Below are 55,195 nucleotides of genomic sequence, written 5' to 3' on the forward strand. Positions count from 1 at the left end.
GAGGCGGCCGAACCGGCCGCGCCTGCGCCCATCGCCCAGCGGCCGGCCAGGGCCAGCCCGCCGACCGTGGCGGCCAGGCCCACCGCCCCGGCGGCGGCCGAGCCGGCGCTCAGTTGGGGCCCGCCGGTGATCTGCGCCGCGGCGATAGCCGGCACCTTGAAGGCGAGCATGACGATCAGCAGGGCGGCCAGCAGCAGACCGCAGGATTCGGCCCAGGTCGGCTCGGCCGATACGGTATAGCTGGCGAAGATTTGCTCGCCGATCGACACCACCAGGGCCAGCGCCATCACCTTGGCCCCGACCGAAATGACATAGCCGATCGCTCGCTCGGACATGAAAGCGGTCTGGGTAAGGATCCCGAACGGCACGGTGACGAAGCCGATCAGGGTGACGATGTAGAATTCCACGATGGTGACGGCGATCTCCACGGCCAGCACCATGAAGGCCAGGATCACGCCGATCGCCACGACCGCGGTGATCAGAATGGCGTCGATGTGGGTGAAGAAACCAACCCCCATGCCCTCGCTGGCCAGGCGGCCGATATATTTGAGCAGCTCGAAAGCCACCTCCATGCCGTCGATGGCGACCTTCGACGGCTGCATCAGATCGCCGACGCTCAAGGCGCCGCCGCCGGCCTTCAGGCCCAGCGCCGCAAAGCCGTTGATGACCGTCAGGGTCAGCGCCTTCCAGCCCGAGATCAGCCAGGCGAAGAAGCCAAAGAGCAGGATCTTTCGCACGAGGGCGGCCGGTACGTTCTGGTGCTCGTCAAGGGCCCAGAGCAGGGCCGACAGGCCCAGGCTGATGATCATCAGAATCCCGAAGGTCGCCTGGACGTCGCCTTGGATCAGGCCGAACCCGGACCCTACTTGGCTGGTGTAGCGGTCGAGCAGGTCGTCGATGGCGGCGGGCGAGGCGGTCGACATCGCGCGGAGCTCAGAACCGCTTGCGCGCGGGCCCGGGCCCGATTTCAGGCAAGGCGGAAGCTTGCCGTCGATCGGCCTCGGCGTGGTCGAGCAGGGCCTGGAACTCGGCGCGGCAGGCCGCGCTTGTGGCCCGCCGGGTGCGCATCTCCGCGGCCGTGCAGCCCACGGCTTGGGGCTCGGCGGCCGGCTTGCGCTCGCAGGCGGCCAGGGCAAGGGCGGCGGCGGCAAGCATCGCAACAGCGAGCGGATTGACGCGGCGGCGGATCATTGGAAGGCGCTCCGGGAACCGCGCGGCGGCGGGGCGGGGAGGACCGAGGCGCGCTGGCGATCGGCCTCGCCTTTGTCGACCAGCGCGCGCCTTTCGGCCTCGTAGGTCTGGGCCTGGCGTCCTTGGGTGATCAGCAGCGTCTGCAGTTGGGTGAGCTGGATGGAGAGGGCGGCCAGCAGTTGGTTGGTGGCCTGGACCGCCGCGGTCTGGCCGGCGGCGGCCTGGGAGGCGTCGACGGCCGCGCCGACCGCCCCGGCCGTGGCCCCCTGGGCTTGGGCGATCTGGTTTTGGACTTGCAAGGCGTCCTGCAGGGTCTGGCGGCTGGCCTGGCTCCAGGCTTTCAGCTTCTGCGCGAGGGCGGCCGGCGTCAGGCCGGCCAGGTCGCCCGGATAGAGCGCGGCGAAGTCGCGGCTGACGTCGGCGGCCGAATAGCCCAGGCCCTGGGCCTGGCGCAGCAGGCCGGTGGCCTGGCTGGCTATGTCGCGAAGGGGGCCGGTGACGTCCAGGCCCAGGGTCTGGAGCATGCGCTCGGAATTGGCCAGTTGCGCCTGAAGGGTCTGGATCTGCTGCAGGCCCTGGCTGACCTGCTTGAGCATCTGAGCGACGGCGGCCGGATCGTAGACGGTGAGTTGGGCGCGGGCCGGCTCGGCGACGCCCCCCGCCAGCAGCGGCGCCAGGGCCAAGGGGGTCCAGGCCAACAAACGGCGACGGCTCGGGGTCATGGCGCACTCTCCTCTTCGGGGTCGGGTCGATCGGCGGCTTCCAGGGCCAAAAAGCGCGGTTCGGACGCCCAGCGCACGGCCAGGGCGGCGGTCAGCCAAACGACGCCGGTCACCAGCAGCGGGGGACTGACCAGCACCTGGGCCCCGGCGACCGCCATCACCACCCCGGGCGCGACCAGGGCGACGAAGGCCAGACGCCGGCGACGCGGGCTCGCCGTCCAACCGGCCGGCAGCCGCCCCCAGGGCCCCAGGCGAGGGTCAGGCCGCATGGCGGACCTGCGCCAGGAACTCGGCGACCTCGGGCAGGCCCTTGGCGCGATAGAAGGCCGGCGCGAAGCCGGCCTGGCCGTGCTCGGCCAGGAGCTTGGTCATCAGGGCCTGGTCGCCGGGCGAGGCCGAGCCGACCGCGGCCAGGGCCACGGGCCCCAGGCCCAGCTCGAACAGCCGATTGCCCGCTGCACTCTGGTAGTAGTACTCCCGCTTGGCGGCGGCCCCGGCGATGATCGACACCTGCTGGGTGTTGAGACCGAAGGCGGCGTAGGCCCTGGTGAGATCCGGCGTGCGCGCGTCCGGATTGGGCAGGAAAATCCTTGTCGGACAGGCCTCGAGCAAGGCGCCGGCGATCGGCGAGGCCAGGGTCGTCTTCAAGCTGGGGGTGGTGAACATCACCGCGACGTTCTTCTTGCGCAGGGTCAGCAGCCACTCGCGGATCTTGGCGGCGAAGGCGGTCGATTCCAGAAGCAGCCAGGCCTCGTCGAGAACCAGCAGGGTCGGGCGGCCGTCGAAGTCGCGGGCCAGGAGGTGGAAGAGGTAGGTCAGGACCGGACCGGCGGCGATGCGGCTGGCGATCAGCTCGCCCATCTCGAACGCCTGCCAGTCGGCCCTGGCCAGGTCCACGTCGGCCGCATCGAGCAACCGGCCGTAGGGGCCGGCCAGGGTGAACGGCGCCAGCGCCGCCTTCAACCCCCGATCCTGCAGGGTGGCGGCCAGGAGGGTGAGGGTGCGCTGGGACCGCGGCGCGGCGGCCAGGCTCTGCAGCGCCGTCCATACCGCCTCGCGCACGGCCGGTTCCAAGGTCACGCCGCTGGAAACCAAGAGGTCCTCGACCCAGCCCTGCGCCCAGGTCCGCTCGCCGGCATCGTCGATGTCCGCCAGGGGCTGAAACGCCAAGCCGCCGCCCCCGCCCAGGTCGTGGAAGGCGCCACCGACCAGCAGGGTGGCGGCCCGGGCGCTCGCGCCCTTGTCGATGAACCGAACCTGGGCCTGCGGATAGCGCAGCCACTGCAACGCCACGGTCAGCAGGAACACCGACTTGCCCGCGCCGGTCGGGCCGCCCACGAAGGTGTGACCCACATCGCCCTGGAAGAGATCGAAGCGGAACGGCGTGGTCGAGCCGGTCAGGGCGTGCATCAGCGGCGGCTGGGGCCCTGGAAAGCCGCGCTTGGCGCATTCGGCGCTCAGGTGGGCGTTGAGGTCGGGACCGGGCCAGATCGCCGAGACCGGCAGCAGGTCGCAAAGATTGAGCGTGCTGACGAGCGGCCGGCGAAGGTCGGCATAGGCCTGGCCCGGAAGACTGCCCAGCCAGGCCTCCACGGCGTTGAGGTCCTCGACCTTGGCCACGAAGCCGGCCCGGTTGACGACGCTTTCGACCTGCCGCACCTGGGCGGCGAGCACGTCGGGATCGGGATGGCTCAGGGTGATGGTCGGGGTGACGTAGCCCAGAGCGGCCAGATCGTCGCCCAGCACGGCCAGGGCCGCGTCGGCGTCGTGGGCTTTTTGGGCCGCGTCGGGGTCCTCCAGAACCGTCGGCTCCTTAGTGATCGCCTCCTTCAGAAGGGACAGGATCCCCTTGCGCTTGGCGAACCAGCGCTTGCGCAGGGTGGTGACGGCCTTGCGCGCGTCCTCCTTGTCCAGCGGCAGGAAGCGGCAGACCCAGCGATACGAGAGCCCCAGGCCATTGAGCTGGTCGAGGATCCCCGGCCAGGAGGCGGCCGGATAGGCGCGCACCGACAGGGTCCGCAGATAGTGCCCGCCCAGGCGCGGAAAGAGCCCGCCCTGCAGATCATCGTCGGTCAGGAAGGCGTCGAGATAGGCTGGCGACGGCGGCGACGCGACAGGGTGGGCCTTGGTCGAGACACAGGCGTGCAGATAGGTCAGGGTCGCCGCGTCGTCGAGCGGCGCCACCATCGGCAGGACGCCGGCCAGGATGTCGCGCAGGCCGGCCACCGCGGCCCGGAATTCGTCGAGCGCGGCGCGGTAGAGGGCCGAGGCGCCCTTGCCGTCGGGAAGGTTCTCCACGAGCAGGCTGCGGGCCGCGCCGACCGCGTCCTCCGGCGGCAGGAAGGTCAGGGTCAGGAAGTAACGGCTTTCGAAGTGGACGCCCTCGGCCTCGAAATCGGCGCGGCGCTCTTCGTCGATGAGATGACTGATCGGGTCGGGATAGGCCGCGGCCGGATAGGCCCGCGAGGGCCGGCGCACGGCCTCGACATGCACGCACCAGCGCGAACCCAGCCGCCGCAGGGCGTTGTTGATCTGGGCCCGGGCGGCTACCAGGCCGATGTCGGTGGCGCTGGCCAGGTCCGGCCCCCGAAAGGCCAGGGTCTGCTGGAAGGCCCCGTCCTTGTTGAGCACCACGCCGGGCGCGATCAGCAACGCCCAGGGCAGGTGGTCGAACAGCCGGCTGGACTTTCTGCGATACTCGCCCAGGAACAACATGGTCCTGAGCCTCAGCCGTCGAGCCAGGCCGGCTGGCGCACGTGCCGGCGAAGAATGTCGAAGACGTAAGGGTCCTGACGGGCCAGGCCGTAGGCGCCGGCCCAGAGCCCAAGACCCAGCGGGACGCCAACCAGCGGGGCCTGCAGGCCCAGCGCCAGGATCGCCGTCAAGGTGCCGATGAGCACGGCCAGACCCCGCGGCACCCCGCCCAGGGTGATCGGCTCGGCCAGCGAGCCGTGGAAGTCGATCTCGAACCCTTCGACCCGCTCCATCACTAGAAACCCGCTCCGCCGGTGAAGTTGAAGAACGACAGGGCGAAGGAGGAGGCGGTGAAGGCGATCGACAGCCCGAAGATGACGCTCAGGCCCCGTCGCACCCAGGAGCCGCCTTCGGAGAAGGCCACGCCCAGACCCGTCAGGGCGATGGCGATCACCCCGATCGCCTTGGCCACGGGGCCGGTGATGGAGTCGGCCACGGCGCTGAGCTTGTCGTCCCAGGGCATGGCCGCGCCCCCGCCGCCCGAGGCCAGGGCCGGGCCGGCGGCCAGCACCAGGACCGTCGCCAGGACCAGCAGGCGCAGCAGGCGAGGGGAGGAGCGCGATGGGAAGGTGGGCGTTCGCATGGCCGGGTCCTCGCGGTTGACGCCAAGACCGTGCACAGCCTGAGTTTGCGTCGCAATCTAGCAGATTTCGCCAGTGAAAACCCACGGGACTTGAGCGTAACAAGGCCGTCTGCGCTCAGGTTACGCCTCGTCCGCCATGGCTTGGATGAGGTGGAGCAGTCCGCGGCGCAGTCGCGGGCTTTCGAGCACCGAAAGGGCGCTCAGAAGGTCGCCGGCGTCCGCCGCCGACCAGAAGGCCTGCAAGCTTTCGACCCTTTGCGGCCGAACATCGCCTTGCGGAGCGCCATCGGCGCCGGGCCCGTCGAAGAAACAGGCGAGCGGCGCGTCCAGCGCCTCGGCCAGCGCAACGAGCTTGGCCGCGCTGAGCCCATTGGCGCCACGCTCGCATGTCTGCACCGGCTGGACGCTGATGCCGAGCGCCGCGCCAAGCCGGGCTTGGGAGCGGGCCAGCCTCTTGCGCCGTAGTCGAACACGGCCGCCGACAGGGCGGTCGATCCGCCAGCTTAGATCATCGTCGTCCTTGCTCACACACGGCTCCGTCTCGCCGCCGGCGTCCGCCGGCAGGCGTTCTGACGAGCCCAGCCTCGGGGACCTGAATAAATCGCCGCTCAGCGATTCAAATTTCCCCGAGGCTGACGGCCAAGGCCACGGCGTGGGCGCGGTTGCGGGCTCCGAGCCGGCGGTAGGCCTCGATGAAGTAGCTGTTGACCGTGTGCACGGAGATTCCGAGCTTGTGGGCGATCTGGTCGGCGTTCTTGCCCTTCTTGGCCTCGGACAAGACTTCGCGCTGACGGGGGGTGAGAAGGAAGCGACGAGGCAAGCGGTGACTCCGAGGAGGAAGCGGCTTGAAAGCGGCTCGTTTTTCTTGGGGGACGGTGAGCCTCTGCGCGGGCCAGCGCGTGGCCGGGGCAGGCCAAGGACCCATACGGTGACGGCGAGGCGCTAGATGGCCGCGCCTGGCCGGCGACGATGATGTCAGGCTGGCGGCCGCCCCTCGTGGGACGGCTCTGGCGCTTGTGGCGCGGCGGACGAGCTCACGCCGATCCAGGCGGCGCTGGGCGCCATGCGCGGATGATGGCCCGGGCCGGGCGCTTCTCGCGCTCCGACGGCTGGCATTGGACCGCCCGATCGAGCGGTTCCGGGCGGTAGCCGATCTTCAGGGTCTCGTAGCCTTGCCGGGCCGCGCGGCGGCTCAAGCAAGGGGACAGGACTTTGATCACGAGCCTTACTCCTGACTGGCGTACATCCAGCCGGCGTCACGCATCGTCGACAGCAATCAAAGCACAAGCCGTTCTCAAGCGGCGAACACTCGCATGCCCGTTCTCTTCGAACGCCGGCAAGTTCACGTTCCGAGGACACCGTCCCCATTGTTTTGTCTCTCGATCCTCATGCTTGGTCAGATCCGCGGCCGCGACGACGTATGGGGCGCTGAAAGGAGCCCCATCTCACTGGCTTCGGCGGGCGAAAGTGCGAGCCGGCGCCGCAGCAAAGACAGGCGATCGTGCCGTAGCTCCAGACGATCAAGACCGTCAGGTAACCGACGGCGCTCAATCGCCCATCGGCGGCGACGAAGGCAAGGTGGGCGCCCAGCGTGAGCACCTGGAACGCCGCTGCGCCGATCGGCCAAAGCTTCCCGGAAACGAGCGCGATCCCCACCGCTCCGAAAAGCACGATGGCGTCGATGGCGACGATCGCGCCCTGGGGCCCAGTCCAGGGACGCTTTTCGACCGCCAACGAAGCCATGCAGGCGCTCATGTAGAGCGCGCCGAACAGACGCTCCTCCCACTCGCCGCGGACCAGGGCGGCGACGCAGACCACCATCATGGCGATCGCGAAGACCAGAGGAGACCAGGCGAACACGGCGGTTAGGCGGCCGCTTCCAACGCGCCGGTCGGCTCGACCGCCTCGGGCTTATGCAGCGCCCCGGCGCCCACCGTCTCGAATCCGTATTCATCGCGGAGGAAGGCCAAACCCTCATGGGTGTCGAGCACGCTGCGGCGCGCCCGCTCGAGGGCGGCCAGCGCCTCGGCGGCGCCGCCGATCGCCCGCTGTCCGGCGATGGCCGGAAGGCGGTGGGCGATGCGGGCCTCGCACATCGTGGTGATCAGCTTGGCCGTCTCGCTGAGAGTGCGATCGATGGCGTCCTCAGCCGAGAACAACTGCTTGGCGACCCGCGCCCCACTCAAGTTTTGCATCATTGGCACTCTGTTGGCGGCCGGAGCGGCCGTGGTGTTGCTGGCCATGGTCGACGAACATTCGATCGAAGGTCTGGATCAGCCCGTAACCCACGGCGACGGCGCCGAGCGTGACAAGACCTAGAACCATTGCTGCGATCGCGATCGCGACCAGTCTCCGGGTCGGCGAGTTCACCCTTGATCTTATGGCGCGCCAGGTTTTGAGCCGTATGCGCCGCAGAGGGTCGCCCTCGTCACCGTCCCGGATGACCTCGCCACCTGACGGCGCGCCGCCCTGGTCGAACACTGGCGATGATCCAAAGTCGAGATCGTCTCGACCTGTCCGTCCCTGGTCTCGCAAGGTCGCCAAGTAGGCGATCACGGCTTCCTTCCGGCCGGCCACGCCCAATTTCTTGATGATGGCCTGCATGAAGGTGTCGACCGAGGCGGGGCGAATGCCGAGCAAGGGCCCGATCTGCTTCGAGGTCAGGTGCTGGGCGGCCAGCTCGAGGATCTGGCGCTCCCGGTCGGTCAGGCGTTCAACGCTGGGCACTCCGACGGGACTCCACACACATAATGCAACTCTAGGTCCAATGTTTGCCCAAGGCTGTACACGGATCAAGGGCAAGTGAGGGCACGAGCCGGGGTCTTCGCCAGTGCTCGCTTATCGGACAGTCGTCAGCTCGGACGCTGTCTACTTCGCGCGACCGGCCTTCAGCCCTGCTTGGAACGCCCACTCCATCGCCCTTGCGATCTCGCCGTTGCTGTCGGAGTTGAGCCGTATTTGCTGCGCTCGGCTTTACCTGAGGTGATCTTCTTGGCCACGCGGCGGAACGCCTCCTTGCGCAGCTTGGGCTTGGCCTGTTCGACCAGCGTCTCTCCCAGCACCCAGGCGGCGATCTCCTGCGGCGGCAAGGGCTTCTCCCGGATGCAGAACGGATGATCCTTGATGCTGAACGTCATACGTGGAACCCGGGGCGCGCGCCCGCGAACATGAGATGCGTCCGGCGCAACGCCGCCGCGCCGGCCAGGGCGGGCAGCGTCGGGAGCCGGATGACGGCGTTACCCGAATCCGTCCACAGTCTGGCCACCTCGACATCAAAGTCGTGAGGTCGCCGATGACCGCCGCCGCTCGAGCCGTCGCCTTCGATGCCCAAGCCGATCCCAGTCCGGGACCAGCGATCAACCTCGCGCCGCACAACCTCGAAGCCGAGCAAGCTCTGCTGGGGATCCTGCTCTACGACAACGCCGCCTACGAGCGGCTCACCGACGCCTTAGCCGGAAAGCACTTCTTCGAGCCTTTCCACCAGCGCCTGTTTCAGACCATCGAGACCCATGTCCGCAAGGGCCAGTTGGCCGAGCCGATCCTGCTAGCCGACGATTTCGAGCACGATCCCGCATTCGAGGAGCTGGGCGGCATCCGTTACCTGGCTGACCTGGTGGACCGCGCGCCGCCGGCCGCCAACGCCGGCGACTACGCCCGCGTGATCTTCGACCTGTCCCTGCGCCGCGAGCTGATCCGCATTGGCGGCGACATCGCAACGGCCGCGCAAGGCGCGAGCGACGAGAAGCGCAGCGCCCGCGACCAGATCGAAGCGGCTGAGCAGAGCCTCTACAGTCTCGCCGAAAGCGGAACGGCCTCGTCCGGCTTTGTCTCGTTCGGCGACGCCCTGCGGGGCGCGGTCGAGATGACCGCCGAGGCCTATAGCCGCGACGGCGGCATGTCGGGCCTGGCGACCGACCTGATCGACCTAGACCAGAAGATCGGCGGCCTGCACCCGTCCGACCTCGTGGTCCTGGCCGGCCGTCCCTCGATGGGCAAGACGGCGCTGGCGACCAACATCGCCTTCAACATCGCCAAGAAATACGCCTACGAGATCCAGCCCAACGGGACCAAGAAGACCGTCCAGGGCGGCGTGGTGGCCTTCTACTCGCTGGAAATGAGCGCCGAACAGCTGGCCCTGCGTATGCTGGCCGAAGCCTCGGGCGTGTCGGGCGACAAGCTGCGTAAGGGCGAGATCGACGCTTCCGAGTTCGGCCGGGTGCGCGACGCGGCCATGGAATTGCAGGAAGCGCCGCTCTACATCGACGCCACCGGCGGTATCTCGATCGCCAAGCTGACCGCCCGCGCCCGACGCCTGAAGCGCCAGGTGGGCCTGGACCTGATCGTCGTCGACTACCTGCAACTGGTCACCGGCTCGGACCTGGGCGCCAACGCCAGCCGGGTGCGGGAAGTCTCGCAGATCACCATGGGCCTGAAGGCCCTGGCCAAGGAACTGGCCTGCCCCGTCATCGCTCTTTCTCAGCTCAGCCGTAAGACCGAGGAGCGCGAGGACAAGCGGCCCCAGCTCTCGGACTTGCGGGAATCCGGCTCGATCGAGCAGGACGCTGACATGGTCTGGTTCGTCTACCGGGAAGAATACTATTTGGGCCGCGCCGAACCGCGCGAGGGCACGCCCGAGCATCTGGTCTGGCGCGAGCGCATGGACCAGGCCGAGGGCCTGGCCGAGGTAATCATCGCCAAGCAGCGGCACGGGCCGATCGGCACCGTGCGCCTGGCCTTCTCCAGCGACACCACCCGGTTCGGAAACTTGGCCCGCGATCGCGCCTTCGCCCAGGCGCGCGACCTCGCCGACGACTAGGACGGTTCTCTTGACCCAGGGCCGGAGTTAACCGCACCGTGGGCTGGCACGAAAGGGCCACCGATGAGCGACGCGTTTAGCTTCCTGCCGACCAGCTTCAATCCCGTTGAGGAAGAAGTTTTCGGCAAGGCCTATTGCAAGACCTGCGACCTCAAGCACTTCGACGACGCCCGCGCCTGGGCCCACCAGCATGTCCGCGAAACCGGCCATGCCGTCGAGCTGCACTTCGGCTACGACGTCCGCGACGAGCACTGGCTCAGTCGCCTTCCATATGAGCGCCTGGCCGAGTTGGAGGCGCTTCGGGCCGATCCTAAAGCCGCTAGCGCCCTCGCGGCCAAGCTTCTCAAGGACAGCGACAAGGCCTGATGTCCCCCAAATCCTCCGACCAGCAAGCGGGCGCTCGTCGCCGCTCACGGCTGCGCCGGCGAAGTAGCGCTGGCAGGCTTGCGCCGTAGCCGCATCCGCCGTGATGGCGCTTCAATTGGACGCCGACAGACTTTCAATTAGCCATGGTGTCCGATCGTTGGGCGCACTTGGTCGGTGGGGGGCGGAGTTGCCGTTTCCCTCTGAACGGAAATGTTCTGGACGTTCGTGAAAAGCGGATCGCCGTGAGCGATTCCCGAAACGGCAATGTCGAAATATTCGAAGTAAACTGTGATGCGGGGGGGGAGGCCGCCCACCAGCAGTTCGGCGATCCGACAGAGCGGAAAGGCGAAGCTCTTGAGCGCGATGATCTGGGCCTTAGACCCTCCTGCCGGCGAGGATTCTATCGGCTCAAAGCAGTCCGTAGGCCTCGCACAGCCGCAGCGCCTTCCCGCTGACGCCGAAGCGGCGGGCAGTTTCAGCAGAGCGGAGATACGCACCAGTCTTGGTCATGTGACGCCTTCCTCGAACGCTTTGCTGTATCCGGCCGGCCCTTGGGGCCGGTGCAAGCGGAAAAAGCGCCGTTCATCATCGCAGGCGACCGCAGTCGGTTACCAAGCGGCCGTTGCAAATCCTCTAGCGGACCTGACCGTCTAGTCCCGGGGCCGCATCAACGGCAGCTTATGGCGCGAGCCGAACGCCCGGCACGATTGACCCAAACGTCCGCTTTCCGAGTTTCAGCGCGCAGCCGAGATTTTCATACCGGCCTCTTGACGCCACTTGCCGGCGTCCTAATTCATCGCTCGCTTGCCGGGCGCCGCCAGGGCCCGGCTCAGGGGCGCCCGACGCTTGGCCGGCGCTCCTCATTGTCCAACTTGCTTTCGAGGAGATGGAAATGAGCCGTACTTTTGATTTCGCCCCCCTCTACAGCTCGATGATCGGGGTCGACCACATGGTCGATCTGATCGAGACCGCGCTGCGCACCAGCGCCAGCGCGCACTATCCGCCGTACGACATCGAAAGGACCGGCGACGAGGCCTACCGCATATCGCTGGCCGTCTCTGGTTTCGCGCCGACCGATCTGGAGATCACCACGGGGGATAACCTCTTGGTGATCAAGGGCGACAAGGCGTCGAGCGAAGGGCAGGAATCTCGAACTTTCCTGCACCAGGGTCTGGCGCAACGCGCCTTCGAGCGGCGTTTCGAGCTGGCCGACCATGTCGTCGTCAAGGGGGCGGCCCACGCCCTTGGTGTCTTGTCGATCGACCTTGTCCGGGAGATCCCCGAAGCGCTGAAGCCCCGGCAGGTCCCCATCGCATGGGGCGCGGACCGTCCGGCCCTCGAGCTCAAGTCCGCCCAACCCCGCAAGGCGGCCTAGGGGAGCTCAGAGATGCAAACCAACACGACCTCGACCGATCGTCCGAGAGCGTGGTCGGTGCGTCCCGCCGTCGGCTTTCTCCATCCGCTCGAGGTGCTCAAGGATCAGGAACTCGATCCCGCCGAAAAGCGCGAGATCCTGGCGGCCTGGGCGTCGGACGCCAGCGCGGTGGAGCATCGACCCAGTCAAAGATGGCTCTTGGGAACGCCCGGGCCAGTGCCGCTCAGCGAAGTTCTGTCCGCGCTGAGCCGCCTGGACCGCGACACGTTCGCTTGAGTTGGGGCGGGCGACCGTCCTGCTCAGGGCGGTCGCCAATTCCTCTAATTCGTCACATCATCAGCATGCTTTGTTCTGTCTTTGTAGAGCCGTCGCAAGACGGTTGGATCGTGCGCGGAGACTTCACCGAAAGTCCGCTCGCATTCACCACCGGCGCCCGCGCCGAACAGGCCGCTCGCGAGCTGTCTCACCGCTTGGCGGAGGCGGGCGAGCCGGTGGTTCTGGATATCCGCCTGCGCAATGGCTCGCGCGCCGGACGGTTCCTTTTCCCGCCGTATGGAGGCGCGCCGGCGGCGGCCATGGCGCTGCGCGCGTAGCGGCCTTTCGACGAGCGACTTGGCCGACGATGTCGCCGCCACGCATCGTGAGCTCAACACGGTGGCTGGGCCTGTCGTATTGGTCGGAAACAGCTGAGGCGGCGCGGTGATCACCGAGGCCGGCAACGACGCTAAGGTCAAGGCGCTGGTCTATGTCGCCGCCTTTGCCCCGCGGACAGGCGAGACGGTCGGTGAACAGGTGCAGGCCCATCGCCAGATGGCCTGAGACATTGGAAATTCGTGCTCGGACCGTCGGCTTCGCCGGCCGAGCCTGCGCAATCCCATGGTGGTTAAGCAGGGTTATCGATCACCATCTGGGTGACATCGGTGCGGCCCCATGCGGAAGGCCTTAACTACATGGCGGAGGCTGGAGCCATCCTTGTTGAGCGGCGCACTCGCGTTGTCTCCTGGCCCCTCGCGTTGATCGCAGGCTCTTACGGCCGCCGCAGCGGGGTCTCGGGGCGGCATTGACCAAGACAAGGGCCAGTCCATTCGCAGATGCGCGCGGGATGGGCTGGAGCCGGGCGCAGCCAGCCGCGTTCCCGGACTGCCGCGGCAGCTCGCCAGCAGTTCATCAAACCTCGAGATCGCCTTGCCTGACCGCCACGACTGCATCGAGCAACCCGGGGCCCGCTGGCTCCAAGCAGAGCTGGCCTCCGCTTTCGACCGCCGCTTCTCAACGTGTGGGCTTCCCCATGCTCTATGAGGTAGAAGCCTCGCTGACCTATGACTTCGCGGCGCCGTGCGAGGTTCTCCTGCAGGTCGAGGCGGCGGATGGACCCGACCAGCGCGTGGTGTCCCAAGCGCTGACGTTCTGGCCGATGATGCAAAGCGCACAAGCCGAGGATCCGACGACACGGCAGCGGCGTACGATCTTTCAGGCTTTCGGCCGCGTGAATATTCTCTATCGCGCGCAGGTCGACATACTGGCGCGCGAGCCTGATCTTTCGACGCTGTCGGCCCAGGCGATCCGGGATCTTCCAGGCGATGTTCTGCCGTTCTTGCGCGCGAGCCGCTACAGTCCTTCTGATCGAATGGAGAGCTTCGCCGATCGTGAGTTTGGCGGCCTGACCGGGGGGCGAAGGGTCACGGCGATCGTCGACTGGATTTTGAAGCATGTCGATTATCGCGCGGGTGTCAGTCACTCGGCGACAACCGCCGTCGACACCTTCATCGACAGGGCCGGCGTATGCCGCGACTTCAGTCACCTGCTGATCGCCTTGTGCCGGGCGGCCGACATTCCCGCTCGGGCAGTCAGCGTCTATGCCTGGGGCCTGCAGCCGCCTGACCTTCACGCAGTCGCCGAAGTCTATTTGCAAGGAGCATGGCGTCTGGTCGACGCCACGGCCTTGGCCCCGATCGAAGGTTTTGTCAGGGTGGCCACAGGTCGGGACGCCGCCGACATCGCCTTCATGACGATCTTCGGCTCTGCGACTCTGGTAGAGCAGCGGTTCAAGATCGACCAGGTCGCCTGACCATCACCGCTCAGGCCTGTATGCCACCTTGCCCGGAACCCTCGCGACGGGTGTGGCGATCACAGGCCGTCGATGACGCAGATTAAGCCCTCACGCGCGAAATCCAAGCGTATCTCGCCGCCGACCTCGTGAGCCAGGGCCTTTCTCAGAAGGCGCGCGCCAAAGTCCGTCTTGTTTGGTGCGGCGACCTTGTTTGGTGCGGCGACGGGGGGCCATCTTGCTCACGCCAGGAGCACGGCGTGGTTGTCGCTATCGCCATCGTTCACGCCATCGACGGTCGCAGGGTAGCCGATGAGGTCGACGATCGAGGCTGCTATCGAAGCCCAAACGGCCCTTCTGGTGAAGTCAATCGAAGCTCAGACAGATTTTATGGTCAAATCGCTGAGTGATTTGCAGAAGCGGCTTCGCCGACAGACTTGGATAGTGCTCGGCAGTTGGACTGTGCTCATGGGCTTGGCGTTGGTGATTAACAAGCTCTGCTGAGAACGCGCCGGTTCATGTCGGACCCGTGCGGGCCGATCGGAGCATCCGTGGCATAGCTTTTGCCACCAGCCGCGTCAGTTTTACCATCGACGGCCGATCGAATGAGCGCTGGTTAAAGTCGACATTGTGTGAGCTTATGTCGGCTTAAGTCGACACTGGTTCAAAATGCCACGCTCCCGCGGACATCTCCTGACAACGCCTCCCTCCGAGGTGGACGCCGCCCTGGTCGCGCTCGGGTACAACCTGCGCACGGCGCGGGTTCGGCGGAACCTCACCCTCGTACAGATGGCCGAGGCCCTGGGCGTAAGCCGGGAAGTGCTGGGCGAGGCCGAGAAGGGCAAGGCGTCGACCAGTATCGCAGTCTATGCGGGCCTGCTGTGGCGACTGGGCATGATCGAGCAGCTGGGAGAACTGGCGCGGCCTGATCGCGACGAGGAAGGACAGCGCCTGGCCAGCTTTCGCGAGCCCAAGCGGGCCCGGCCGGCCGGCGGCCCGTTGGACGATGACTTCTAGAGCCGCGCAATGATTGAGACGGCCTATGTCTATATCTACCTGCCCGGCCGCACCGAAGCGGTGACGGCCGCACGGTTCACGCATGAGACCGACCGGCTCGGCGTCAAGCGGGGGCAACTGGTCTACGGCCGTCAGTACCGTGAACTTCGCGAGGCTGTTCCGCTGGATCCGGTCGAGCTGATCGAGATCGCACGAGCCAGGCAGTACGAGACCGTCCGCGGCGATGGGGTGTTCGGAGCTCTGCGCGATGGTTCTCCCGACCACTGGGGGCGGCGGGTGATCGCCCGCAGCCTGGGCGGCGAGCCTTCGGAGGTCAGCTTCCTGCTGCATTCTCCGGATGATCGGGCAGGCGCCCTGGGCTTTGGCTTGAACGCGCAGCCGCCGGCGCCCAAGCGCGACTTCAACCGCACTTGGGATCTCGAAAAGCTGCAAGCGGCCGCAGACGCCATCATCGCCGACGAACCGCCGCTCGAACCCGATGTCGAGCTGATGCTGCTGGTCGGCACCGCCATGGGCGGCGCGCGTCCCAAGGTCGTCGTCGAAGACGACGAGGGTCTGTGGCTGGCTAAGTTCAACCGAGTCGACGACAACTGGAACATGGCGCGCGTCGAGCACGCCACCCTAAAGCTGGCGCACGCCTGCGGTCTCCATGTCGCCGAAACCCGTTTGGAGGTTGTCGGCGGCCGTGACGTGCTGCTGTCGAAGCGCTTCGACCGGCACAAGGCGGACGGGGGCTATGCGCGGTCGCGCCAGGTGAGCGCTCTGACCTTGCTGCAGACCGACGACGCACCGGAGAGCCGCGCCCGCTGGAGCTACGTCGCCCTGGCCGAACTACTGCGCAAGGTGTGCGCTCGCGGAGAACAGGACGCCCATGAGCTCTATCGGCGGATGGCCTTTAACGCCCTGATCTCCAACGTCGACGATCACCCGCGCAACCACGCCGTAGTGGCTCCACAGAACGCCTGGAAGCTCTCGCCGGCCTATGACCTCACCCCTTCCCCGCTCCTGGCCTATGGAAGAAACCTAGCGATGGCCTGCGGCAGCGAAGGAGTGGCGGCCACCGAGCGCAACCTGCTGACCGAGTGCGGCAGGTTCATGCTGCGCAACGACGAGGCCCAGGCCGTGATCGACGAGATGCGAGGCTTGATCGAGGCGCGTTGGCGCGACATCTTCCTGGCGTCGGGGGTCAGCGCGGCCGACTGCGAGCGCCTGAAGCGAGCCTTTTCGCCTGCGTCGTTCAGAGGATCGCCCGAGGACTAGCTGTTGGCCTTCAGTCCCCCTCGAAGGCCCGGAACAGCGCCTCGAAGCGGGGATCGTCCTCCATCCCCTCGCGGACCTCGAAGCGCTTCTTCGGCGGCGGGCCGAAGATGGTCGTGGCGAGTCGAGAGGCCTGGCGCGCAGAAGCGGTAGCTGCCGAGAACTACGTGTACGCCATGGCGCTATAGAGCTCGAATTGCCGTGCTCGCCAGAGGTTGGATGGTCCCAGCAGTCGTTCGTGCTCGATCCGTCGGCCTGACGGAGGCACATGTTCGCGTCGGGATCGCGGGGCCACACCTGCAATCGCGCGCGATCTCGCCGTGTGAGGGGCGCTGTCGCCGGCCAGATATCGTGCTCTCCGCATCCGCATCCGTCCATCTCATCCGCCCCAGGGCGGAGCTCGTGTCGTCCTCGTCATGTCCCCGTGCTGTCGTCGCTGTCGTCGGCGCCCGTCCTGTCCTCAGCACGCCGCGGCCAGCGCCGGCGGCATCAGGCGGAAGCGCAGCCGTTCACCCACATCCGATGCATGATCCCGAACGGGCGCAGCGCCAGGGCGATGGCCTCGGGGTCGGTGGGCACGGTGGTCTCGAAGACCACGGTCCCATCGCGGCTGGTCAAGGCCTGTCCATTTCATCGCGGATGACTATCCGCCGCTGACGGAAGATGAGGTTAGGGGCGCTCTTAGCCGGTTAGGCTAGGTCCGCTCCCCACCTTCGCGGACTTGAGTGCGTCAGCTTCCTAAGCCTCAAGCAACCGCAGACAGACGTTGGCGCGATCCGGCTTTAAGGGGCGGGCCAGAAGTTGGAGACGACATGCCTCAATGCCTGCGTCGATGGCTTGGCGAAATTTGGCCTCGCCGCCCAGATCCCTAATTGCCTCGAACTCATCGAGCCCGCTGACGAGGTCGGCGACCGCGTTCGAGATTCCGAAGACGGCCATGCGATGCGCAATCATGGGCATGCCGATTACGTGAAAAGCCTCATCCGGGTGAATGAACCCACCCTTCAGCGCTTCAAGGTAGCCTAACGCGACCATGAGCAGCGCCTTCTCGGTCGCTTGAATGCTATCTCGGATCATTGGCTGACGTCGCGGCGTATGCGAGAGATGTCCTAAGGGCTTCAAGCCCGAGGTTACACAGGCCAAGGTCGGCTCGCCACCCTTCGCGGACATCCATTGCGTCTGCTCGGCGGCGTACACGCGGCGGCGCTGGCGTACTGCGGGATACAATTTCGTAGAAAAGCGTAGGCGCGCCCGGAACGATTCGAACGTCCGACCCTCAGATTCGTAGAATGTTCGCGCCCATACTAAGGGCTACGCAGGGGTGCGACTACTTGAATTTTCGAGCAGAATACGCCATTGTAATCAAACGATATTTCGTGCGTTTGCGGGCATTATCGCAGGCGTCGCCTCGAAAACTCCGAAAAGGCACTTCCCCCGACTAAGTCCCGACTAAAGTCATTGGTACGAGCATGGCGTCCCTTCAACTCCTCCTCACCGACAAGGCCGTTGCCCGGCTTTCGTACGCCAAAGCCGGCCAGTACGTGGTCCGCGACAGCGAGCTTTCCGGCTTCCTCCTGAAGGTCGGCAAGCGCCGGAAAACCTTCATGGCCGAAGGCGAGCACTGGAAGCACGGGGTTAGGGAATTTCGGGCGCAGACCAAGCTTGGCGAGTTCGGCGAGCTGACCAGCCGTGATGCTCGCGGCAAGGCCAAAGACGTCTTGGGCCAGATCGCGCGCGGCGAGCGCCCTGGTGGGGAGGCTCGCCCCAAGGTCCAGGCGATCACACTGCGGGGCGCCTGGCAGAACTACCTTGATCGCCACCTGGTCCGGAAAGGCCGCGACGCCGGCACGATCGCAAACTACCGCGACCACGTCGAACGGCTGCTCAAGGACTGGCTCGACCTTCCGCTTGCTCGCTTGGGCGAGACGCCGACCTTGGTGGTGGAGCGCCATGAGCGCCTTAGCGAGTTGAACGGTCCCTACATCGCCAATGGGGCCATGCGGAGCCTGCGGGCGATCTACAACCACGCCCTCAAGACCAACCCCGACCTTCCCGGCGTCAACCCCGTCAAGGCGATAGATTGGAACGTCGAGGTCCGGCGCGATACCGGCATGGGAGACCAGGATCTCGGCAGCTGGATGCGCGAGGCCTTCGCGCTGGAGAGCCCGATCCGTCGCGAGTATCACCTGCTCGTTCTTCTGTCGGGCTCGCGGCCGACTGCGCTGAAGAAGGTCCGCATCGAGCACATCGATCTGCGCCGGCGCATCCTCCACATCCCCCGTCCCAAGGGCGGGCCGAAGAAGGCGTTCGATATTCCGCTGTCGCGGGCGATGGTCCGATGCGTGGTGCGTGCGATCCGATGGGGGCGACTGCTCTATCCGGAGCAAGCCCAGACCTGGCTGTTCCCGGCCGACAGCGCCGCCGGCCATCTGGTCGAGCACAAGGAAAAGCGCTCGGTCCTTTCGAAGTGGGGCAACGACCTGCGCCAGACCTTCCGGACCATCGCCCAGGTCGCCGAGGTCTCGGAGCTGGACGCCCACTTGCTGATGAACCACTCCCTGCCTGGCGTGAACACCGGCTACATCACCCGCGACCGGCTGCTGTCAGGCCACCTGCGCAGACAGCAGGAGCGGATATCGCATGTGGTCTGCAAGAACGCCGCGGGCGCTGAGCCCGCAATACAGCGCTGGATTTCCGGCCCCAGCAAGCTGGAGGTTCGAGGTCCGCTGTTGCAACAGACCTCGCTGAGCGCAGCGGCGTAGCGCGGACGAGCGCTGCCCGGGGCGCCCCGGCTGAGGCAATCACCCGCCGTCCTTGGCCTGCTTTATATCCACCGCCTCGTCGCCAGACGGTTGGCCGTTAAAAGCCTCCCGGGCCAGCTGGCGGCCTATCAATCGAGCCAGGACTAGGGTCGCGGCATCGATCCTCTCGTCGGCGCCGGGATTAGCTTTTTCGCCTGCCGCGACGAGCGTCAACTTGCTTGAGTTCTGATCCATAGCTGGTGCTCCGGTTGAGAGCCGAAGAGTCCGCTCAGGTCGTGGCCAGGTCAAATCACGAGAGCCGCTCTCGGCGAGACGTGCCTCAGCAGGCCTATTGAATCCTCGCCACAGAAAGAATGTCGGCAGGCTGGACAGCATCAAGCCGCGCTCGCAAATTTCGGGCAGGGTTTGGATCGGGGCGCGAATGAGAGCGACGCACTGGATTGCAGCTAGAGAGCCTGAAATGGCCCAAGCAATTGCATCGATAGTAATAAATTTCGGGATTTTAGAGTATCAGCTGGCGGATATCCTCGAAAAGCTACAAGACTGCCCGCCAAATACGCGCGCCACTCCCAGGCAAACACTGAGCGAAATCGCGAAGGCGGTGGAAACCTCGGCAATAAAAGCGTTTGAATCGTCACCCCTAGCGGAGCGGCTAATTGGCTTCTCAAAGACGGCGATATCTCTTTCGACGAGAAGAAATATAATAATTCATGGTATGATAAGTAGGGGTTCAGCGGGTGGCTTCGTGGCCATACACACGAAGAAAATGGACAGAGTAATATACAAGTTAGAAATCGACGATATCGTCGCTCTCGACAACGATATAACCATGGCGAACTTCGACCTGCAAAATTTCGTCATGGGCACTACCGACCATCGCGTACCCGCATCCAAAGATAATCCCGTGATGGCTGCGTTGTTTAGGATGGCGATGAAGCCCGAGGGGCCGCCCCACATCTACAGGCCCACGCAAGTTAAGTTTCCGCGCTCCTGACTGCCGCGCCCTAGTGGGCCAGATCAGATCAGCCATCATTGCTTCTGCCGATGGTCACTGCCCGCCGTTGCGAATGAAAGCTCGCCACGCCCGCGGTACAGCGTGGTGGGTGAAGGCATGAAACACGGCCCTAAATCTCACTCCGCTACCCCTCCGGCAGCGATGCCACCTCCGTATCGCTCTAGCTTGTCGCCTCTGGTCGACATTGGACCGCATAATGTCGGCGTAAGTCGACAAGCGCCTCCGTCACGCTCCTCCGGTTGATAGGTCATCGCGCCCCCACCCAGGGAAAACCGACCGCTGGCGCGTCTATGCGGCGCGGACGAACCGGTCCGCGCGTGAACCCAGTGAAATGCCTAAAAAATCAGAGCCGCCGCGGCCCGCCTCCAAGAAAGCTGCCTCCTCCCAGCCAAGGATCTCCCCACCTCCTCAAAAGCGAAAGACCGGCTACCCGCCCAGACCGGTCGTGCCCTTCCCAAAGCCTCTCTGGGAGGAATGGGAGGATCCACCGACATTCGCCGAGGCACTTGACCTGCACATGCGCCGGCACGGGGATACCGGCTATGGCCTGCGCCGCGCGGTCTCTCTGAAGGGGGAGAGCCTCGAAACCAGCACCTTCCGTATGTGGAGGCTTGGGCTAAAGGCCCCACGCGGCGCCGCAAGCCTACGCATCCTGGCGGCCCTGGAGCGACGCTGGCGCCTTCCCGCCGGCTACTTACGCGCCAAGCTTCCCCATCCGGGCCGGATGGTCTCGGACGCCGAATGCCTGCCGCTACCGATATCCGAGCGCCGACGAATGGCTTGGCACCTTCCCGACGACTTTGCCCAGCTGCCTGCCGCAAAGCGTCAGGAGATAGAGCGTTGGGTGCGGGAGGTCGTGTTGTCGGGCCATACGGACTACCGACGCTTTCAGGCAGAGGCGATGAAGCAGCGCTTTGCTGTTCAGTTCTCAGCTCGGATGGTCGCATTGACACCGGAGAACTGGCGCCTGGCCCAGGCCTTGAGGAACGTCTAGCCGATCCGGGCCTGCGGGAGCCTGGCCGCCCGCTCGCCGCGTTCCCAGCGCCAGCCTTCCTTGATGCGGAAGCGGCCGACCTGCTGACGTTCAAGACCGCCACCCTCAGTTCCCGAGGCCGCCGTCGAAACGGGATCTGGAACGAGGCCACCGCCGACCAGAAGATGGAGCATCTAGGCTTGCTGTTGGGAGGCCTGGCGGCCTGCCCACAAGGTCCTGTCCGCGGTCACGGCGTTCCGACACGCTGCCTGAGCTTCGGCCTCCTGGTCTTTCCCGCCGTTTGGGACTGGTATCTGCAATGGCGTGAGAGCCGCCGCGGTTTCTTCACCCAGTGGGAAACGGAAATGCTGATCCTCGCCGCGGGTCTCTCCCGCAAGGAGACCGGCTGGCTGCGGCAGACCCCGCGGCTGGCGGAACGTCTTCAGCCTATCGAGGGACTGGTCAGCGCCGCAGACGTCCGCGCCGCCTGTCAGGACTGGGACGCAGCGTGCGATGCGCAACACCGGCACGTCCTTCTCCGCGCCAAAGAAGTAGGGCGGGTGGCGCGGGTCCATCGCGACCCCTTCGAGCCGATCCTCACCATTCTTGAGGCGGAAAGCCCCGTGGGCGAGTACCGCAAGATCACTATGGAGATCCTGCGATGGCGGGCCGACGAGCGGCTCTATCCAATCTCCGCTGCGGAATCGACGCGCGCCTTTCTGATGCTGCGCCTTGGCCTGCATCTTGGCCTTCGGCAGAAGAATCTGCGTCAGCTCCTCGTATGTCCCAGGGATCGGATCCCGACGCCTGAACGCCAGTTGGAGGCGCAAAAGTGTGGGGAGCTACGCTGGAATGTCCGCGACCATAGCTGGGAGGTTCTGATCCCTGCCGCTGCGTTCAAGAACGCTGGCTCCTCCTACTTCCGCAAGAACCCCTTCCGCCTCGCGCTCCCCGATCTCGACGGCCTCTACCGTGAGATCGAAGCCTATCTCGATCGCCATCGCGCCGTTCTTCTCAAGGGAGCGCCCGACCCAGGCGTCTTCTTCGTCAAGACGATGAAGGCCAAGAGCAAGGAGGCCGCCTACGACTCCAACAGCTTCTACGCCGCCTGGCGGCTGGCGATCGAACGGCACGGCATCTTCAACCCCTATACCGGCCGGGGAGCGATCGAGGGCCTCTTGCCGCACGGCCCGCATAATGTCCGCGATGTGATCGCCACCCACGTTCTCAAGCAGACGGGCTCCTACGAGCAGGCCAGCTACGCCATCCAAGACACGCCCGATACGATTGCCGAGCACTACGGCCGCTTCCTGCCGCAGGATAAGGCGGCCCTGGCCGCCCAGGTCCTGAACCAGGTCTGGTCGGCCTAGACGGGGGCGGGACGGCCTGATCCTGCTGGATGGCGCCGTCCCGCCCTGGCCATCTTCTCAACAGGCCGAGACATCGCCTTCCCCCAGGAACCGGATCTTCAGCCGAGCGGTCGGCGCTGCAGCAGACCAAGCGCTTCCGTGACGATGTCATGCACCGGGCCGCCGTCTTCGCGCGTCAGGCAGGCTAGGACGGCAAGCTTGCTGGCCACGGCCCGAAGGTCTCGCGCTTCGGCGCCGGCGATTTGCTCCAGGCGGTCAGCTTGCACATGACGCAACCGCTCAAGCCGGGCTTCGACCTGTTGGCATTCAGCCGCCGCCGACGCTCCGCGATCGGAGAGGGCAGCCCATCGCTCACTCAGGCGATCGATCTCCGCGTCGGTCGCGAGCCAGCGACTGCAACGTTCGGCGAAGGGGGTGGCGGCCGCCGGCTCAGCGTTAGCCGCGATGGGCGCGATTGAGGCGGCGCCCAACACCGCCCGGCGGGACAGAGAAAGGGGCGGATGATTTGCAGGCATGACAAAGGCTCTCGGCGCGAGGGATCGATCTGAGCTGATGTCAAATCAGTGGAGTTCGATGGGGCTACCGCTACAGTCGATCGAAATTCATCGACTCAGTCAATGATTTTCGGTCACTATAGATTGAATATTGGTGGCGGAATGCTGGTCCCGGCTCAGGTTCGAATGGCGCGCGCGGCGGTGGGATTCAGCGTTCGGGAGCTGGCGCAGCGGTCAGGCGTGGCCGACTCCACCATCCTTCGGTTCGAGACCGGAAAGGGCGATATCCTGACCGCCAATCTTGGAAAGCTTCAGGCGACGCTGGAGGCGGCTGGAGTGGTTTTCGTCTCGGCCGATGACGCCGCCGGCGCCGGTGTGCGCCTTAAGCGCTAAGCCGCGCTGTGTAGTTCGGCCAGGCGTTTCTCGCACCGCTCTCGGACCATCTCCCGTAGCACACCAATCCGCTCCTCCAGCCAAGTCAGCTGCTCGGCGGTGATGTGGTAGTGGCGCGAATAGCGGGCCTTCACATAGGCCTCGCGGATCAGCTCATAGCAACGGCGCTCGAACTTGTTCTGTCCGGGCCAGACCTGGGCCAGGGCGGGGTCGAGGCCCTCGGCCAGCTTGCGCAGCTGATTCAGGCTATGGGTCTTGGGGCTGTAGAGCGTCAAGACCAAGAAGAGTGTGTGGTAAAAGCGCTCGGCGGCTTGATGGCTATGAAATGCTGCTTCCTTGATCCGCCGCGTACTTTGCCGTGTCGAGAAAGCCAACGGCGCTCGCAAACCACTCCTCGAAGTAATCTCGGCTTTCCTGCAGGGCCTGCGCCGCCGAAAGCGGCTTCGGTTCGGCGAGCGGATTTCCCGGCTCCTCAAAGAGCACCACCCCGTCGCGCACGATGTCCGTAAAGAAGTACCGTCCAAGCGTAAGCTGCTCGTTCACGTCGTCGAGGTCGTGGTGGATCACGCTGACGGGCGTGCGCAGGTGCTGGCCGGAGGCCAGGGCTTCGACTAGCGCTTCCTCGGCCTTGATCCAGAACTCCGGGACGTTCGTGAGGTCCTCGTGATTGACGACGACGAGGATATCGAAGTCGGAGAAGTACCGGCCGAACGGATCCTCCACCCAGTCGCCACGCGCGTAGCTGCCGAACAAGATGATCTTGAGCAGCTTGCCGTTCCGAAACCGCGGCATGGTCCGATGGGCGATCGCGCGGGCGAACGCGGCGCGCAGTGTCTCGACCACGAATTCCAATTCGCGGCGTTTGCCGGCAGGCAGATGGTCGAGGCTGAGCTTCATCGGGCTTAATGTCGAAAGATCGAGCTGAGGTTGCAAGCTTAGAGCTGAGAAGGCAGTTCACTTCTGAGTCAGCAGCCATAGCCGGAGTCGGATGATCTGGCGCCATTGGCCGACTGGCCAGGGAAGCCATTCCCTGAAGCGGCTTAAGCCGCATGCCGAGCCTCAGCCGGGCGGCCGTCAGCCGGTCAAGGGTGGCCGTCAGGCCATCGCCGTAGGCGGCGGCGAAGCCGCCCTTGAGGGGCTGACGGGCGGCTGGCGCATTCGATTTCGTACCCGTGGCGAGGGCGCGCCGGTTTAAGGGACGCCAATCGCGCCTAGCAGAAATTGCGGCTGCGACGGGCCAGGACAGACCGCTGGCGTCGAGTCCGCGATCTGCAGCGTGGCCAGCACTGGCCCCAGGTAGCGGTGATAGCAGACAACCCGAGCGCGTGACTTAGCTTAGCGAAGACGCCATTCTCGCAACGTAGACGAGTCGGGGGCAGTCATGGCGGTTATGAAAGTTTTCGCGGGTCCGCCAGGAACCGGCAAGACCTGGAGCGCCGCTCGGGAGGCTGTGCGGATCCTGCGCCCGGGTATCGCGCCCAAGGACGTGCAGAGCGTCCACGAAGAACTGGTCAAGGAGGGACGCATCATCTGGGTGACCTTCCATCCCAGCTACTCCTACGAAGATTTCGTTGAGGGGTTCAGGCCCGAAGAGACGCCGGCCGGGAATGTGGCCTACTCCATTGTTCCAGGTCCCTTCCTGCGCGCCTGCCAGGCCGCCAGCGCCGCGGTGAGCGCCAACCGCTTTCACGTTGGCCAAGAGCTTGGCCGCTACCGCGTCACCCATGTCGAAGCCGGCGGACTGGTGCTTGCCACCATCGCCAACAATCGCCGGGACGCCATCGAGAGCGAGGAACCCGCGCAGGGCTATGTCGACTTCTGGACCTTGGCCCGACTTGCAGACATGAAGGTGCCGGTGAAGGATCTGAGGATCCCCGGCAAGGAGAACGATCGAAAGAAGGAGGTCGCTGCAGCCGTCGGGCTTCCGAGCACCTTCTGGACCAACGCCGGCCGCCACGCTGCGGTCTACGAGGCCCTGCAACAAGAAGGCGCGGCGGTCGAAGCGGCCGAGGTCGTCTTGGTCATTGATGAAATTAACCGGGCGGATCTCAGCCGTGTGTTTGGCGAACTGATCACGCTGCTCGAATTCGACAAGCGTCAGGGTGCGACCGAGGCGCGACAGGTCAGTCTGACCTATTCGGGTAAGCCGCTTTCAGTCCCGGCCCAGCTATCGATCATTGGCACCATGAACACGGCCGACAAGTCGCTTTCAGCGGTGGACCTTGCTCTACGCCGCCGGTTTGAGTTCGAGATGGTGCCGCCGGATCCGTCACTGACGCCGACGGCGTACGGTGGGGTGAATGTACGCGCGCTCTTCACCGGCCTAAACCGGCATCTGGCGGCGCTGAATGGGTCGGAAAACCTTATCGGCCACGCCGACTACATGGAAAGCAAGCTTGAGGATCTGCGTGAGCGTGAAGGCTACACTGCCGACGAAGATGGGCGGCTGAAAGCTCTGGCTCACACGCTTCGCAAGAAGGCCGTGCCGTTTCTCGTCGACCTTTTCCGTTCGGATTGGACCCAGGTGGAGTTCGTCGTCGGCGAAGGCTTCTTCGAGGTCGACGATCTGGGGGATCTTGGCGCGAAGCTGCAGGATCTCGGCCATCATGAAGCCGCTGCTCTGGTCGAGCCGGCGGGCTGGTGGAACCCAGCGGGCGGTGATTGGAGCGCCGATAAGCTGCGTGCCGCTCTGCCCGCGGCGGTCGCGACCGTCTGATGCGACGCGGCCCGACTATCGTCAGAGCGCTTGAGTACGGCCGCGTCGCACTTCCCGATCCGTGGAACACCGCCGCTGTCAGGGAACGACTTGAACAGGCGGCGCTGCGTGGGGGCTTCAAGGCCTTCGAGACCAGGGGGCGTCAGCTGTACGCCCGGGGCGTGGTCGGCGTGGTGGACCTGGGCGGCCTGATCGTGGAGATCCTACCCAAGACCCATGATGACAACCCACCTGGCGAAGCGTCGATTTTCCTATCGGACCTTTTGCGCTTCGGCGGACTGCTGGACCGGCTGGCCGTTCTTCGGGCGAAGACGGCCCCCGGCGAGTTGACGATCGTGGAGATCATTCTGGCCTGGGCCGTGCGTGAGGCGGCCGCAAACTTGCGCGAAGGCCTGCCGCGGCGCTACCAAGTCCGCGAGGAGGTTTCTTCGGCCGTGCGTGGTCGCATCGAGATGCGTCACCTGGCCCGTCGCGCGCCGGGCAAGGACTTTGAGCTGTACGTCCGCCATGCGCCGCTCAGCGAGGACAACCCCCTCTCGGGCATCATCAAGTGGCTGATTGCCCAGGTCAGCGTCAGGACCCGTCAGGCGCCCACGCGCCGTATGGCACGGAGCCTGCTGCACGAAATGGATCATGTCCGATGGGTGACGCCTCAGCGCGGCGACATTGCGCGCCTAGTGCTGCAGCCGACCGAAGCGCGATGGAAGCCTCTGCTGGAACTGGCCGATATGCTGCTGCGGCAGGTATCGCCCGATCCTGGCCGCGCGGGCGCGCACGACGCGGTTGCTGTGCTTTTCACCCTGCATGATCTCTTCGAGCGGGTTCTGCGCCGCATCTTCCGCGATGGACTGGGGGCGCACGGGCTGGGCCTCAAGCGACCTGGCCACATGTTGCTCGAACACGCGTCCGGCCGGATGATGCCTCTGCGCCCCGACTTCCTGTTCGGCCCACTGAAAGGGGGCCCCAGTGCGGTCGGCGACGCCAAGTGGAAGCGGATACTGGACGGCGCGGACGGCTTTGCCTTGTCAGAGAGCGACGCCTATCAGCTGACGACCTATCTTGCTACGCACCAGGCGAAGACCGGATTGGTGTTCTGCCCGCTCGCCCGCCCCGCCGAAGACGGTTCCATCATGGTCCGGGACTTCACGGTCAGCGGCCTTGGCGCCAGCCTCTATGTCACGGGCGTACATCTGCCGACCTTGATCGATGCGGGCCCATCGGGTCAGGCCGCTCGCCTAAACCTGTGCACGCATATAGCCGCCCGGATAACCGCCAACGTAGCCCCGCTGGCCGCCTGATCAGACCTGGGCGCGACGTTTGTCCTCGGTGCAGCGCGCAGCGCGGCGCTCGGCCAGCACCACTGCGACCTTGGCGGCGATACCGTGGCTGAGCAACGGCGGCACGGCGTTGCCGACCATCTTGAAGGCGTCGGTGAGCGCAGCATCTCCGAATGAGAACCAGTCCGGGAAGGTCTGAACCCGGGCGGCCTCACGCACCGAGATGGTGCGCGGAGCCGACGGGTGCACATAGCCGTAGGTGTCCTTACCCATGTGGCTGACCATGGTCTTGGAGGGGCGGCCGGAATCCATTCGGGCCACCCAGTCGCCATGATGGCCGTCACGCTTGGCTAGGTAGGTGTCAGTCAGCAGATGGTGGGGCGCGCCCAGCTTCTCGCTCGCCTGCTCCAGCAGGAGGCGCAGGCTGAGCGAGCCGTCAACGCGGCCGCGCAGGTCATCCAGATCCTCGGCGTTGGGTAGCGCCTGGCCGGCGCGCGCAGCGGCGGCGCGGAGGTCGGCCAGGGCGGTTTTCGGCAGAGCGCAGAGCACGTCCATCACGCCGCGCAGCGCCTGGACGGTGGGGGCGTCGTCGGCCCGGTAGTCCATCCAGCGCTTGCCGGGCCCCATAAGAGCGAAGAAGGCGGCGTCATCGGCGCGGGCCGAACGGGCGATATGACCGTCGACTTCCTCGGCGACCTCGCCACCGGGCGGGGCACGACGGATCCAGTCGGCGAAATCGTCTTCACCGTGGGGGCCGCCGCGAACGGTCGCGACGCCCTCCCCACCTTCGCGTCTAACGGTGTCGCCGCCCACGAAGTCGGGCTGCGGCAGACCCGCGAGCGCCTCGCCGAGCGTGACCTCGGCCATGCGGCGCAGGCGCAGGATTTCCTCGGCCTGATCCTCGGTCTGAGCGCCGTCCACACGCACGCCGCTCATGAAATAGCGCTGCCGTGTTTGCGGCACGCCGTGACGCGAGGCGTCCAGTACGCGGGAGGAGACGCCATAGGAGACCGCGCCATCGGACATGTTGGCGATGGCTTCGGCGAGTACCTCGGTGGCCTGGAATTCAGCCCCATCGGTCTTTACGGTCGACTGGAAATGCTGGACGTTCTCAAACAGGAAGACGTCCGGACGCAGGGCGCCCAGCACCATGACGTACTGACGGAAAAGCAGGTTGCGGGCGTCGCCGGCCTCTGCGTCGCCCTGCACATGGACCATGGCCTCACGCAGGCTACGGATTTTGCCGCGACCAATGCGGCTGAAGCCCTGGCAGGGCGGACCGCCGACTAGCACCGACACCGGCGAGGTGGTCTCGTAGAGGCTGCGCAATTCGGCGGCGAAGGCCGGATCCTCGAATAATGCCGCACGCAGCTCGATGCGCCGGGCGCGCCAGGCGGCCCACGCCGCGCGCATCGGCTGCATGGCGGCCGATTCCAGCAGACTGACGAAGGCGCCGACCCGGCGCGCCGAGGCGGTCAGCTGGCCGCGACCGGAGGCTTCCTTGCGGGCCGACAGGCCTGCGACGGCCACGTCCCATTCCTGTTCCATGGCGCGCACCAGCGCGCGCGGCGGGGCGTCAGCCAAGGCCGCGGGCGTGGTCGAGGGGGCGCCCCAGAGGACAGCCGGCAGCGAAGCAGGCCGAACGCCGGTGCGCGGAAGGCGCATTTGTTCGTGAAAGCCGATAACCGAGGTCTGGCCGAGGGCGGCTTTGTCGAGGCCTTCGCAGGCGAGTCGCCAGGACGGCGTCAGACGCGCGACGTTGAGATCGTGGATATAGGCTGCGTCTGCCCGATCGATCGCCTTGCGGAAGCGCGGGAACGCCCCGTCGGCCAGTTGGTCAAGGCGACGGGATATGGTTGGATCGTTCTCCACCGAGGCGACATGCTCCATGAAGAAAGCCAGGAACTCAGACTCGTTGGTGAACTGAGTCAGGTCCATCTGCCGACCCGGTCCGACGGAGCCATGACCCATGACCGCGGCGTTTCGGTTGAGAACGGCGATCGGCGCGGCCTGATTGTCGACTGCGAGAATAGTGCGGAAATGACGTCCATCGCCAAGAAGATCAAAGCCCAGACTCAAGCCGCCACAGCCGGAAAAGATGTCCACCACCAGATTGGGGCGTGCCGGAGCGGTCGGCAGGGCAACGCGCGCATCTTCCTCAACCACCGCATCGCGCGGCGTGAGCACAAAAACGTTGCGCGGCGTATCGCGCCCCTCAAGCCAGTTGCGGTATTTCAGCGCGGAGTCACTGCGGACGTGCTCGCCGGCCATGTGCTTTTCGAGCGTGGCGGCGCCGACACCAATCGACTCGGCGGCCGCGCGAAGCGTCAGCCCCCGCGCCCCCATCTGGGTCGCAACACGGCCCATCAGGTCGCTGGTCCCGGCTTTTCCGGCGGTTCGATTCGGCAACTTAATCATGTAGCAGAGTATGCCCGAGGGGCGCCTGAGCGGAACGCGATTCGTTCTCCTCCTGCGCGGCTTTTGATGGTCCGAGAAACTGGGTGAGTTGCAGCGTGAGCATCGCGACGTCGCGGGTCTCGCACTCCCAGATCACAAGCACTTTCCAGCCCATGGCTTCCAGCACCTTCTGGTTGCGGGCGTCGCGCGCAACGTTGGCGTCCAACTTTTGGGCCCACCACTCGCGGCGCGTGGCCGGAAGAACGGCGTTGCGGCAGTTCGGGTCGGGATGGCGGTGCCAGAAGCAGCCCCGGATCTCGATCACCGCCCGGCGTCCGGCCAGGACGATGTCAGGCCGCCCGGGCAGCCCGCGGACATGCAGGCGGTGCCGGTAGCCGAGTGCGTAAAGCAGCCGGCGCACGGTGAGCTCGGGCGCGGTGTCCTTGCCCTTTACCGCCTTCATGTTCCGACGCCGGGAGGGGGGCACGTCGTCAAAGAGGGGTCTTGTCCCCCGCGGACCGGATGATGAGCTTCGCCGCAACGCCATAACCGACACCAAGCCCGACGACCGCCGGAATGGCGATATCGCTCAAACACAGAATAGCATTCTTACAATTCGTGACAATACAGAATTTAAATCACTCTTCACCGCCCGCCCGTGCTCCTATTCAGAGGGCGGAGGCATCATGAAGGGGTTGCAAGTCGCATTTGGGGTGAACCTGCGTCGTTTCCGGACGCACCTGCACATGACGCAGGCTCAGCTGGCAGAGCGGATCGGCCGTTCCACCGATCTCATTTCGCGCATTGAACGGGGCGAGGCCTCGCCCTCATTTGAGACGATCGAGCAGCTCACAGTGGTACTCGGAGTTCCGGTGCACGCCCTTTTTGGAGGTCCGGTGGAAATGGAGGCCGGGGCCGAGGCCCGCACCGAAATCGAACGTCTTCTGGCGGGCATGAGTCCTGCCGACATAAGCTGGCTGGCCGAACTTGCTCGGATCGCCGCTGCACGCCCACGCTAACGCCCCGGTCGTCGCCACCTCGGCATGGAGTGGCCGTCATCTTCCCGAGTGTTTCTCGCCAGGCGTTACGCGTACTCGAACGATGTTGGTCCGGGGCTTCGCTTTGGCCTGAGAGTGGTGGTGCAGGTTTGCTCATACGATCGCCGACCTTGTCGCCGTATGCGGACATTCTCAGGGGCAGCGAAGAGTCACATTCAACCGTCCGGAGGCGGTCCCACGCCGTTTCGAACCGGCGTCGTGCCGACTTACGCCGCACCACGCTGCTACACGCCTAATATTCAGCGATGGCTCGTGCGCTGTTGATTTAACTAGGAAAATGCCTAAAGCGCCAGCTGCGTCGAACTAGCGACGGCGCTGCAAACCCAATCCCTGCAAGGGATTGGCCCACCACCGACGGCGCTGCTTTTATCTGGCCGTCGAGATTTGCCGGCAAAACGGTGATCTAGAATGCTGGCGCGCGGGCATTGTCACGCTCCGGCCGTAAACAAGCGACTGCATCCCGCCACGCCCCCTAAATGAGACATTGCTCGCGCTAGTCCCTACCAAGCTGCGCCTTATGGTGGTGTAGTGCGGCATGGCTGATGCGCATCCACTTCTGAAATGGGCTGATAGGCAGGTTGATTGGGCTCGTGATGCACTCCGACGGCATGCTCAGTCGCCAAACCATGCGCTGAGCGCTGCCGATGGTGACGAAATTATCTCCCGTGTTCGCCAAGCAGCCGGAGCGGCTTTCGAGAAGCCGCTCGATCATGCGCCAATTGAAGCGAAGCACATCACGTTCAGGCCGGCCGAGGGAGAGCGCGCACTCCTCTGCTCCCTTGGCCCTGTGGAAAACATCGGACGGCTGGCTGGCGATCAAAAGCTGAGCTTCTGCCTCAATGGCATTACGCTCATTTATGGCGATAACGGCAGCGGCAAGAGCGGCTATTGCCGCGTGACCAAAAAGGTCTGTCGCAGCATCACAACCGATACTCTGCAAGGCAACGTCTTTGCCGAGGGCGACAAGCCACCTGCCAAGGCGCTCATCCGGTTCATGCCGGGAGGTGTCGATGAACCCGTCGGGGTCAACTGGACAGATGGAGAAGACCCGCCGGCGGCGGTGAAAAGCATTTCCGTTTTCGACACGAGCAATGCGCGCCTCTATGTCGATAAGGACAACCGTATCGGCTTCCTGCCCGCAGAGATCTCCCTGCTGGAGCGTCACGCGGCCCATCGAAGCGAGATGGACGCAAAATTCCAGAAAGAAAAGAAAGACCACGAAGCGGCCTGCAAAACCGCGCTGCCGGTCGGCTTCGGGCCAGGTGGTGCAGTAGCGCAGCTCTTCGCCAAGCTCACGCCGAAAGAGACCAATCTGCCGACGAGCGAAGAGGTCTCAAAGCTCGGCGAATTTTCAGGTGATGACGCCAATGAGCTGGAGACTCTGACGATCGCCCTGGGCCAGGAGCCGGAGGTCATCGCTGCGCGACTCGAGCGGGGGGCTACCGTCTTGAAGGTCCTGCTCGAACAGATGGCGCCGGCCGAAGCTGCGCTCTCGGAAGAGCAGGCAAAAGAGCTGGAAGCAAAATGGGGAACGGCGACCGCGGCACGGAAGGCTGCCGAGTTCGCAGCGAACGAGCAGTTTGCAGGCGAGCCGTTGAAAGACGTAGGCAAGAGTCCTTGGAGCCTCATGTATCGCTACGCACGAGACTATGCACTTTCGCTTGGGTTCGGTGACCTGCCTGCCGACGCAGGCGACCCTTGCACTTTGTGCCAGCAGCCGTTGTCACAGGACGCAGCCGAGCGCGTGGGGCGCTTCAACAGCTTCATCGCTGGCGAAGCCACGAAGGCCGCTACGCTCGCCGTCCAGGAACTTACCGATTTCGTCGCGGATATCGACGCTCTGGTCATCGCGACGGGCGTGCTCGTTGAACAGCAGCTCGCCGAACTGAAGGCCTTGAATGAGGCTCAGGCCTCGCTGACGGCAAAGATCGTCGCCTTCTTTATCGCCGCGCATAAGCGACGTGCAGATTTCAAAGAAGCCGCCGGAAGCGGCATCTTCCAATTCGACGCCGATCCCCTTGCGAGGATCTCCGACCTCGTCGCTGATGCGATCAAGGAACTGGAGGCGGAGGCGGCGTCGCTTAAGGACCAGGCCAAGCTCGATACGCAAAAAGCTGCGAACATCGAGCGGCACAAAGCGCTCTCTGACCGAAAATGGCTAAGCGGTGTCCTACCGACGATTCTTGAGCGCCTGAAGACGCTGCATGCGATCAAGCACGCGTCCGAGTGCTCAAAGCTCGTGTCGACCGCACAAGTCTCGACCCAGATTACGACTATCCGCCGGGCCCTTGTCACCCAAGGCCTCGACACAAGGATCAAGGAAGAGATCGCTGCGCTCGACCTGAACTACATGCCGTTTGAGGTCTCGGACCGCAGCCGCGACGGAAACAGCTTCTTCGAGGTGAAACTCAAGGCGGCTGTCGGCGCTCCTGCCAACGCGGAGATCCTCAGCGAAGGAGAGCAGAGGGCGCTCGCGCTCGCCTGCTTCCTCGCCGAAGTTGGCGCGGACAAGGCAAATCACGGCCTCGTCTTTGATGACCCCGTTTCATCCCTCGATCACCTGCGCATCCGTCGGGTGGCAGCCCGCCTTGTCGCAGAAGCCGCCAAGGGAAAGCAGATCATCGTCTTCACGCACAACCTGCTTTTCTACAACGAGATGCTCCATCTCGCAGCCTCCGCATCCCCCGCCGTTCCAACCGTTCGGCGGGTCGTGACAAAAACCAATGCGGGTGGCTTTGGCCTGATCTCTGAGGAGGCCGAGCCGTGGTCGGCCCAGAAAGTCTCGTCCCGTATCGAGGAACTGCGTAAGCGTGCCAAGGTCATCGAGGGCATCGCCAACCACGAGGGTGAGCTCTACCGGCGCGCTGCGAAGGACTTCTACACGGACCTTCGCGAGACATGGGAGCGCCTCGTCGAGGAGTTGCTCTTAGGTAAGGTCGTCGAGCGGTACAGCTCAGATGTGCGAACACAAAGCCTTCGCAGCATCACCGTCACTTCCGAAGACCACAAGACCGTCTTCTTTGCGATGAAGCGGGTGTCTGAATTCTCCGGCCACGACCAGGCTGTCGGCAAACAGGTCGCGACCCCGACACCGGACGACATGAAGAAGGATCTCGACGCGATCAACGAATACCGGGTGATGATCGCCAGCCGCGCGAAGGAGTTGGAGAAGGAACGCAAGGCACTCGAAGCGCCGCCGGCCGGAATGATCGCCTAGAGCTTATGTTCGAAGAGGAATTTAAGTGCCTTCACGATCCGGTCGTATCGATAAGTCTGGCCGCCGCCTTCAAGGGCACCGCGCACCAGGGCATAGTATCGGCCCGCTCGATCTTCCTCCTTCTTCGTGTCCTCCAGGCTGCAGCTATCCGGCGTGCTGACGACGCGACCGTCCTTGCCGATGCGGACATATAAGGCGTCCTGTTTGAGGCGGTCCCTCTTGCCCTCAGCGATGGCAATCGCTGATTTGTCGTAGCTGGGATCTTCACCCCACACCCAGGCCCGGCTCTCCCAGCGGCCGATCTTCTCATATCGGAGAAGTTCAAGCGCGCTGCCTATGTCCTCAGGAAACCGGTCCTCACCAAGGGCGCTGTCGGCGGCGATCATCGCCGTGAACTCATCGGTCTGATTCCAGTGCATGATCACGTAATCCATGATCATGCCGACGAGTTGCTTGCAGGTGTGATCGTTCATAGCCCTTAGAACAGGTGAGCTGAACGGGATCACGTCGTCGCGGACGAGCAGTAGCATGAACGCTTTCGCGAACTCCTCCTGCGCGATCATCGCCATGTAAAAGCGGGTCGCGCTCGGCTCGCGAAATTCGAGATCGTATCTCTGTTCCAGAAGCCGGTCGCCGTTATCAAGGCAAAGCCGTGCGCTTGCCACCAAGTGTGTGCTTTTTGGCTTTTGCAGGATAGCCATCGTTCAGCGCCCTTCGCTTGAAACATGGGAGCGGACGTTGCCGTTGGACGATAGCCAGCCAAGCTTCTAAGGCTAGGGGCAGGCGATAACGACTTGCTGTCTGCCATTTCGTCAACCGACATAGGTGAAGCTGATCACTTCACGAGGTAATCATATCGTGGACACGATCATTAAGAACGCCGTCCAATCGATCCAGATCGGAATCGAGGACTATCAGTCCGAAGATCAACGCAGGGTGCTCTCTGCTGTCCGTAACGTACAGGCCGGAATTCTACTCCTGTGCAAAGAACATTTGCGGCGGCTATCTCCGGCTGACAGCAACGAGGTGCTGATAAAATCGAAGACCAAACCTGCGATCCGCAATGGTTTGGTGATGATGATTGGTCAGGGCACCCACACTGTTGACCAAAGGCAGATTCAAGATCGGTTCGAGGCGCTTGGGGTCAAGGTTGAATGGAAGCCGCTTGAGCAACTGACGAAGGCGCGCAACGACATCGAGCACTATCGGTTTTCCGGTTCCCACAACGAACTTCAAGCAACTATCGCTGCCGCCGCCAGAATCATCCGCGCGTTGATCGTAGAGGTGCTCGGCCATGCCCCCGCAGAGCTTCTGGGCCGCGATTGCTGGGACGTGCTTTTGAAAACCGAGGAAGTCTATGACGCCGAGCGTGCTCGCTGTCGCGCCAGCCTAGCTCCAATCCAATGGTTTTCTCCCAAGATCGCTGACAATCTCGACGATCTCCTCTGCATCTTCTGCGCCTCAGATCTGATCGCGCAGCGTGACCCGACCAACAGTCGGCAAGATATGGCGAGGCTCGACTGTCGGTCATGTGGAGAGCGAATGGAGGAGCCCTTCATCATCGCGGAGGCGCTAGAACGGATTCTATTCGCTGACGCCTATATCGCCGTGACCGATGGTGGCGACGAACCGGTCATCGAGTGCGAGAACTGCTTGGCCGATACTTTCGTTCTGGAGGAAGCCTGCTGCGCCTCCTGCGGCTTTCAGTATCCCCGCCAGCTATGTGCCGACTGTCGAACGGAGGTCATAGGCTCAGACTTCGAGCGGCACGATGGGCGCTGTGTGCCCTGCTTTTTAGCGAGCCAGGATATCCCTGAACTCTGAGGAATCATACGGTTTGGTCTAAGTGCCGAAGGCACACACAATACCCGTGGTTCGTCGCCGCTATTATGCGTTGGTTCTGGCGCATTCTCGCCCCCCCCCCCTCGCGTCGTGAGGCGACCCCGCCGGTGGCGGAGTCTCGCCGTCACTCCTGGCGGCTAGCCGTTGGGCCTTCTTCTCATTTACAGCGACCTACGAAAATCAGATGGTTCGCCGCACCCTGACCACCACCGTCGGCGCCGTGGCACGGAGGCGGTGCGGCCACTAGTTCAACTTGCGAGCATTCATGTCGGCTAAAGAGCTAATTACGGCTGTCTTCAACGAACGGCGCTCGGCATACGACCCCGCCCTTAAGGTCGACGATGCGTTCGAAATCTTTTGCGCCGATGTCATTCTGACCAGCCATGACCCTTCGATCGAGGAAATCGCCGAACGAGTAGTGGACGGAAGTCAGGACGGCGGCATCGACAGCGTCTTCATCTACGTCAATCGCGTCCTTATCGCAGATGACACTGACCTCGGAAACTTCAAGTTCCCCGTCGAGGTCGAGTTGCTCATTGTCCAGTCGAAAAATGAAGCGAACTTCAAGGAGGGCCCGGTCGATAAAGTCGCCGCCTCACTTCCAGACCTTCTTCGCAATGCGCCAAAGTCAGACGCGCCGTTCAAAGCTAAGCTGATTGAAGCCTTTCAGCTCTGGCATAAGGTTAGAAACACTCTCGCGCCGCAGTTTCCTAACTTCAAGATCGGAGTCTGGTATGCCTGTAACGGCGAGGCTGTTCCACATGCCGCCGAGGTGAAGGCGAGCGCACTGGAAACTACCCTAAAGGCGATCATTCCAACCGCCGAAATTAAATTTACATTTGCTGGTGCTCACGACCTGTACCAACTAGCGGGCCGACAGAAGATTGTCTCCGCCGTTCTGCCAGTTTCTGGAACACCACTGTTCGGCCCAAACAGCTCCTACGTCGTCCTAACTTCCCTAACGGCCTACAGCGGCTTCATCGCCGACGAAAACAAAGCGATTCGCGCGTCATTCTTCGACGCTAACGTCCGCGACTACGAAGGGTCGGTCGACGTCAACAAGGACATTGCCGAGAGCCTTGGTGGGCCGCGCCCCGGCATTGACTTTTGGTGGCTCAATAACGGCGTCACGATCCTCGCGAGCAAAGCGGGCTACAACAACGGCGGAATGACGCTGCAAAACCCGTTGATCGTGAACGGCCTTCAGACTTCCTATGAGGTGAACCGCTGGGCGCGCGGCGGCGGCTCTGACACCAGTCGGCTCGTGATGGTCCGGATCATAGAGACCACCGACGAAGACGTCATCAACAGCATAATCAAGGCCACCAACTACCAGACGAAGGTGAAGCCTCATTCGCTGCGCGCCACCGAAGAAATCCACCGGCAGATCGAAATACTGCTGCTGCAGCACAACATTTTTTACGACCGGCGTCGCAACTACTACAAGAACCTGAACAAGCCCGCGTCCCGCACGATCGGTATCGACCGCATGGCGCAAGCGGTCACGGCGATGTTGCTGGAAACGCCGAACGTAGCTCGGGCGCGCCCCACCAGCCTGATGAAAGACCCTTACTACGGCGACATCTTTCCTTCCGATCCCTCGCATCCGCTCAAGCTCTACCAAGTGGCGGCTGAGGCGATGTTCGCCGTCACTGCGTACTTCAACGCATCGAACTTCGAGCGCATCTACAAAAACAATCTCCGCTTCCACGTACTTACCGCGCTCGGGTGGTATCTCGCCGGCAGCGTAGCGCCGACGCCTACTCAAATCGCGAAGATCAATGTTTCGAAGATCACCGCCGCACCAATCGCTGCGATTACCGCGTGGGTTATTCAGCAGTTCGACCTAACCGAGAAGACTGACGCGGTTGCTAAGGATACGGAGTTCTCAGCAGCGCTAAAAGCCGCTTGGCCGTCTTTCTCGGCCTCCTGATCAAAGAATGAGCGACAAGCTTAATTCCATCGGCCTCACGCTTCGCGGTGGGGCTGATCAAGCGAAGTTGGCACTCACATACCGCTTCGCGACGTTCAGATTGGCGTCGCGAGCAAGTGTCGGTCTGGGTCAACTCCCGCCCTTGTGGCGAGAGCACCTGCGTCCGCCAGCTGGTGGCACCCGTGGATCGCTGACGATCCATCTCACCTGCGCTTTCGGCCGGAAGAGGGTCTTCCGCCACGAGGGCGGGTGTGATCCGACGCCGACAATCCTTGGCGGTAGCGATCTGAGCCGTCACCTCGGCAAGTCAAATGCATACCTGCCTTATGGGGCTTCAGCCGTCGGGGGCATCAGGCGCGCAGGCAACGCGAGCTAAGCTAGGGCTCGATAGGAGCGAATTTCGAGCCCAGTCTGGTTTGCCTGGGGTGGGCACTTGCCCAACAGGAGAACCATCGTGAACTCCCAACCCATTAGCCCCCTCCGCCAGCGCATGCTGGAGGACATGAAAATCCGTGGCTACACCGCCCACACCCAGCGCGACTACGTGCGGGCGGTCGCCGATTTCGCTCAGTTTATCAATTGCTCGCCCGACTGGGCCGAGCCAGAGGATTTGCGGCGCTATCAGCTACACCTAGCCAACCAAGGGGTGTCGCCAGCCACGATGAACAGCCGCGTTTCTGGCCTGCGCTTCTTCTTTCGGGTCACCCTCGCGCGGCCAAGTTTTGGAAGCCAGTTGGCGACGGTTCGCGGGGAAAATCGCCTGCCAGAGGTGCTCAGTCCTGAGGAGGTTGCGCTCCTCCTGCATTGCGCCGGTAAGCTCAAATACAAGGCCATCCTCAGCATCGCTTATGGCTGCGGCCTCCGTATTTCGGAGATCGCCAATCTCAAGGTCAGCGACATCGACGCTGCAAGAATGCTGATCCGCGTCGAGCAGGGAAAGGGGCGCACCGACCGTTACGTGATGCTAGCGCCAGACCTGCTGGAATTGTTGCAAGCCTGGTGGCGCCACGCGCGCCCGATGGGGTGGCTCTTCCCCGGCCGCGATCCCGGACAGCCTATCGCAACCCGCCAGTTGGACCGGATATGCAAGCAGGCGGCGGCCATGGCTGGGCTGGAGAAGCGAGTTTCCATGCACACGCTCCGGCATTCTTTCGCCACCCACCTTCTGGAGAACAAGACGGACATCCGCGTGATCCAGGCCCTGCTTGGTCACAAGAAAACGGATACCACCGCTCGCTACACCCGCGTCGCGACCAAGATCCTCCGCTCAGTCGAGAGCCCGTTGTCGCTGCTCAAGCCGCCGACAGACCAGCCGCCGCCGTTGCCGGTCAAGCCTTGGATGTTCTCCTGTTCGATGCCCCGAACCTTCCTCGGGCTTGATGCCGAATCCTCCGCGCCGGTCGACGCAATGCGCCTGCTTTCGTCGCTACCCGAACAGTTGGAAGGGGCAAGCACCAAAGCCGGCGCCCGCCTTAAGGCTATTGCGACGTCTGGCACCTTGATGGCCGACACTGAACGGCGACCCGAAAATCTATTCTAGCCGCGTCATAGCAGCCCGGCACTTGCGCCAAACGTGCCGGTGTCGGGCACATGACGACCTATCGATGCCCCAACAGACGATCCGAAAGTCACCTCACGGCGCCGGCGCCCGAACTTGCCCTTTACGGTCTGTCCTCGTCATTTCAGGGCGTGTACCGAGGACCCTGCATTTTAACTCCGCGCCACGGGTCATTCTGACGCTTTGGCCGCGACGCGTTCGTGCGCAGCCCCGCAAGACCCTTCGATCTGGCGAAAGTTCCCCGACTAAAACCCCGGCTAAAGCACCAAAATAGTCGGGAGTGCCCAGTTATAGCGTATCAAGTTGTTGATTTCATTGGAGAAAATGGCGCGCCCGGAACGATTCGAACGTCCGACCCTCAGATTCGTAGTCTGATGCTCTATCCAGCTGAGCTACGGGCGCGCATTTCTGAACAAGACGGTTGGCGCAACCGACACGATTCGAACGTGTGACCTTTGCCTTCGGAGAGCCAGGCCGAAGCTCTCGGCAGCAAATTTTTCACTGGGCGACGGACTACTAGCGCCCGACGGAAGTGGGTCCGAAAATGGGGCCGGGCGAAGGGCGCTTTAGATTTTGAGATAATACAAAGGGTTCAGAAAGGCAGTGGCGGTGAGAGAGAGCCTGGAAGGCGCCGGTCGATGCGGCTGCCGAAGCTGCGGCAAAGAGGCCTACGTGGCGCTGCGCGTCTTCAAGCGAGGTCCCTGATAAAGCACGCTGGCGCAGTCGCGGAACGCTTCGGATGCGAACCTTCCAAGATGAGGCCATTCCAATGGTGCTGACCGCTTCTTTCTTGCTTTGCAGATTTCTCGACGCCTCCAGTGTTCATGGTGCGTTCTTAAAAGCGTGCTCCGGCGAACAAACCTTGCCGTGAGCCCTTTTCGCAAAATTCACTATCTGTGATAGATTTTCGCGGATCGTGAACGCTTCTCACGATCCGACCATGGTGAACACATTTCGCGGAGAGTTCGGTGGGTGATTGGCCTGCACAGGCGGTGATGGATTTTCGCGGTCGCCTACTGCCGGAACGCGGAACGCTGGCCGGCTACAGCGCCCTGATCGCACGATACGACCTCGTCCTGCCGCTGCCGCCGCGACTGGCCGCGATCGCGGATCGTCACCATCCGATATCGACTGACGACTGGTTGATGCTCACCCCGCGCCACCAGCCCCATGCAGAGCTTGGCCCGCAACTGACCTTTGCTTTCCGCTACGAAGGCATAGACCTTCAGGTCCTCTCGCGCCTGTTCACTGCCGTCGATCCGGAGGAAATCGCCGCGATCATCCGCGCCGCCCCCACCGGGGCCTTCGCGCGACGGCTTTGGTTCCTCTACGAATGGCTGACCGAACATCAGCTAGACGTTCCCGATCCGGGCAAGGTCCGCCTGGCTACGGTTCTTGATCCTGACCAACAATACGCTCTTGGGCAGGGTGAGCCCTCGCCGCGCCACAAGGTCCTCAACAATCTCCCCGGCACCCGCGCCTTCTGCCCACTGGCGCGGCGGACGCCAGGGCTTCAAGCGCTCTCCAACCTGGCCCTGGGCGATCAGGCCCGCGCGGCCATGGGCAGAGTGCGCGCCGACTTGATGGCGCGCGCGGCCGCCTTTCTGCTGCTCAATGACTCCAAGTCCTCGTTCGCCATTGAGGGCGAGCGCCCGTCCGGTCAACGCGCCGCGCGCTGGGGACAGGCGATCGCCCAGGCCGGCGTGCGCGCGCTCGACGTCGCCGAGTTAGATCGGCTGCAAGCTGTCGTCATCGGCGATGCGCGGTTCGTGCGTCTGGGCCTGCGCGACGAGGGCGGCTTTGTGGGCGTACATGATCGCGACACCGACCAACCGATCCCCGACCACATCAGCGCCCGCCCCCAGGATCTGCCCAGTTTGCTGGAAGGTCTTACGATATTCGCCCATCGCGCCGCGCAAGGCGGCATGGATCCGGTGGTCGCCGCCGCCAGCCTCGCCTTCGGCTTCGTCTACATCCACCCTTATGTCGACGGGAACGGCCGTCTGCATCGCTGGCTGGTCCACCACGCCCTGGCCCGCGCCGCCTTCAGTCCTCCAGGCCTGGTCTTCCCCATCAGCGCGGTCATCCTGCGTCATATCGAGCGCTATCGGGCTGTGCTGGAGTCTTACTCGGCGCCCTTGCTGCCGCTGATCGATTGGCGCGCCACTGACAGCGGCAATGTCGAAGTCCTCAACGACACGGCGGACTACTATCGCTACTTCGACGCGACGAGCCACGCGGCCTTTCTTTACGACTGCGTCGAACAAACCATCATCCACGACCTGCCCCAGGAGGTTCGCTTCCTGCAGGCCTTCGATGCGTTCAGCCAGGCGGTCCAGCAGGTCGTCGACATGCCGATGGCCAAGGTCGAACTGCTGCACAAGTTTTTCGAGCAAAACGAGGGCCGCCTCTCGCAGCGCGGCCGCGAGCGTGAATTCTCGGCCCTGACGTCCGACGAGATCAGCCGGCTCGAGACGGCCTACGCTGAGGCGTTCGGCGCTTGAGGTTGAGAACCAGCGCGCCGAAAGGGAGCGAAAATGGGCCGGAGGGCAGGCACGGTCGGAGCTGTTGCGGGGGCGGCATTATTTGTGGCGTTTATGCCGGAAATTGACAAATTTAATGATGACCTGAAAGAGAAATATTGTGGGAGTAAATAATGAAGTTGCTGATCTCAATTATATCGCTCGGCATTTGGTGGATTGGCGCCTTCTTAGCGCTATATGCTGTAAATGTAATTTTTGATAGATTTGGTGCGCCGTTACCGCTGGAGGTAATTCTCGTTGGCTTGTTTGTTGGGGCTGTATGGTACGGGCAGGGGAAATTCGTAACGGCAGTGATAAATGTGTTGAAGCTGGGGTGAGCCTATTGAGGTTAAGCGTCTTCGGCACAGATAGATAGCTCTCAACGTCATCGGCGCGGGCAGCGCCGTGCCGGTGCCGGGCCATTGGGTGCTGGTGCAGGTCTCGGCGCCACAGGTCCGGCGCACTCGGTGGTAAGCCGCTGCGCCGAATGGATCGGACGGCGGGCCAGAACTCAGACGCGCGACGCGCCATGCGGCGCCATCGGGCGATTAGACGACGCCCGGACCGTATGCGACGCGTGGTCGCTAGCCACGGCGAGATTTCGTTAGCCATCCCGCGCGCAGTGTGGCCGCGTGTCAGGGGTGAGCTAAGATGCCGATATCAAATGTTATTTCGCTTCCGGGCCGGCGCCAGGGCGTCGACCCGGAACTGGTGCTGGCGGCGCTGGGCAATCTGCCTCACGGCCTGTGCATGGTCGGGGCCGACGGGCGCCTTGCCTTCTGCAACAGCGCCTTCGTCAAGATGTACCGGCTGCCCGAGCACCTGGCGGAACCCGGCGCCCGCCGCGAGGCGATTATCGCGCACTGCATAGAGACGGACCAAGGGCCCGTGCGGGGCGTGGCCGAACATCTGGCCAAAAGCGCCGCGGCCTCGCCGGGCGAGGCGGTGATCGGCGAGTACGGCCTGGCCGATGGCCGCACCGTGCGCGTCTCTCACACCCCGCTGGCGTGCGGCGGCTATGTCGCCACCCACGAAGACATCTCCGACCGCGTGGCCGCCTCGGCCCAAATCGAATTCCTGGCCTATCGCGACACCCTCACGCGCTTGCCCAACCGCGCCGCCTTCCAGAGAAGTTTCGACGACGCGGTCGCCGCGGCCGAGCGCGCCCAGGAAATGTTCGGCGTGATCATGATCGACGTCGACCACTTCAAGGACATTAACGACACCCTGGGCCACGACGCGGGCGACGCCCTGCTGCTCAGCCTGTCGGATCTGCTGCGGCGCGCCTTTCGCAAAGGCGACACCGTCTCGCGCCTGGGCGGCGACGAGTTCGCCGTGGTGCTGCGCGGCCTGTCGGGGCGTGAGGACCTGGCGCGGCCGATCGAGACGCTGCAGGCCCTGCTGCGCACCCCGATCGAGCACGCGGGCCGCAGCTTCGCGATCAGCGCCAGCATCGGCGCGGCCCTGCACGAGGATCACGACTGCGATCCGCTTCATCTACTCAAGAACGCCGACGTCGCCCTCTACGAAGCCAAAGCCGGCGGACGTAACCGCTGTGTCGTCTTCCAGCCGGCGATGCGGACCCAGGTCGAACAGCGGGTCGAGCTGCTGCGGGAGGTCCGCCTGGGTCTCGAGCAGGGCGAGTTTGATCTCTACTACCAGCCCGTCGTCGATATCGGCTCGAACGTCGTGGCCGGTTTCGAGGCCTTGATGCGCTGGAACCATCCCGAGCAGGGCGTTCTGGCCCCTGGCGCCTTCATGGCCGCGTTCGAGGACACCGATCTGGCGCTGAAGCTGGGAGAAGTCGCCTTCGAGCGGGCGCTGGGCCAGATGCGCGCTTGGCTGGACGCCGGCGTTGATTTTGGACGCGTGGCCATCAACGTCTCGACCGAGCAGTTTCGCTCGGGCCGCCTGGCCGGCGAAATCGCCGACCGGCTGGCGCGCTGGGGCGTGCCGCCCAGCCGCCTGACCATCGAGGTGACCGAGAACGTCTATATGGGTTGGGGCGCCGATGTGGTGGCCCAGACGGTCTGCGCGCTGCACGATACCGGCGTGTTGATCGCTCTGGACGACTTTGGCACCGGCTATGCCTCCCTGGCCAATCTGCGCCAGTTCCCGGTCGACCGGCTGAAGATCGATAAGTCCTTTGTCCAGAACGCTGAGGACGACGCCATCGTCCGCGCCGTTATTAATCTGGGCGCCAGCATGGGTATGAAGGTGGTGGCCGAAGGGGTCGAGAAGGCCGAACAACTGGCCACGCTCAGCCGTTACGGCTGCGACCACGTCCAGGGTTACCACTTCGCCAAGCCGATGCCGGCCGGCCAAGTGCCCGCGTTCGTCTCGCGCTTCAGCGCGAGCTGAACGCGGCTAAGGCGTCAGCCCAGCGGCTTTTGATAGGTTTCCTCGCCGGCGACTTCGATGAGCTTGCGGGCCGAGGCGCGCGCGGCCTCGCGGCTCAGCGAAACGATGAGGCCGTCCGGTCCGCTGATCTTGACCTCGTCGCCGGTGGCGGTGATGTCGAGCGGAGCCTCGGACGGGGACGGCGTGTCGAGCATGGTCGCACCTTTTGAGGACGCCGCGTCGAAGCACGGCTTGTGCCCAGATAAGCCGCCGGGCGCGACGCGGTTCCGGTTGCTTATCTGCTCATGGTCCTGCCGCGGGCGCCGCTCAGGCGATGCCGGCGCCGCCGGTGACGCCATAGACCTCGCCGGTCGTGAAGCTGGCTTCCTGCGAAGCGAGCAGCACATAGACGGGCGCGATCTCGACCGGCTGGCCCGGCCGGCCGAACTGCGAATGTTCGCCGAAGTGCTGGACCTTTTCCTGGGTCTGGCCGCCGCTGGGCTGCAGCACGGTCCAGAACGGGCCGGGCGCCACGGCGTTGACACGCACGCCGGCCTTGATCAGTTGCTTGGCCAGGGCCTTGGTGAAGGCGACGATGCCGGCCTTCGTGGTGGCGTAGTCGAGCAGGTTGTCGGACGGTTCATAGGCCTGGACCGAAGCGGTGTTGATCACCGCCGCGCCGGGCCGCAGGTGGGGCCTCGCCGCCTGGGTGATCCAGAACATGGCGTAGAGATTGGTCTTCAGCGTGTGGTCGAACTGCTCGCTGTCGATCGCGCCGATGTCAGGGCGGCTGACCTGTTTGCCGGCGTTGTTGACCAGGCGCCGGACCCTTGAGCACACGGCGGCCTCGATGTCAGAACCTGCGGGCGTCAGGCGATGACGCGGACCGGTACGGTCTTGGCCGCGGGTGTATGGCTCTCCCTGGCGTGATGGCCAACCGGAATCAGGCCGTTGCATTCGGGATAGTAGGCGCCCAGGCAGCCAGCAGGGATGTCGTAGGGGGTGACGCGAAGTCCGTCGTGACGGCGCTCAAGGCCGTCGGCGGCCACAGTGGCCAGGCTGACGCGCTGGCCTTCGGCCAGACCCAATCTTTCGATGTCGGCGGGGTTTATGAACAGCACGTCGCGCACGCCGCTGACGCCGCGAAACCGGTCCTCGTAGCCATAGACGGTGGTGTTGAACTGATCGTTGGAGCGCAGCGTCATCAGACGAAAGACGTCGTGCGCATCTTCGAAACCCGTGGCGGATAGAGCCGATGGCACGATGAAGTTGGCCTTGCCGCCTTCGGCGTCGCTGAAGTCGCGCATGCGGGCCTTGTTGGGGCGATGAAAGCCGCCGGGCTGACGCAAGCGGGCGTTGAAGTCCTTGAACCACTGCGGATAGGCCACGGCTATTTCGTCGCGGACCAGGGCATAGTCGCCAACCCAGGCGTCCCAGTCCACCTTGGGGTTGGGGGGCAGGGCGGCTTTCGCCATGCCCGCGACGATCGCCGCCTCCGACATCAGCAGAGGGCTGGCCGGCGCTCGCTCGCCCACGGAGGCATGGATGCAACTGGTGGAGTCCTCGACCGACACCGTCTGCGGGCCGGTCGCCTGGTCGTCGCGCTCGATCCGGCTGAGGCAGGGCAGGAGGTAGGCGACCTTACCGCAGAACAGATGCCCGCGATTGAGCTTGGTGGCGATCTGGACCGTGAGGGCCTGCTGGCCCCAGACCGCCTCGATCCTGGGGCCGTCGGGAACGGCGCGCAGGAAGTTGCCGCCCAGGCCGATGAAGCCTTGGATCTCGTTCTTCAGCAGGCCCTCACAGACCTCGACGGTGTTGAGGCCCTTTTCGCGCGGAGGTTCAAATCCGTACATCGCCCTGAGCACGTCCAGCGGCGCCAGTTCGGGCTTCTCGGTGATCCCGACCGTGCGTTGACCCTGAACGTTGGAATGGCCGCGCACCGGGCAGGCGCCGGATCCTGGCCGCCCGACATTGCCGCGCAGCAGAAGGAGATTGCAGATCATCCGGACGGCCTCGACGCCCAGGTGATGCTGGGTGACGCCCATGCCGTAGACGATGATCGCGCGCTCGGCCTTGGCGTACACCTCCGCGGCCGCGGCGATATCGGCTTGTGAAAGGCCGCTCTCGGCCTCGATACTTTTCCAGCCGGTTTGTCGGCAGAAGGTCGCGAACGGTCCGTAGCCGTCGCAGGCGGCGATGAAGCCATGGTCCAGAACCGGCGGCGCGCCGTTCAGCCGGGCCTGATCGTCGGCCTCGATCAAGTGCTTGCATAGACCTGTCAGGACCGCCAGGTCGCCTCCGGCCTTTAGCTGGTGATATTGCGAACTGATCGGCGTGGCCTTGCCGGTCAACATCTGGAACGGCGACTGCGGATTGACGAACTTTTCCAGGCCCGCCTCGCGTAGCGGGTTGAAGGTGACGATCGGCACGCCGCGCCGGGCGCAAGCCTGAAGATCATGCAGGAAGCGCGGGCTGTTGGATCCGACGTTCTGGCCAAAGAAGAAGAGGGCGTCGGTCTGCTCGAAATCCTCCAGCACCACCGTGCCGACGGGCGACCCGATCGACTTTTTCAGGCCAACCGAGGTGCTTTCGTGGCACATGTTGGAACTGTCGGGCAGGTTCTGGCTGCCGTACATGCGCGCCAGCAGGGCGTACATATAGGAGGTCTCAAGGGAGGCCCGGCCCGAGGCGTAGAAGACGACCTTCTTTGGTTCCAGCGTCCTCAGGCTCGCCCCTATGGCGGCGAAGGCTTCGTCCCAGGCGCAGGGGACGTAGCGGTCTGACGCGACGTCGTAGCGCATCGGATGGGTCAGCCGGCCGGCCTGTTCGAGATCATAGTCGCTCCAGTCGCGGAGCTCGGCGAGCCGATGAGCGGCGAAGAACTCGGGATCGGCGCGCCGACGGGTCAGGTCCCACAAGGTTGCCTTGGCCCCGTTTTCACAAAATTCCGCCAGGTGAGGCTTGGCGGGCTTGGGCCAGGCGCAGCTGACGCACATGAAGCCGCCCGTCTTGTTCTGGCGTAAAAGCTCGCCCGCGGGCAGGACCTCTTCATCGCTCGCTACACGAGCGATCGATTTCAGCGATCCCCAGCCGCCGGCCGGGCCGTCATAGGGCTTGATCCTCACGCGACGGGACGGTTTGGGCTTGGTCGGCACGCGCGGCTCCCAATCGCTGAAAGGCTTAGTGACAACGGGCCGGGGCGCCAGAGGTTCGCCGCCGCCTAGGTCTCGGCGCAAAGCGCTGCAAACCATTCCGCATAAGGCGTATTGCGCGCCAGATGGCGGTTGAAGTCCGGCGCGCCATCGTTCCACCAGGGCCGACCGCGCTCGCCAAGGCTCGTTTTCGCCGCATCCACTTCGGCGCGGGCGCCAGCCAGGGCGCTGGCGCTCCTGGCGCGTCGGGCTTTGGCCACGGCGCGCCTGGCCTCCATCAGGTTATTGACCAGGGCCTGGCGCTCGGCGTCAGGAAGGGCCGGGTTGCTGGCTCGCCAGAGCCTGCCGCGCACCACGAAATAGCGGCCGTCCGGCGTGGTCGGATAAGCCTGCCTCATCGCTTCAGCACGATCCAGGCGGGGCGTGGTCGCTGGCCTCGGGCTGGCCCCGCACCCAGCGGTCGACACCGGCGTCGATGAGCTGGTCGGCCAGATCGGGCGTCAGCAGCAGGTGGTCCAGGCGCAGGCCCTTGTCGCTGGGCCAGCGGTTTCGCAGATAGGCCCAGAAGGTCCACAGCGGCCCGGCAGGCTGGACGGCCCTCAGCGCGTCGGTCCAGCCGGCGTCCATCAGATCGGCGAACGCTTTACGCGCCTCAGGCCGGAGCAGGGCGTCGCCCTGCCAGCGGTGTGGTCGGTAGATGTCGGCTTCGGTGGGCGCGACATTGTAGTCGCCGGCCAGGACGACTGGCGCGACGCTCGCGCGCACAACGTCGGCATGGGCGCTCAGGCGCTCGAACCAGGCCAGCTTGTAGTCGAACTTGGGGCCAGGCGTGGGATTGCCGTTGGGCAGGTAGAGGCAGCCGACCAAGACGCCGCGAACGGCCGCTTCGATGTAGCGGGCCTGGGTGTCGTCAGGATCGCGGGGAAGGCGCCGGCGGGTCAGGTCTGGCCACGCGCCGCGCGCCAGGATCGCCACGCCGTTCCAGGTTCTTTGGCCCTGCCAGACCGCTTCATAGCCAAGGTCGGCGAGAGGTCCGGCTGGGAACTGGGCGTCTTCGGTCTTCAATTCTTGCAGGCACAAGACGTCGGGCTCGGCCTCGGCCGGCCAGTCGATGAGGTTGTCCAGGCGCTTGCGGACGTTGTTGATATTGAAGGTGGCGATCTTCACGCGGACAGGTCGGGCTTGCCCTCGGCCGGAGCAGCGGCGGGGCCGAGCCGCGCGTCGGCGGCGCTGGAGGCGGCTTGTCCGCCGGGCCTGTCCCAGGTCCGCGTGGCGTCGCCCAAGGCGCGCATCATGCGATGAAAGACGAAGCGCGCCTGCTCCTCGACCTCTTCGGGCGGATACTGATCGAGATTGACCGAGATCGGGACCAAGAAGCTGTTGGGGTGGTCGGCCGGCAGTACGCGGAAAACCGCCGTCCGGTAGGTGGCCAGGTCAGGATGCTGGTCGGGATGTTCGACCTGGATGGATTGCAGGCTGATTTCTTCAGGGCGCATGGCGATCCTCTAGTCGGCGACGCCACCGCGTAGCGGGTCCTCGCCCGTCAGCGCCTCGATGTGTCGACGTTGGCGGCGGACGCCGTCCCGCAGGTCGCTCGCTGCGCTATCAGCGCAGGGCGCGCTCAGGGGCGGGCGATCATTGTCAGGCTCATCCGCCGTCTGTGGGTTAGGGGACTTGGTCATCGGACCTCCTACTGTTGCAACTGCTCGCGCTGGTCTTGGTTGCGACAGGCTAGAACCTTGGCGGCAAGACGCGGATTCCGCTCTCATCACAGCAAGGAGATTCCCATGTCCAAGCGCGAACTGATCGAATCCACCCGCGGCGATAAGCGCTACGTCCGGCGTGACGACAAAGGCCAGTTTTCGGAGGTAGACGACGTCGGCCGGGCCTCGGCCGCCGACCAGCGCCAGCATGGGGATCACGACGCCGGCAAGGGCCAGGGCGACAAGGGCGACCGCAAGGCCTAGGGGCGCGCCGTGCCCTCGGCGGTGATCAAGACCTTCTCCTATGATCCCAAGGTGGAGATCCTCGCGATCACCTTCGTCAGCGGACGCGCCTACGCCTATCTGGGCGTGCCCGCGGCGGTCGCCGATGGCCTGCGCCTGGCCTTTTCCAAGGGCGAATATTTCAACGCCCAGATCCGCGACCGCTATGGCGCCGCGCCTGTCGCGGTTGGAACCGAGAGCGCCCAAGGATCGCTGTTCTGGGGTCCGCTGCGTAGCGTATTGGCGGACGGGAAGGCCGGCTCGTGTGCTTGCCCTCTAGCGCCCGCGGGCCGGTCGACCTCTAGCCGACCTTCGGCTTTCCCATATCGGGGTTATGAAGACATCGCGCTCGGCCCTGGGTTGGAGGGTTCAGGAGCTGCGACCTGAAGACCGGCGCTGTCGCCTCTATGAAGCGCCATTAGCGGTTGGATCCGACCTCGCAGCCGAGGCGTAGGCCATGATGATCCCGGCGTCCGTGGCACGTATAATGATGCAGCAAGGAACCTGGAGAGCGCATGACGCTCTTGCGGGCATGTTCGCACCTGTCCTGAAACACTCGCCCGAGGTTTCCGTCATCGACGGCGAGATCGTCATCGTCGGTCCTTAAGGCATCGACGCCTCGCTAAGCTTGGAGGCGGCGGGGCTTTCGACAGAGCGGCTGCAGGCGGCGCTCGTCGATGGTGGCGAGATCTTTAAAAAGCCGCTCGGCTGAAGTGCGAGCGCCTTGACCGAGGGGCTTGCTGAACCGTGTTCGCGCCGAGCAGGCCCGACGGTACGTGCTTTGTCCGATGGATCGCGACTGGCCTACGCCGAAACCGGTTGGGGCACGCCGGCCGTGCTTATCCTTGGCGCTCTGACCGTGCTCGATGACATGACCACCGCGCTTTGTGAGCGACTGGCGGGCGATCACTTTCGATCGGCCTGGCTATGGCTGCAGCGAGCCTGCCGGACCTTGCAACGCGGGCCCGGTTCAGCGATCCGAAGGCGTATCGGGCGGGGATCCCGCGAGCCCCTGCTGGTCGCTGCTGGAGCGCGTGTCGGCGCTTTGCCCGCCGGTTGCGTGTGCGTTTGCTCCCGTATCGGAGGCTGCGGGAGCTGGCGGAGCGAGGTCCGATCCGGCGGGCGGCTTGCCATCGCGGGTGGCGCCCACGCCGGCGGGAGCCGAGGCCGCCGCGTTTTCGGCTCGGCTCTCGGGCGTGGCTTGCCGGTCTGGCTCGGGCGAGCAAGCGGCGACGAGAATGGCGGTGACGGCGATCCAGCTTGAGCGCATGGCGGCTTTCCGATGCTACGGCGTGTCAGGAGAGCGGAGAGCCCAGGTCCCGGCCGGCGTTCCACGCGTTCTCTTTTGAGGCGCCTCGCTCGCTTGGGATGTCAAAGGATGCAGAACGCGGCGTAGCCGCGGGCGCAGCATTCGGATCAAGGGGCTGGCGCGCGGAGCTGACATGACCTCGTCCGAAAGCACGTCCCGCGATCGGGATTTCAAGGCTGAGTTGGTGGCGGTTCTGCCCCGCCTTCGAGCCTTTGCTCGCAGCCTGGCGGGAGACGCCAGCAGGGCCGACGACCTGGTGCAGGAGACCATGTTGAAGGCTTGGGGCGCTCGTAACAGCTATGTCGTGGGCGCCAACATGCGTGCGTGGGCCTTTATGATCCTTCGCAATAAGTTCTAGTAGGACAAACGGCGGTCATGGTGAGAACAGGCCTTGGACTAGGAGACCGCCGAGCGGACTCTGATGGCTGGCGACGACGCCGCCTCGGTCCTCGAGCTCGACGATCTGCGGCGCGCCCTGGCGAACCTGGCCCTCGAGCAACGCGAGACTTTGATCCTCGCCGGCGCGGGGGGACTATCCTACGATGAGGCCGCGCAGATCACTGGCGTGGTTATGGGCACGGTCAAGAGTCGGGTCAGCCGCGCCAGAGCCTCGCTGGCCAGAGCCTTGACCGAAGAGCGGTTGGAAGCGCGCTCGAGCCGGGCCGGCTCCGCCATGGCCTTGATCCTCCAAGAGGTCGAGCACATCAGATGAGCGGCTTAACGCCCGACCATCAAAGGATGGTTCCGGCAACCAGGGGGCCCCGCCAACCCTTCAGCCTTCGGTCATCGCTCCCGGAACTGGACCCGCCCCCGGGCGGGTCCTCTTTCTCCGGCCGGCGGCATGGAGTGGCGGGCGCTCTGCGACAGCGCCCTCAGATCGAGGGGCTGAATGAACGAGCAATCGGCGCTGTCGGCAATTGGCGCCACTCCCGGGGCTCCGGAGCATGGCATGTCTGGTCCAACGGACGCCCGGGCTGACGCGCGCTTGCTCGCGCTGCTCGAACATGCGGCTGGAGCGCACTACCGGTTCGTGACGCCAACGTCGGCTACGGTTCGTCGACGCCTGGCTCAGGCCCCGCCGGCGGAGCCGGCGGCGCGCGACGTCCTGGGGTGGGGCTTCGATTTCGCCGCCGAGGACATGCCGCCTCTGCATTGCCTGCTGAAGGACGCCGGGGTTCTTGAGGAGGCGGACGGCAGACTGCGAAGCCGGCTTCGGATCGCCAGTCTGGACGAGGAGCTTCTGTTACACGCCGGCGGCCCCGGCGCGGCGGAGGACGCCGTGTTCCTTGGTCCCGACAGCTATAGGTTCGCCCGTCTCATCCAGAGCAAGGTCGCTTTCGGGGCGGCCTCCGCCGTGCTCGACATCGGGACTGGCGCGGGCGTGGGCGCGCTGGTCGCGGCCCGCCTGAGCCCTGGCGCGCGGTTGACCGCCATCGATATCAACCCGAAGGCCTTGACGCTGGCGCGGATCAATCTGCGACACGCCGGACTGGAGGCTCGGCTCGTGCTCACCAACGGTCTCGCCGACGTCGAAGATCTGTTTGATCTCATTGTAGCCAACCCTCCCTATGTCGCCGGACGCAGCGGCCGGATTTACAAGGACGGCGGCGACATGCACGGCGCGCGGCTGAGCCTGGACTGGACCCAGCAAGCGCTCGAACGCCTCGCGCCGGGCGGACGGTTCGTTCTTTACACCGGAAGTCCAATCAGCATGGGCGGGCGCGACATTCTGGGCGAGCACCTCAAGGCGCTCGCGCGGAAGGCCGGATGCGCCCTGGACTATGAGGAGATCGATCCGGACATTTTCGGCGGCGAGTTGCGACGTCCGGAATATCGCGACGTCGAACGCATCGCCGCCATCGGCGCCGTCTTCACTCGCCCTAGCTGAGCGGCGCGCTGCGGGGGCGGCGGGCGGCCAGATCGAAGCGGTCGCCGCTAGACAGGACGTGCAGCTTGACGTCGGTCATCGAGAGCGCCCTTTCTGGCTTGGCGTCCGCGACGTTGGAGGCGGTGACGCCTTCGGCGTCGACGATATAGACCGCTCCTGAGCCGATCACGCAGAAAGCCTCGCCTTCCAAGATCACGGCGGTGTCCTCGTCGATGCCCACGCCCAGAACGCGCGGGCTTTCGGCGACGGCGCCAAGCAGCCGCCCGATCCGTCCCCGCTCGGCGAAGTGTTGGTCGATGATCATGTCGCGGACAAGACCAAGGCCCGGCGCCATCTGCAGGTCGCCGATACGATGGGTTTCGGCGCTGGCGCCCCTGACCAGCATGGTGTCGCTCATCACCGAAGCCCCCGCCGAGGTGCCTGCCAGCAGGCCGCCTGTGCGCCAGATCTCGCGGATCCGGGCCTCGATCGGCGTGTCGCCGACCTGACTGCTGATCCGCAGCTGGTCGCCGCCGGAGAAAAACACCCCGGCCGCGCCGTCCAGCACAGCCAACTTGTCGGGGTCATGCGCTTCGGCGCGATCCTGGACGTAGAGTTCGACGAGCTCGCCGACCGGCAGGCCGGCGAACGCCTGACTATAGGTCTCATAGTAGCCTTCGGGCGCTCTGGAAGCCATCGTGGCCAGGACCAGCTTGCCGCCAACGATGCGCTCGGCCACAGCCTTGAGGATCGCCCGCTCGCCCTCCTTGTCCTCGTGGCCGCCGATGATCACCAAGGGGCCTTCTGTCATCGGTCTTCCTCTTCCTGCCGCTTGCTGACGAAAGCCCTGGCCGACCGGCCGGCCCGGGCGTAGGCCACCGCGAACTGCGGACTGTTGTGGTCCCAGCCAATCTGGCCGTGCCGGTCGATGGCGACGAGGCCGGCTTCGCCGCCAACGCGCGCCAGCGCCGCGAGCGCCGCCTTGGCGGCAGCATCCGGGTCCAGGGTCTCCAGATGCCGCATGAAGCGGCTGGCCAAGGTGACCCTGATCAGGCTCTCGCCGTCGCCCGAGAGGCAGGTCGCGCCGATCGTGTTGTCGGCATAGAGGCCGCAGCCGGGCAGGGGAGTGTCGCCGACCCGGCCCGGGGTGCTGCCCTGCAGGCCGCCCGTGGAGGCGCCGGCAGCCAAGCGATGGGCGCTGTCGAAGGCCACGCAGCCGACGGTGTCGCAGCCATCGGTGCTCGGCGCGAGCGCGGCCAGCCGTTCAGGCTCGATCCGCGCCAGGCCCCTGGCGTCAGCGAACGCCTCCGCGCCGCTGCCAACGAGAAGGACCGCCGGCTCGCTCAACATCGCCGCAGCCGCCGAAATCGGGTTGCGGATCGTGCGAACGGCCGCCACCGCGCCGACAGCCAGATCTTCGCCGTCCATGATCGCCGCATCGCATTCCACATCGCCAGAGGCGTTGCGCACCGATCCCTGGCCGGCGTTGAAGGTCTGATCATTCTCCAGCAACCGGATCGCGGCCTCGACGGCGCTGGCCGCGCAGCCGCCTGCCTCCAGGACCGCCGCGCCCGCAGCGACGGCGGCCAGGCAGCCGGCTTCGTGGGCCTTGACTTTGTCAGGGGCAATGGCTCGCGCCCCGCCGTGGACGATGATCGCCCAGTCCTTATCCTTAGCCATGAACAGCGCCCGCGTCGCTTGCTTCGATCGTCTCCTGGCTCGCGGGCGAGAAGGCGTGAATCTGGGCCCAGACCCGTTCCACGGCTGTGGGGAAAATCATCAGTAGGTCGCCCGGTCGGGCCAGGCCGAGGGCGTGCTCGACCGCCTTGGGCTCGCTTGGCACCCGGTGCAGGCGGCTCTCTGGAAAGCCCTCGGAGAGAGCGCCCTCCCTGAGCAACGCGATAACTGATCCGGCCGGCCGTCCCCGGCCGTCCGGACGTTCACGCAGCACCAGCTCGTCGAAGAGGCTCGCGGCGATCGCGCCCATCCGGCGGATGTCCTCGTCGCGCCGGTCGCCCGGAATGCTGACGACGCCGATCGCTCGGCCATGATGCTCGCGCAGGCGGGCGACCATCTCGCCCACCGCCTCCAGGGCGCCGGGGTTGTGGGCATAGTCGACAATAACCCGAAAGCCGTGAATGTCGGCGACGTTGAGACGTCCAGGATTGTCCTGCGCCGAAGACTGAAAGCCCGACAGCGCCGCAGCGATGGTCTCAATCGCGACACCCAGGCCGCGCGCCGCCAGAGCTGCGGCCAGCGCGTTGGAAAGGTTAAACCGCGCGGCCCCCGCCAGGGCGCTTGGCAAGGCGTCCGCTTCCAGAAGCGGGATGCGTCGTCCTCTGTCGAACAGCACCAGCGCGCCGCCGCGAACGCTAGGCTCGAGCGTCGCGGCCAATCCGCCTTCGGCCAGGTGCTTCTGCAGGAAGGGCGGCAGGTCCGGACCGCCGCGCAGGGTGAAGTAGGCGATCCTGCCGCGTGCGCGCCGCGCCATGCGCAGCGTCAGCGGATCGTCGGCGTTGAGCACGCTGACGCCGCGACGGAACACGGCCTCGACGATCACCGACTTCACCGCCGCCAGATCTTCAAGGGTGTCGATCCCCTTCAGGCCGAGGTGGTCAGCGCTGACGTTGAGGACCACGCCGACATCGCAGCGGTCGAAGGCCAGGCCTTCGCGCAAAAGGCCGCCCCTCGCCGTCTCCAGCACGGCAGCCTCCACCGTGGGGGCGCTCAGCACCATTCGCGCGCTCCTGGGCCCGCTGGCGTCCCCGCGCGTCACCCGCTCCTCGCCGATATAGACGCCGCTGGTGTTGGTCAGGCCGACCGTCCGTCCGTCCGCGCGCAGGATCGCCGCGACCATGCGCCCCACCGTAGACTTGCCGTTGGT

Annotated in this window: 60 protein-coding genes and 1 tRNA gene (1 of these 61 cut by a window edge); 28 read left to right on the forward strand and 33 right to left on the reverse strand. The window is 64.8% G+C overall.

What is annotated here, in order from left to right; translation table 11 throughout:
* The 13 genes from trbL to DDF67_RS02735 all read right to left on the reverse strand — a co-directional run.
* Positions 1–923 (reverse strand): P-type conjugative transfer protein TrbL (gene trbL / locus DDF67_RS02675; protein ID WP_109099418.1); only part of this gene is annotated, 923 nt, incomplete at its 3' end.
* A 10-nt stretch (positions 924–933) separates the two neighbouring features.
* Positions 934–1,191 carry a hypothetical protein gene (locus DDF67_RS02680; protein WP_109099419.1) on the reverse strand — a complete coding sequence of 86 codons (258 nt, stop codon included), beginning with the start codon at positions 1,189–1,191 and terminating at the stop codon, positions 934–936.
* Positions 1,188–1,913, reverse strand: coding sequence for a conjugal transfer protein TrbJ (locus DDF67_RS02685; protein ID WP_109099420.1), 726 nt, complete (start codon positions 1,911–1,913; stop codon positions 1,188–1,190). Before DDF67_RS02685 ends, DDF67_RS02680 begins: the two co-directional genes overlap by 4 nt.
* Positions 1,910–2,182 carry a hypothetical protein gene (locus DDF67_RS02690; RefSeq protein WP_109099421.1) on the reverse strand — a complete coding sequence of 91 codons (273 nt, stop codon included), beginning with the start codon at positions 2,180–2,182 and terminating at the stop codon, positions 1,910–1,912. The genes DDF67_RS02685 and DDF67_RS02690 overlap by 4 nt, the downstream gene beginning before the upstream one ends.
* Positions 2,172–4,628, reverse strand: a complete 2,457-nt coding sequence (trbE, locus tag DDF67_RS02695) for a conjugal transfer protein TrbE (RefSeq protein ID WP_109099422.1) — start codon at positions 4,626–4,628, stop codon at positions 2,172–2,174. The genes DDF67_RS02690 and trbE overlap by 11 nt, the downstream gene beginning before the upstream one ends.
* Positions 4,629–4,639: 11 nt before the next feature.
* Positions 4,640–4,900 (reverse strand): VirB3 family type IV secretion system protein, encoded by a 261-nt coding sequence (locus DDF67_RS02700; protein ID WP_109099423.1) that lies wholly within the window; start codon positions 4,898–4,900, stop codon positions 4,640–4,642.
* A 2-nt stretch (positions 4,901–4,902) separates the two neighbouring features.
* Positions 4,903–5,250, reverse strand: coding sequence for a TrbC/VirB2 family protein (locus tag DDF67_RS02705; RefSeq protein WP_109099424.1), 348 nt, complete (start codon positions 5,248–5,250; stop codon positions 4,903–4,905).
* Positions 5,251–5,370: 120 nt separating this feature from the next.
* Positions 5,371–5,778 (reverse strand): helix-turn-helix domain-containing protein, encoded by a 408-nt coding sequence (locus tag DDF67_RS02710; RefSeq protein WP_158277976.1) that lies wholly within the window; start codon positions 5,776–5,778, stop codon positions 5,371–5,373.
* 88 nt (positions 5,779–5,866) lie between these two features.
* Complete coding sequence (locus tag DDF67_RS02715) at positions 5,867–6,070, reverse strand: response regulator transcription factor (RefSeq protein ID WP_109099426.1); 204 nt, start codon at positions 6,068–6,070, stop codon at positions 5,867–5,869.
* A 566-nt stretch (positions 6,071–6,636) separates the two neighbouring features.
* Positions 6,637–7,071: a hypothetical protein gene (locus DDF67_RS02720; protein ID WP_146197934.1), complete on the reverse strand. Its 435-nt coding sequence runs from the start codon at positions 7,069–7,071 to the stop codon at positions 6,637–6,639.
* 44 nt (positions 7,072–7,115) lie between these two features.
* Positions 7,116–7,409 (reverse strand): hypothetical protein, encoded by a 294-nt coding sequence (locus DDF67_RS02725; protein WP_109099428.1) that lies wholly within the window; start codon positions 7,407–7,409, stop codon positions 7,116–7,118.
* On the reverse strand, positions 7,396–7,977 hold the full coding sequence (locus DDF67_RS02730) for a helix-turn-helix domain-containing protein (protein WP_158277977.1): 582 nt from the start codon (positions 7,975–7,977) through the stop codon (positions 7,396–7,398). The genes DDF67_RS02725 and DDF67_RS02730 overlap by 14 nt, the downstream gene beginning before the upstream one ends.
* A gap of 161 nt (positions 7,978–8,138) precedes the next feature.
* On the reverse strand, positions 8,139–8,387 hold the full coding sequence (locus DDF67_RS02735) for a hypothetical protein (RefSeq protein ID WP_109099430.1): 249 nt from the start codon (positions 8,385–8,387) through the stop codon (positions 8,139–8,141).
* 155 nt (positions 8,388–8,542) lie between these two features.
* Between DDF67_RS02735 and DDF67_RS02740 the strand changes: the two genes are divergently transcribed.
* From DDF67_RS02740 to DDF67_RS02790, 8 genes are all read left to right on the forward strand, one after another.
* Positions 8,543–10,066 carry a replicative DNA helicase gene (locus DDF67_RS02740; RefSeq protein ID WP_109099431.1) on the forward strand — a complete coding sequence of 508 codons (1,524 nt, stop codon included), beginning with the start codon at positions 8,543–8,545 and terminating at the stop codon, positions 10,064–10,066.
* Between the two features lie 63 nt (positions 10,067–10,129).
* Positions 10,130–10,432: a hypothetical protein gene (locus DDF67_RS02745; protein WP_109099432.1), complete on the forward strand. Its 303-nt coding sequence runs from the start codon at positions 10,130–10,132 to the stop codon at positions 10,430–10,432.
* A 949-nt stretch (positions 10,433–11,381) separates the two neighbouring features.
* Positions 11,382–11,807: an Hsp20 family protein gene (locus DDF67_RS02755; RefSeq protein ID WP_233247515.1), complete on the forward strand. Its 426-nt coding sequence runs from the start codon at positions 11,382–11,384 to the stop codon at positions 11,805–11,807.
* Positions 11,808–11,819: 12 nt separating this feature from the next.
* On the forward strand, positions 11,820–12,083 hold the full coding sequence (locus DDF67_RS02760; RefSeq protein WP_109099434.1) for a hypothetical protein: 264 nt from the start codon (positions 11,820–11,822) through the stop codon (positions 12,081–12,083).
* A 110-nt stretch (positions 12,084–12,193) separates the two neighbouring features.
* On the forward strand, positions 12,194–12,400 hold the full coding sequence (locus DDF67_RS02765; RefSeq protein WP_233247516.1) for a hypothetical protein: 207 nt from the start codon (positions 12,194–12,196) through the stop codon (positions 12,398–12,400).
* Between the two features lie 695 nt (positions 12,401–13,095).
* Positions 13,096–13,875 carry a transglutaminase-like domain-containing protein gene (locus DDF67_RS02775; protein ID WP_109099503.1) on the forward strand — a complete coding sequence of 260 codons (780 nt, stop codon included), beginning with the start codon at positions 13,096–13,098 and terminating at the stop codon, positions 13,873–13,875.
* A gap of 648 nt (positions 13,876–14,523) precedes the next feature.
* Positions 14,524–14,871: a helix-turn-helix transcriptional regulator gene (locus DDF67_RS02785; RefSeq protein ID WP_109099437.1), complete on the forward strand. Its 348-nt coding sequence runs from the start codon at positions 14,524–14,526 to the stop codon at positions 14,869–14,871.
* Between the two features lie 9 nt (positions 14,872–14,880).
* A complete protein-coding gene (locus tag DDF67_RS02790; RefSeq protein WP_109099438.1) occupies positions 14,881–16,131 on the forward strand; it encodes a type II toxin-antitoxin system HipA family toxin in 1,251 nt (416 codons plus the stop codon).
* 486 nt (positions 16,132–16,617) lie between these two features.
* On the opposite strand, the gene DDF67_RS26215 is transcribed toward DDF67_RS02790, so the two are convergent.
* Positions 16,618–16,746 (reverse strand): hypothetical protein, encoded by a 129-nt coding sequence (locus DDF67_RS26215; protein ID WP_269845429.1) that lies wholly within the window; start codon positions 16,744–16,746, stop codon positions 16,618–16,620.
* 120 nt (positions 16,747–16,866) lie between these two features.
* A complete protein-coding gene (locus DDF67_RS02795) occupies positions 16,867–17,325 on the reverse strand; it encodes a hypothetical protein (protein WP_146197936.1) in 459 nt (152 codons plus the stop codon).
* Between the two features lie 272 nt (positions 17,326–17,597).
* Here DDF67_RS02795 and DDF67_RS02800 point away from each other — a divergent pair, with 272 nt between their 5' ends.
* On the forward strand, positions 17,598–18,890 hold the full coding sequence (locus DDF67_RS02800) for an integrase arm-type DNA-binding domain-containing protein (RefSeq protein WP_199229125.1): 1,293 nt from the start codon (positions 17,598–17,600) through the stop codon (positions 18,888–18,890).
* A 39-nt stretch (positions 18,891–18,929) separates the two neighbouring features.
* Here the strand turns inward: DDF67_RS02800 and DDF67_RS02805 are convergent, their stop codons facing one another.
* Positions 18,930–19,124: a hypothetical protein gene (locus tag DDF67_RS02805; RefSeq protein WP_109099441.1), complete on the reverse strand. Its 195-nt coding sequence runs from the start codon at positions 19,122–19,124 to the stop codon at positions 18,930–18,932.
* Between the two features lie 187 nt (positions 19,125–19,311).
* Here DDF67_RS02805 and DDF67_RS25235 point away from each other — a divergent pair, with 187 nt between their 5' ends.
* Together DDF67_RS25235 and DDF67_RS25900 are read left to right on the forward strand one after the other, a co-directional pair.
* Positions 19,312–19,884 carry a hypothetical protein gene (locus DDF67_RS25235; protein ID WP_146197937.1) on the forward strand — a complete coding sequence of 191 codons (573 nt, stop codon included), beginning with the start codon at positions 19,312–19,314 and terminating at the stop codon, positions 19,882–19,884.
* A gap of 538 nt (positions 19,885–20,422) precedes the next feature.
* Positions 20,423–20,899, forward strand: coding sequence for a hypothetical protein (locus DDF67_RS25900; RefSeq protein ID WP_233247517.1), 477 nt, complete (start codon positions 20,423–20,425; stop codon positions 20,897–20,899).
* Here DDF67_RS25900 and DDF67_RS25905 read toward each other — a convergent pair.
* A complete protein-coding gene (locus DDF67_RS25905) occupies positions 20,896–21,072 on the reverse strand; it encodes a hypothetical protein (RefSeq protein ID WP_233247518.1) in 177 nt (58 codons plus the stop codon). The genes DDF67_RS25900 and DDF67_RS25905 overlap by 4 nt on opposite strands.
* 6 nt (positions 21,073–21,078) lie before the next feature.
* Between DDF67_RS25905 and DDF67_RS25910 the strand changes: the two genes are divergently transcribed.
* Positions 21,079–22,248 (forward strand): hypothetical protein, encoded by a 1,170-nt coding sequence (locus DDF67_RS25910; RefSeq protein ID WP_233247519.1) that lies wholly within the window; start codon positions 21,079–21,081, stop codon positions 22,246–22,248.
* A gap of 98 nt (positions 22,249–22,346) precedes the next feature.
* Here the strand turns inward: DDF67_RS25910 and DDF67_RS25240 are convergent, their stop codons facing one another.
* Positions 22,347–22,763: a hypothetical protein gene (locus DDF67_RS25240; RefSeq protein WP_146197938.1), complete on the reverse strand. Its 417-nt coding sequence runs from the start codon at positions 22,761–22,763 to the stop codon at positions 22,347–22,349.
* A 102-nt stretch (positions 22,764–22,865) separates the two neighbouring features.
* Between DDF67_RS25240 and DDF67_RS02820 the strand changes: the two genes are divergently transcribed.
* A complete protein-coding gene (locus DDF67_RS02820; RefSeq protein ID WP_233247520.1) occupies positions 22,866–23,135 on the forward strand; it encodes a helix-turn-helix domain-containing protein in 270 nt (89 codons plus the stop codon).
* Here the strand turns inward: DDF67_RS02820 and DDF67_RS25915 are convergent.
* Positions 23,132–23,521: a HEPN domain-containing protein gene (locus DDF67_RS25915; RefSeq protein ID WP_332888312.1), complete on the reverse strand. Its 390-nt coding sequence runs from the start codon at positions 23,519–23,521 to the stop codon at positions 23,132–23,134. The two genes, DDF67_RS02820 and DDF67_RS25915, sit on opposite strands and share 4 nt — an antisense overlap.
* A complete protein-coding gene (locus DDF67_RS25920) occupies positions 23,454–24,032 on the reverse strand; it encodes a nucleotidyltransferase domain-containing protein (RefSeq protein ID WP_233247522.1) in 579 nt (192 codons plus the stop codon). The genes DDF67_RS25915 and DDF67_RS25920 overlap by 68 nt, the downstream gene beginning before the upstream one ends.
* Before the next feature lie 484 nt (positions 24,033–24,516).
* Between DDF67_RS25920 and DDF67_RS02830 the strand changes: the two genes are divergently transcribed.
* Both DDF67_RS02830 and DDF67_RS02835 read left to right on the forward strand, forming a co-directional pair.
* Complete coding sequence (locus DDF67_RS02830; RefSeq protein ID WP_109099444.1) at positions 24,517–25,851, forward strand: McrB family protein; 1,335 nt, start codon at positions 24,517–24,519, stop codon at positions 25,849–25,851.
* Positions 25,851–27,149, forward strand: coding sequence for an McrC family protein (locus tag DDF67_RS02835; protein ID WP_109099445.1), 1,299 nt, complete (start codon positions 25,851–25,853; stop codon positions 27,147–27,149). Before DDF67_RS02830 ends, DDF67_RS02835 begins: the two co-directional genes overlap by 1 nt.
* Here DDF67_RS02835 and DDF67_RS02840 read toward each other — a convergent pair whose 3' ends face one another.
* On the reverse strand, positions 27,150–29,546 hold the full coding sequence (locus DDF67_RS02840; protein WP_109099446.1) for a DNA cytosine methyltransferase: 2,397 nt from the start codon (positions 29,544–29,546) through the stop codon (positions 27,150–27,152).
* Entirely contained in the window at positions 29,539–30,012 is a 474-nt protein-coding gene (locus DDF67_RS02845) for a very short patch repair endonuclease (protein WP_269845432.1), read from the reverse strand. The genes DDF67_RS02840 and DDF67_RS02845 overlap by 8 nt, the downstream gene beginning before the upstream one ends.
* 199 nt (positions 30,013–30,211) lie before the next feature.
* Between DDF67_RS02845 and DDF67_RS02850 the strand changes: the two genes are divergently transcribed.
* A complete protein-coding gene (locus DDF67_RS02850) occupies positions 30,212–30,544 on the forward strand; it encodes a helix-turn-helix domain-containing protein (protein ID WP_109099448.1) in 333 nt (110 codons plus the stop codon).
* A 574-nt stretch (positions 30,545–31,118) separates the two neighbouring features.
* The gene (locus tag DDF67_RS02855) at positions 31,119–33,800 is read left to right on the forward strand and encodes an AAA family ATPase (RefSeq protein ID WP_109099449.1); all 2,682 of its coding nucleotides are present in this window, start codon (positions 31,119–31,121) and stop codon (positions 33,798–33,800) included.
* Here DDF67_RS02855 and DDF67_RS02860 read toward each other — a convergent pair.
* Positions 33,797–34,501: a hypothetical protein gene (locus DDF67_RS02860; RefSeq protein WP_109099450.1), complete on the reverse strand. Its 705-nt coding sequence runs from the start codon at positions 34,499–34,501 to the stop codon at positions 33,797–33,799. The genes DDF67_RS02855 and DDF67_RS02860 overlap by 4 nt on opposite strands.
* A 157-nt stretch (positions 34,502–34,658) precedes the next feature.
* Here DDF67_RS02860 and DDF67_RS02865 point away from each other — a divergent pair, with 157 nt between their 5' ends.
* The 3 genes from DDF67_RS02865 (at position 34,659) to DDF67_RS02875 (ending at position 39,115) form a co-directional block, all read left to right on the forward strand.
* Positions 34,659–35,624: a hypothetical protein gene (locus tag DDF67_RS02865; RefSeq protein ID WP_146197939.1), complete on the forward strand. Its 966-nt coding sequence runs from the start codon at positions 34,659–34,661 to the stop codon at positions 35,622–35,624.
* A 283-nt stretch (positions 35,625–35,907) separates the two neighbouring features.
* The gene (locus DDF67_RS02870; protein WP_109099452.1) at positions 35,908–37,575 is read left to right on the forward strand and encodes an AIPR family protein; all 1,668 of its coding nucleotides are present in this window, start codon (positions 35,908–35,910) and stop codon (positions 37,573–37,575) included.
* Positions 37,576–38,029: 454 nt separating this feature from the next.
* Positions 38,030–39,115, forward strand: a complete 1,086-nt coding sequence (locus tag DDF67_RS02875; protein WP_199229126.1) for a tyrosine-type recombinase/integrase — start codon at positions 38,030–38,032, stop codon at positions 39,113–39,115.
* A gap of 343 nt (positions 39,116–39,458) precedes the next feature.
* On the opposite strand, the gene DDF67_RS02880 is transcribed toward DDF67_RS02875, so the two are convergent.
* Positions 39,459–39,535, reverse strand: a tRNA-Arg gene (locus DDF67_RS02880).
* A 566-nt stretch (positions 39,536–40,101) separates the two neighbouring features.
* Between DDF67_RS02880 and DDF67_RS02885 the strand changes: the two genes are divergently transcribed.
* The 3 genes from DDF67_RS02885 (at position 40,102) to DDF67_RS02890 (ending at position 44,016) form a co-directional block, all read left to right on the forward strand.
* Entirely contained in the window at positions 40,102–41,637 is a 1,536-nt protein-coding gene (locus DDF67_RS02885) for a Fic family protein (RefSeq protein WP_233247524.1), read from the forward strand.
* Between the two features lie 152 nt (positions 41,638–41,789).
* Positions 41,790–41,993 carry a hypothetical protein gene (locus tag DDF67_RS25245; RefSeq protein WP_146197940.1) on the forward strand — a complete coding sequence of 68 codons (204 nt, stop codon included), beginning with the start codon at positions 41,790–41,792 and terminating at the stop codon, positions 41,991–41,993.
* A gap of 313 nt (positions 41,994–42,306) precedes the next feature.
* The gene (locus DDF67_RS02890; protein WP_109099454.1) at positions 42,307–44,016 is read left to right on the forward strand and encodes a putative bifunctional diguanylate cyclase/phosphodiesterase; all 1,710 of its coding nucleotides are present in this window, start codon (positions 42,307–42,309) and stop codon (positions 44,014–44,016) included.
* A gap of 14 nt (positions 44,017–44,030) precedes the next feature.
* Here DDF67_RS02890 and DDF67_RS02895 read toward each other — a convergent pair whose 3' ends face one another.
* The 6 genes from DDF67_RS02895 to DDF67_RS02920 form a co-directional block, all read right to left on the reverse strand.
* A complete protein-coding gene (locus tag DDF67_RS02895; RefSeq protein WP_109099455.1) occupies positions 44,031–44,210 on the reverse strand; it encodes a hypothetical protein in 180 nt (59 codons plus the stop codon).
* 112 nt (positions 44,211–44,322) lie between these two features.
* Complete coding sequence (locus DDF67_RS02900; protein ID WP_233247525.1) at positions 44,323–44,835, reverse strand: SDR family oxidoreductase; 513 nt, start codon at positions 44,833–44,835, stop codon at positions 44,323–44,325.
* Between the two features lie 29 nt (positions 44,836–44,864).
* Positions 44,865–47,153, reverse strand: coding sequence for an FdhF/YdeP family oxidoreductase (locus DDF67_RS02905; protein ID WP_199229127.1), 2,289 nt, complete (start codon positions 47,151–47,153; stop codon positions 44,865–44,867).
* Positions 47,154–47,218: 65 nt separating this feature from the next.
* Positions 47,219–47,548: a hypothetical protein gene (locus DDF67_RS02910; protein ID WP_109099458.1), complete on the reverse strand. Its 330-nt coding sequence runs from the start codon at positions 47,546–47,548 to the stop codon at positions 47,219–47,221.
* 4 nt (positions 47,549–47,552) lie between these two features.
* Positions 47,553–48,317: an exodeoxyribonuclease III gene (locus DDF67_RS02915; protein WP_199229128.1), complete on the reverse strand. Its 765-nt coding sequence runs from the start codon at positions 48,315–48,317 to the stop codon at positions 47,553–47,555.
* On the reverse strand, positions 48,314–48,646 hold the full coding sequence (locus DDF67_RS02920) for a hypothetical protein (protein ID WP_109099459.1): 333 nt from the start codon (positions 48,644–48,646) through the stop codon (positions 48,314–48,316). Before DDF67_RS02920 ends, DDF67_RS02915 begins: the two co-directional genes overlap by 4 nt.
* Positions 48,647–48,937: 291 nt before the next feature.
* Here DDF67_RS02920 and DDF67_RS02925 point away from each other — a divergent pair, with 291 nt between their 5' ends.
* The 5 genes from DDF67_RS02925 (at position 48,938) to DDF67_RS02940 (ending at position 52,332) form a co-directional block, all read left to right on the forward strand.
* Complete coding sequence (locus DDF67_RS02925; RefSeq protein ID WP_109099460.1) at positions 48,938–49,117, forward strand: hypothetical protein; 180 nt, start codon at positions 48,938–48,940, stop codon at positions 49,115–49,117.
* A gap of 9 nt (positions 49,118–49,126) precedes the next feature.
* Entirely contained in the window at positions 49,127–49,522 is a 396-nt protein-coding gene (locus tag DDF67_RS02930; RefSeq protein WP_109099461.1) for a KTSC domain-containing protein, read from the forward strand.
* A gap of 1,055 nt (positions 49,523–50,577) precedes the next feature.
* Entirely contained in the window at positions 50,578–50,802 is a 225-nt protein-coding gene (locus DDF67_RS26320; RefSeq protein WP_332888313.1) for a sigma factor, read from the forward strand.
* A 63-nt stretch (positions 50,803–50,865) separates the two neighbouring features.
* Positions 50,866–51,156, forward strand: coding sequence for a sigma factor-like helix-turn-helix DNA-binding protein (locus DDF67_RS26325; protein WP_332888314.1), 291 nt, complete (start codon positions 50,866–50,868; stop codon positions 51,154–51,156).
* A 177-nt stretch (positions 51,157–51,333) separates the two neighbouring features.
* Positions 51,334–52,332, forward strand: a complete 999-nt coding sequence (locus DDF67_RS02940) for a methyltransferase (protein WP_199229129.1) — start codon at positions 51,334–51,336, stop codon at positions 52,330–52,332.
* Here the strand turns inward: DDF67_RS02940 and DDF67_RS02945 are convergent.
* The 3 genes in view from DDF67_RS02945 to cphA are tightly spaced (each overlapping or abutting the next) and all read right to left on the reverse strand, a layout consistent with a single transcriptional unit that may run on beyond the window.
* Positions 52,325–53,122 carry a cyanophycinase gene (locus DDF67_RS02945; protein ID WP_109099463.1) on the reverse strand — a complete coding sequence of 266 codons (798 nt, stop codon included), beginning with the start codon at positions 53,120–53,122 and terminating at the stop codon, positions 52,325–52,327. The two genes, DDF67_RS02940 and DDF67_RS02945, sit on opposite strands and share 8 nt — an antisense overlap.
* Positions 53,119–53,991, reverse strand: coding sequence for an isoaspartyl peptidase/L-asparaginase (locus DDF67_RS02950; RefSeq protein WP_109099464.1), 873 nt, complete (start codon positions 53,989–53,991; stop codon positions 53,119–53,121). Before DDF67_RS02950 ends, DDF67_RS02945 begins: the two co-directional genes overlap by 4 nt.
* Positions 53,984–55,195, reverse strand: partial view of a cyanophycin synthetase gene (gene cphA / locus DDF67_RS02955; RefSeq protein ID WP_109099465.1) — the end only. The gene runs 1,524 nt beyond the window's last position; 1,212 of the gene's 2,736 nt are visible here — the last part of the coding sequence; the start codon falls outside the window, past its right edge; the stop codon is at positions 53,984–53,986. The genes DDF67_RS02950 and cphA overlap by 8 nt, the downstream gene beginning before the upstream one ends.

This window comes from Caulobacter endophyticus, assembly GCF_003116815.1.
In the GTDB taxonomy this organism is placed as follows: domain Bacteria; phylum Pseudomonadota; class Alphaproteobacteria; order Caulobacterales; family Caulobacteraceae; genus Caulobacter; species Caulobacter endophyticus.

What these genes read in the sequence shown, in the direction of transcription:
- DDF67_RS02680 (WP_109099419.1), bottom strand. Translation starts at nt 1,191, where the DNA reads ATGATCCGCCGCCGCGTCAATCCGCTCGCTGTTGCGATGCTTGCCGCC.
- DDF67_RS02685 (WP_109099420.1), bottom strand. Translation starts at nt 1,913, where the DNA reads ATGACCCCGAGCCGTCGCCGTTTGTTGGCCTGGACCCCCTTGGCCCTG.
- DDF67_RS02690 (WP_109099421.1), bottom strand. Translation starts at nt 2,182, where the DNA reads ATGCGGCCTGACCCTCGCCTGGGGCCCTGGGGGCGGCTGCCGGCCGGT.
- trbE (WP_109099422.1), bottom strand. Translation starts at nt 4,628, where the DNA reads ATGTTGTTCCTGGGCGAGTATCGCAGAAAGTCCAGCCGGCTGTTCGAC.
- DDF67_RS02700 (WP_109099423.1), bottom strand. Translation starts at nt 4,900, where the DNA reads ATGGAGCGGGTCGAAGGGTTCGAGATCGACTTCCACGGCTCGCTGGCC.
- DDF67_RS02705 (WP_109099424.1), bottom strand. Translation starts at nt 5,250, where the DNA reads ATGCGAACGCCCACCTTCCCATCGCGCTCCTCCCCTCGCCTGCTGCGC.
- DDF67_RS02720 (WP_146197934.1), bottom strand. Translation starts at nt 7,071, where the DNA reads ATGGTGGTCTGCGTCGCCGCCCTGGTCCGCGGCGAGTGGGAGGAGCGT.
- DDF67_RS02735 (WP_109099430.1), bottom strand. Translation starts at nt 8,387, where the DNA reads ATGACGTTCAGCATCAAGGATCATCCGTTCTGCATCCGGGAGAAGCCC.
- DDF67_RS02740 (WP_109099431.1), top strand. Translation starts at nt 8,543, where the DNA reads ATGACCGCCGCCGCTCGAGCCGTCGCCTTCGATGCCCAAGCCGATCCC.
- DDF67_RS02745 (WP_109099432.1), top strand. Translation starts at nt 10,130, where the DNA reads ATGAGCGACGCGTTTAGCTTCCTGCCGACCAGCTTCAATCCCGTTGAG.
- DDF67_RS02755 (WP_233247515.1), top strand. Translation starts at nt 11,382, where the DNA reads ATGGTCGATCTGATCGAGACCGCGCTGCGCACCAGCGCCAGCGCGCAC.
- DDF67_RS02760 (WP_109099434.1), top strand. Translation starts at nt 11,820, where the DNA reads ATGCAAACCAACACGACCTCGACCGATCGTCCGAGAGCGTGGTCGGTG.
- DDF67_RS02775 (WP_109099503.1), top strand. Translation starts at nt 13,096, where the DNA reads ATGCTCTATGAGGTAGAAGCCTCGCTGACCTATGACTTCGCGGCGCCG.
- DDF67_RS02785 (WP_109099437.1), top strand. Translation starts at nt 14,524, where the DNA reads ATGCCACGCTCCCGCGGACATCTCCTGACAACGCCTCCCTCCGAGGTG.
- DDF67_RS02790 (WP_109099438.1), top strand. Translation starts at nt 14,881, where the DNA reads ATGATTGAGACGGCCTATGTCTATATCTACCTGCCCGGCCGCACCGAA.
- DDF67_RS02800 (WP_199229125.1), top strand. Translation starts at nt 17,598, where the DNA reads ATGGCGTCCCTTCAACTCCTCCTCACCGACAAGGCCGTTGCCCGGCTT.
- DDF67_RS02805 (WP_109099441.1), bottom strand. Translation starts at nt 19,124, where the DNA reads ATGGATCAGAACTCAAGCAAGTTGACGCTCGTCGCGGCAGGCGAAAAA.
- DDF67_RS25235 (WP_146197937.1), top strand. Translation starts at nt 19,312, where the DNA reads ATGAGAGCGACGCACTGGATTGCAGCTAGAGAGCCTGAAATGGCCCAA.
- DDF67_RS25900 (WP_233247517.1), top strand. Translation starts at nt 20,423, where the DNA reads ATGCGCCGGCACGGGGATACCGGCTATGGCCTGCGCCGCGCGGTCTCT.
- DDF67_RS25905 (WP_233247518.1), bottom strand. Translation starts at nt 21,072, where the DNA reads ATGCTCCATCTTCTGGTCGGCGGTGGCCTCGTTCCAGATCCCGTTTCG.
- DDF67_RS25240 (WP_146197938.1), bottom strand. Translation starts at nt 22,763, where the DNA reads ATGCCTGCAAATCATCCGCCCCTTTCTCTGTCCCGCCGGGCGGTGTTG.
- DDF67_RS02820 (WP_233247520.1), top strand. Translation starts at nt 22,866, where the DNA reads ATGATTTTCGGTCACTATAGATTGAATATTGGTGGCGGAATGCTGGTC.
- DDF67_RS25920 (WP_233247522.1), bottom strand. Translation starts at nt 24,032, where the DNA reads ATGAAGCTCAGCCTCGACCATCTGCCTGCCGGCAAACGCCGCGAATTG.
- DDF67_RS02830 (WP_109099444.1), top strand. Translation starts at nt 24,517, where the DNA reads ATGGCGGTTATGAAAGTTTTCGCGGGTCCGCCAGGAACCGGCAAGACC.
- DDF67_RS02835 (WP_109099445.1), top strand. Translation starts at nt 25,851, where the DNA reads ATGCGACGCGGCCCGACTATCGTCAGAGCGCTTGAGTACGGCCGCGTC.
- DDF67_RS02840 (WP_109099446.1), bottom strand. Translation starts at nt 29,546, where the DNA reads ATGATTAAGTTGCCGAATCGAACCGCCGGAAAAGCCGGGACCAGCGAC.
- DDF67_RS02850 (WP_109099448.1), top strand. Translation starts at nt 30,212, where the DNA reads ATGAAGGGGTTGCAAGTCGCATTTGGGGTGAACCTGCGTCGTTTCCGG.
- DDF67_RS02855 (WP_109099449.1), top strand. Translation starts at nt 31,119, where the DNA reads ATGGCTGATGCGCATCCACTTCTGAAATGGGCTGATAGGCAGGTTGAT.
- DDF67_RS02860 (WP_109099450.1), bottom strand. Translation starts at nt 34,501, where the DNA reads ATGGCTATCCTGCAAAAGCCAAAAAGCACACACTTGGTGGCAAGCGCA.
- DDF67_RS02870 (WP_109099452.1), top strand. Translation starts at nt 35,908, where the DNA reads ATGTCGGCTAAAGAGCTAATTACGGCTGTCTTCAACGAACGGCGCTCG.
- DDF67_RS25245 (WP_146197940.1), top strand. Translation starts at nt 41,790, where the DNA reads ATGAAGTTGCTGATCTCAATTATATCGCTCGGCATTTGGTGGATTGGC.
- DDF67_RS02890 (WP_109099454.1), top strand. Translation starts at nt 42,307, where the DNA reads ATGCCGATATCAAATGTTATTTCGCTTCCGGGCCGGCGCCAGGGCGTC.
- DDF67_RS02895 (WP_109099455.1), bottom strand. Translation starts at nt 44,210, where the DNA reads ATGCTCGACACGCCGTCCCCGTCCGAGGCTCCGCTCGACATCACCGCC.
- DDF67_RS02910 (WP_109099458.1), bottom strand. Translation starts at nt 47,548, where the DNA reads ATGAGGCAGGCTTATCCGACCACGCCGGACGGCCGCTATTTCGTGGTG.
- DDF67_RS02920 (WP_109099459.1), bottom strand. Translation starts at nt 48,646, where the DNA reads ATGCGCCCTGAAGAAATCAGCCTGCAATCCATCCAGGTCGAACATCCC.
- DDF67_RS02925 (WP_109099460.1), top strand. Translation starts at nt 48,938, where the DNA reads ATGTCCAAGCGCGAACTGATCGAATCCACCCGCGGCGATAAGCGCTAC.
- DDF67_RS26320 (WP_332888313.1), top strand. Translation starts at nt 50,578, where the DNA reads ATGACCTCGTCCGAAAGCACGTCCCGCGATCGGGATTTCAAGGCTGAG.
- DDF67_RS26325 (WP_332888314.1), top strand. Translation starts at nt 50,866, where the DNA reads ATGGCTGGCGACGACGCCGCCTCGGTCCTCGAGCTCGACGATCTGCGG.
- DDF67_RS02940 (WP_199229129.1), top strand. Translation starts at nt 51,334, where the DNA reads ATGAACGAGCAATCGGCGCTGTCGGCAATTGGCGCCACTCCCGGGGCT.
- DDF67_RS02945 (WP_109099463.1), bottom strand. Translation starts at nt 53,122, where the DNA reads ATGACAGAAGGCCCCTTGGTGATCATCGGCGGCCACGAGGACAAGGAG.
- DDF67_RS02950 (WP_109099464.1), bottom strand. Translation starts at nt 53,991, where the DNA reads ATGGCTAAGGATAAGGACTGGGCGATCATCGTCCACGGCGGGGCGCGA.